Raw genomic sequence first — 56459 nt, 5'->3', positions numbered from 1 at the left:
TGTCCATTGGGCCGGTCGCTCGCCGTGCTTGAGCGATGCCACCCGTTCAGCATCATACCAAGAAAACTGCAGGCTATCGGCATACACGAAGAGGAAGCCGCCGGGCAAGTCTGCTCTATAAAGCACTTCAGCTGCCCATTGCCCGGCATTGCGCACAAAAGCCGGGCGCTGCGACCGCTGCGCCCGGACGCCCGATATGACAAGAATATACAACAGCAAAAGGCAGATGCGTAAAATAACATTCATAGGCATGGGGTTTCCAAAAACAAATGCATTAAAAATTTACTCAAAAAAGTTTGAATATTTTATTTTTTGGGCAAAAGCTTTTTATTTTCTAAAAAAGAAAACAGCAGAATGTCTGAATCGAAACCAAAAAACGGTAGCATACTGATAGCCAAGCCCTTTCTGGGGGACCCTAACTTTGAGCGCACGGTAGTGCTGATTTGTGAATACCAAGAACACGGCACTTTTGGTTTGGTACTCAACCAAACGACCAACCTGCATTTAAGTGATGTGCTGGACGACATCTATGCCGGCGACATTCCACTTTTTATTGGCGGCCCGGTAGAACAAAACACCCTGCATTTTGTGCATCGCGCAGGCGCTATCATCCCCGAATCGGTGCAATTGCAAGAGGATTTGTACTGGGGCGGCGATTTTGAAGTGGTCAAAAGCTTACTAAATACCGGACAACTGCCGGCACAGGACATTCGTTTCTTTTTGGGGTACTCGGGCTGGTCACCGGGTCAACTCGATGCCGAAATAGAGCAAGACACATGGATTGTAACCGAGTGTGCCACCCCATTGCTTTTTGATACGCCCCCGGGCGAACTATGGCGTACCATCCTGCGCAACATGGGGGGCGAATACCGCATTATTGCGAATTATCCGATTGATCCTCGTCTAAACTAAACTCACCGCTGATGACCTTTGCCAAATATTCGCAATGACGAGCAAAGGCATTGTAGCCTTTCTTGGTGAGCCGGTAAGTGGTCAGCGGGCGGCGCCCAACAAAGCGCTTGTCTGTTTCGATATACCCCCGCTCTTCCAACAAAATGGTATTGCTTGACAAGTTGCCATCTGTCAGTCCCAGGGCTTCTTTCATTTCATTGAAAGTGAGCCCCGGTTTTTTCATGAGCGCCGCCATGATGGCCAGACGGTATTTGTTTTCCAGCAGCTTATCAATATAAGGCAGTATTTCCTTCATTTTTCACTTTACCTTTGAGATACAAAGTAAAGTTAATCAAAAAGAAGATACAACAGCAAACTTTTTTCAAAAAAATAAAGCTCCCGCCACAGGAGCTGCACAGCAACATAAAGCCGGGTGTTTATCAGTACTTATCACCTCCGAAATACTTTTCTTCAAGCACGTCAGCCATTTCAGCCACTTCCCAAACAATATCAGCCATTTCATCGACCGAAGTCACATGCTCTGCCAGGGGAGCAGCCTGCACAATGAGCGTTTCACAAGGCGAGCCATCCGTTTGTTTGTCGTCTATAATGGTAATGGTGGCACTATTGGCAAAGCCGGCCTCCCTCACTATTTTTTTCAAATTCACCTGCGAATGATAGGTGCCCACCTTGCTGTTGAAATAAAAGCAGTCACGTCCTTTGGAACGCCCCTTCACCATCCATGCATAAACAAACTGATAGCGGTTCACTCCGCCTTTGGTAACAAAAGGGATATCGAGCGCATACACACCGGGCGAGATTTCTTTTATTTGGGCATTGAAGCGCTTGGCTACCTCTCTTATGGCATTATTGAAATCCAACATAGTTGAGTGCGTTTAATTGTTTTTGAAATATAAAAATAAAATGCATATAAACGGGCTGAAGCTGCTTTTCCATGCAGTATTTTTAATTTTTCAGCCAGTATTCAGGGTGCACCTCCCCTTCCAACACCCGCTCAAGCGCCGGGTCCTTGCTCAATTCAGGGAAGAAATCCAAGCCGGTTTGCGCTTCCACCTCGTCGATGCTTACCACATAGTCCATAAAATCATCCTTCAAGTTTTTGCTGTTGGGCATAATGAAAGCAATGGCTTTTATTTCCGGCTCACGCATATCCAGAATAACCTTATAATAGGCTTTGGGCACCGATATTTTAGTATGCTTCCCTATCTTACGCGGCCGCTTGCTAAGAATAGGTCCTGTGACGATATAGAGCGTTTTGTCGCGACGCACCCAACGCCGGCACTGCTCTTCCAACTCCCGCCATATGCCCCGGTTGAGCTCCGGCGTTTGCGGTGCTATGTTACTCATGAGAAAAGTTTCCTCATAGGCTTGTCTGTCAAATTCAAAATCGGCTGCCGCTGCCAAATGCCCCCTGTCATAGCCGCTGCGTGTATAATCGGAAGAGTGCGCGGTACCGGTAGATACCGCAGGGTCGGGCGAAAAGTTATTCAAGCGTTCCAGGTTACCCTCCAACTCTTTATAATCCAAGCGGTAAGCCACCCAACGGGGCAACTCATGCGCTTCGTCATAGCAAAGCGTAAAGGCTTTATGGCGCACGACGGTACAGTTAGACACGGGCGCCGGAAATGCGAAGTCTTCATCCAAAACCCATATTTCCGCTTGCTCTTTGCCGGTAGCGGACGGCACCCCTGTTTCTTGTTCAGACGGTACCGGCTCCTGCCCGTCGTCGGAAGACTGCCTCACCGCCTTGGTGTGCTTCAGCAAATCTGCCAAGGGGGGCGTATCCGAATTGGGGAAATATTCGTATTTAACAGTGTAGAGTGTTTTTGCCCATGAGCTGCCGGCAAAAGGTCGCAAAAATAAACCTACTTTTTCATGCGGCAAAAACACATAAAGAATGACTGCCAGTATAATAACGAACCCCCAAAAACGGGGCGCACGCAACAAACGCCCCAACAGTTGATGAAGCACATTGGTGTTTCTTCTTTTCCTTCTCATAAAGTATTGATTTTAAACTATATTTTTCACTAAAAAAATGCGACAGGCGCAGACATACGTAAAACTACAACTTAGACACAAGAAATGAAAAAATAGCTCGTTTTGTTTATGCATGAAATTTGTGCATAATTTTGCAAGAACATTAAAACCAATTTGTCCTATGAAGAAAAACATCTTAATGCTTGTTCTCATGCTGTGGAGTGCAGGTGCTTGGGCACAAGAAATTGCTACCCGCACTTTGACCACCTTTTCACAAGTGGAAGTAGATGGTGATTTCACTGTCATACTGCGCGCCGGTAACAAAGAAGAAGCGCGCATAGAGTCCCGGGGCATTCCTTTGGACGACATCAAAATTTACGTTAAAGGCAACCGCCTGTACATCAAAAGAAAAACCAGCCTCAAACGTCTGAGCGACGACTCCAAGACAAGCATTACCGTTACCTTTACCAAGCTTACGGACGTAGTCAATAGCGGCAGCTCCGACGTATTGATTGAAAGCAAATTAGAAGGCAAAAGCTATTTTATCGAAAATAAAGGAAGTGGTAAAGTAGAAGCCAGCTTCCTTTGCGAAAAGCTTAGTATCAAGCAAGTAGGAAGCGGTGAAATTGTATTGCACGGCGGCACCGACAAGCTGGAAATAGAATTGCGCGGCTCCGGCAACGTAGAAGCCTACGATTTACAAGCAGCTTCTGCCGACATAAGCATACTGGGCAGCGGCGATGCCAAAGTAACAGTCACCGACAATATAGACGCCAAAATTACCGGCTCAGGCGACATTTATTACAAAGGGCGCCCCGAGCGTGTACAAGTACAAAGCTTGGGTTCAGGCACTGCCAAGGCAGTAAAAGAATAAAACGCCATACTTAGTTAGAAGGCAACAAGCCGCAAGCCCCGCCCCGGCAAAGATGGGCGGGGCTTGTGTTTTGCAGCGGACCTGCAGCCTCAGCGCTTGTCCAATTCACCAAACACTTTTTGTAAAAGCGGAGTAATACGGGCAGTAGCTTGTTCGCGTATTTTAAGCTCTTCTTCTGCCACTTTCACAAACAAACCATAGAGTGCCCGCTCCGTTACATAACGGGATACGTCCTCGGGGACAGTTTTCGAAGCTCCCACGGTACTACCCAAGGGCGATGCTGCCAATTGATTGTAAGGCTGTGCCAGTGCCTGCCATGCTTGTTGTGCCCCCACTTTTTCCATGGCTTCCCTGATTTGCGGGTAATAAGCTTCGAATAAACGGTCATAGGTTTTTGCCCGCAAATATTGTGTAGCTGCATCTGCTTTGCCAAATAAAATATTGCGTGCATCTACGATGGTCATTTGCTTGATGGCATCTACAAAAATGGGCTTGGCTTGCTTGGCTGCTTCTTCAGCCGCACGATTCATCTTCAACACCACCTTATCGATAAGTGCCTGCCCTTGTGGTACGTGGCGCACAATCACCGACTCCACCTCTTGGGCTTCGGGGGGCAACAATATCTTGATGGAAGGGTTGCCATAATAACCATTTTCTTTCATCAGCTGCTCCACGCCTTTTGAGATACCCACTTCGAGGGCTTCTTTCAAGCCGGCGGCTATCTCTTGTTCGGTAAGCGGCTGTTGTCCTATTCCCTCCCAGCCGTCTATTTGGGTACTGATACCCTGCAAAGTAGCACAAGCACTCACTCCCAAAAATACAGCGGCTAAGAGAACATGGATTACTGTTCGTTGCATATTGAAGCGTTTTTAGAGCGGACGAATTGTAGCCACATACAAGCGCTCGCGCTCCATATCAATGGCTTGATAGGCCATTTGCACCTCTACTTCAATGCCATCGCGGCGTGTCGCTTTGAATATTTTATACTTAGAAAGCATCAGGCGCTCACCATCGCGCCCGGTGATATACTCCACCTCTTTCAGTTCATCCAAGGGGGCATTGATGAGCGTGCGTATGCTGCTGCTGATAAGGTCGCCCTGCAAATAACCGAAGGTGTCTTCAACTGCCCGGTTGGCCATACGAATACCGCCCCGTTCATCATAGACCACCACCACATCGGCAATGCTGTCTATAATGAGTTGCATCTGACGCAGCTCACGACGGGTGCGGTTCAAGCGGCTTTCCAGCTCTTCTTGGGCAGCGCGCAACTCTTCGGCATTTTGGCGCAAAAGAGCCTCCTGCTCGAGGATTTCTTCGGTTTTCCGGCGTGACTCTTCAAGCAGCAGGCGGGTGCGTTCGCCGGCACGCACCGAAGAGACGGTAGAAGCCAACACAGTGGCTACCTCCTCTATGAATTTCACTTTATAGCCGGGTATGTGATGCAAAGAGGTCACTTCTATTACGCCAAAGCATTCTTCGTTATAGACCAGAGGCACCAAAAGCAGCTCCCGGGGCGGCGCTGCCCCCATGCCTGTCACCACCTTCAGGTAGTCTTCCGGCAGTTCGGTTACGTGAAGCGGCTTAGCCTCAAGAAACACCTGCCCCACCAAGCCTTCACCTATGGCAATTTCTTTTCGCAGTGCTTTGTGCTTGCTGTAAGCAAAAGCCGCTTTTAGCTGCAACACACGTTCTTGGTCTTTTTCTTCAAGCAAGAAAATTCCTACTTGCTCTACCTCGGCATAGCGCGACAAATTGGAAACAAAACGGCGCGAAAGAGTCTCAAGATTATCTTGGTTTTCGCGCAAAATACGCGAGAACTGCGCCAACCCTTCGCTTGCCCATGCACGTCTCTGCTCTTCCTCATATACCTGCTTCAGCTGCTGTTTCATTTCCTCAAGCGAGCGTCCCAGGTCGCCTTCCCGCTCAAATACCGATATGTCTGTATCGAAGCGGCCGCCTCCTACCTCGTGGGCAAAAGTTTGGATTTTAGAAAGACCATCCACCACTTGGTTCAGTGCACGGATAAGGGTATTCAGCTCGTCTTTACTCTCGGGCAAAGGGGGGGGTAAATTGCCTTCTGCCAAAGTCAATATTTGGCTTTTCAAAAGCCTGATTCGTTTCAATATACTGATAATCAAAAGAGAGCCGATGGTAGCGGCAACGGCAACGGCAACGGCAAACTCGAAAACAATAATCCACGGACGCCAGCGGTCAAGTGCACGGTAGGCCGATTCGTATTCAGCCACCAATGCTTGCTTTTCTCGCAACAAACGCTCCACCGACTCTTGAAGGCGAAGACTTAAAGGCACTACTTTGTTTTGTACTTCCTCTTGCAAATAACTGCGTATGCTCGTAATTCCCTGTAGGTCCTCCTTACGCTCATAAATCTCACGCACCCGGTCATACTCTTGCTTCATATGCTTAAGCAGCACATCGGCAATGCTATTGGCCACCGTTTTGATTTCACCATCTTGTATGCCTTCCGCAGTGCTTTTCAAGGCTTCGGCATTGGGCAACACCCGCTCTTGCCAGCGCTTTTCAAACTCTTCCAGATAGTCCTTATTATCAAAAAGCAAAGCTTTTTCAAATAGGTTTTCTGCTTCCCGTACTTCATCGAGCAAACGCAAAGCTTGTGTTTCCAGGGGGTAGAGTTTGTACAAGAGTGTATTGCGGTTTTCTATCTGCCGGCGCCATTGGTAGTTGGCTCCCTGAATCAAAATAAAAGAGATGAGCGCCATGGACAGGAAGCCGCCGGTAAGGCGCCCCTGAATGGTCTCAAAATCAACACGAAAGTAATACGAAACCGGCTTTTTTTTGGGCTTTTTCTGTTGAGCATCACTGCCCGCCGTGTGTATGGTATTTTTTTCTTGCATAGACGCAAAACGGTTCATGAATCTAATATAATGAACAAAATTCGAAATAAAAAAGCGAAATTTACACCCTTGCCTGTCAAAATTGTAAAAATGCTATGCCCTACCCTTTGATTCAATCTGCTCAAAACCCGAAAATCAAGCTGCTTTACCAGCTACACAAAAGTCGCGCCCGCAAGCAGCACCATTTGATTTTGATAGAAGGAAAAAAAGAAATCAGCTTGGCACTGCAGGCGGGGATTGAACCGGACAGCTTGTTTTTTTATCCCCGCTATGCTCCCGAAAGTTGGATAGAGTCGCTGCCGCTAAACAAACAGAGGGTGCGTATTTTTGAAGTCAGCGAAGAAGCCCTGCAAAAGATTGCCTATCGCCCGGAATCGGGGGTAGTAGCCACGGCTCCCCCTCCCCAACGCTCTTTGTCCGACCTGCAATTGCCGGAAAATCCTTTGGTGTTGGTGGTTGAAGCAGTAGAAAAGCCGGGCAACTTAGGCGCTATTTTACGCACTGCCGACGCCGCCGCTGTGGATGCGGTGATTGTGTGTGACCCGCAAACAGACCTGTTTAATCCGAATGTGATCCGTTCCAGCTTAGGGTGTATATTCACGGTGCCTACCGTATGCGCTCATAGCGAAGAGGTGATTGCATGGCTCAAAAAGCAAGGTATCCGTATTTATACCGCCGCCTTGAATGCTTCTATTCCCTACCATACTGCCGACTTCACCCAACCTTCGGCACTGGTGTTTGGAACCGAAGCCACCGGACTCAGCGAAACGTGGCTGCAAGCCGCCGACCAAAACATCATTATTCCTATGAGTGGTTACATTGATTCGCTGAATGTGTCCAATGCATGTGCCATCATGACTTTCGAGGCCAAGCGTCAACGGGGATTCAGCCGGTGATTGGTCCAAACACATAAAAGACTGCCGGAAAAGCGGTGTACCCCCAGCTCAAACACGAAGAGGGGGGCACCTTCTTTCAGTACAGAACCAATTAAAAAATTATTTTTTGGCGTGGGCTCAACAAGCAAGTCGGTGCGGTATATCAAGCCGCCGCGGGCATAAGCTTTGAAAAGCGCTTCTTTGGCTGCCCATAAAATACTTAGCTTTTCGAGGTCATTGCCTGCCCACAACAGCTCCTGCTCGGCAAAGATGCGGGGGGCTACGCGCAGCAACTGTGGGCGCACGCGTTCAACATCGATACCCACCTCCTGAAAATGCGACGATACCACCACCGCCACATAAGGGTAAGCATGGCTGAATGAGAGTCCGATATTGGGATAACCGTTCAAGACGGGCTGGCGCCCTTGGCGCAGAGTGCCCGGATAAGGCATGTGCCAATGCTCCTCGAGCAAGTAGCGCAGCAAGGCGCGCACGCCAATTGCCTCGCTGCGCCGCACGGGGTGCTCTATGCTTTCGATATACTGCAGGTCTGAAGCAGGCAAGCCCGCCGTGCTGAGGTCATCAGTCAGGCGGGCAAGCCCAATTAATGTACTTTGAATATGTTCGGCGGGCTTATGTACCCAAAGAATTTCCAAAACCTCACGTATTGGTTAAATATGCAGAGGGCGGTTCTCGGTGGCTGCCAAGCAAGCCTCTTTCACTGCTTCCATGTAAGTGGGGTGTGCATGAGAGATGCGGGCAATGTCTTCAGCCGAAGCGCGGAATTCCATAGCCACGACTGCCTCGGCAATCATATCGGCTGCCCGTGCACCGATGATGTGCACGCCCAAAATTTCATCTGTTTCTTTGTGTGCCAATACTTTCACAAGACCGTCGAGGTCCATGCTTGCGCGCGCGCGCCCCAAAGCACGGAAGGGGAACTGTCCTTTCTTGTACGGTATGTTTTGCTCTTTGAGCTCCTCTTCGGTGTAGCCTACCGAAGCCACTTCGGGCCAGGTGTAAACCACGCCCGGAATGAGGCGATAATTCAAATGAGGCTTTTGTCCGGCTATGACTTCGGCAACAAAAACGCCCTCTTCCGAAGCTTTGTGTGCCAACATAGGACCGCGTACCACATCGCCGATGGCATAGATATTCTCGACATTGGTTTGCAGCTTTTCGTTTACCACCACACGCCCGCGCTCATCGGTCTTTACACCCACTTTCTCCAAGCCCAAGCCGTCGGTATAAGGGCGACGCCCAATAGCTACCAAACAATAATCAGCTTTTAGCTCAATGGTATCACCCTTGGGTGTTTCGGCTTTCACGGTCACCTGCTTGGCCGTGGCTTTAGCTTCCAACACCTTATGTTTGAAGTAAAACTGAATACCCAGCTTTTTTAAAACTTTCTCTATCTCTTTCGACATGGTAGAGTCCATCGTGGGAATAGCTCTGTCCATGTACTCTACAATATGCACTTCGGTACCCAAGCGGGCAAACACAGAGCCCAATTCCAAGCCAATCACACCGGCACCGATGACTACCATCTTTTTGGGCAGCTCGGTAATATTCAATGCTTCGGTAGAAGTGATGATGCGTTTTTTATCAATAGGAACGCTGGGGATGGAAGCCGGTTTCGAGCCGGTGGCAATAATCACTTTTTGAGTTTTCAACTGCTGCTTGCTGCCATCTTCTTTGGCCACCTCCACGGTGTTTTTATCTACAAAGCTGCCAAAACCGTGATATACATCGATTTTGTTTTTCTTCATCAAATAAACGACCCCGTCGCAAGTCTGCTTCACCACCTCGTTTTTGCGCTCTATCATGCGGGGCAGGTCCAGTTTGATGCCTTCTATTTTGATGCCGTGTGCATCGAAATGATGCGTGGCATTGTAATAGTGCTCGGTAGAGTCTAAAAGGGCTTTTGAGGGTATGCATCCCACATTCAGGCAAGTACCGCCCAAAGTGTTGTATTTTTCAATCAGTGCTACTTTCATGCCCAGCTGAGCACAACGAATGGCAGCCACATAGCCGCCCGGTCCGGAGCCGATAATGGTTACGTCGTATTGCATAATGAACGTTGTTTAATTGGTCAGATGTTTGAATGCAAAGGTAGCAATTCAAAAGTAAAAACAAGACCTTCCGGCATTAAAACAACATATCGATAATAATCATTGCCAGAGGTACCAGCCAGCTAATCATGCCTTTCCGCTGCGATTTTTCGTATTCACTGCGGGCAAAAGCGGTCCATGCGCCCCGTATGTTGGTAAGCCCGAAGGCGCCCCACAACCCTATGCCCAAGACTACGCCCAACCAGCCGGGGGCACCTGCCCCAAACAAACTTTGCACACTGCCCCAAATCAGATCAACCCCCAGGGCAAGAGATGAAACAGCAAACAAAGCGGTATTCATCGAAAGCATGCGACGTGCACGATTGTGTTTTTCTAACATTCCCATAGTTTCCGTATTTTATTGTTTCTTGTTTTTAGTTGCACTTACAGTTATATCGTTTGCAGTTTCTATGAAAAAGATAGCAATTTTATCCGATACACACGGTCATATCGACGCCTCCATTTTGGAATATTGTCGCGGATGCGATGAAATATGGCATGCCGGCGACATCGGCAGCCTGCAGGTGATCGAGGCGCTACAAGAGATAGCCCCTCTCCGGGCAGTTTATGGCAATATTGATGACCAAAGTCTGCGGCGCGTACTACCCGAACACCTGGATTTCGAAACAGAGGGGCTGCGTGTATTCATGACCCACATAGGTGCCCTTCCTCCGCGCTACTCCAAAAAGGTAAAAAACTTATTGGACACACACCGCCCCCATTTGTTTGTCTGCGGGCACAGCCATATTTTGCGCGTCATTCCCGACCCCGCCCGGGGGCTGCTTTACCTGAACCCGGGGGCTGCCGGTCATCATGGATTCCACAGCATGCGCACCATGCTACATCTTTATATTGCAGAAGGGAAAGCCCAAAAAATGGAAGTCATTGAGTTGGGGAAGCGGGGCCGTCCAACGGCAGTTTGAACCATCCGGCTTTTTTTTGGTGTTTTGTCATGGATGGCACCCAAGCCTCCGGGCGTAAAACCTTTTTTTTATTTGTATGTTATTATTTTTGTTTTTGAAAAACAGACTCACCAAAAAACAATCGTCGTTATTGAATACAAGAGCATGAAGGTAAAAGTATGTAGAAAAGAGCGCTTCAACGCTGCCCACCGCTTGCACAACCCCGCATGGGACGAGGCCACCAACCAAAAGGTTTTTGGCAAATGCAACAACCCCAATTATCATGGGCACAACTACGAGCTTATTGTAGAGGTGACCGGCGAAATAGACCCGGCTACCGGCTACGTGTACGACATGAAGCAGCTAAGCGAACTAATCCAAGAGCATGTTATCAAGAAGTTCGACCACAAAAACCTGAATTTAGATACCGAAGAGTTTAGAAACCTCAATCCTACTGCCGAAAATATAGCGGTAGTCATATGGGAAAAAGTTGCGCGCCTTGCTGCCGCAAGAGTATGAATTAAAAGTTAAATTGTATGAAACAGAGAGAAACTTCGTTGAATTCCCCGCTTAACGGACACCAGCATATGGAAGATATGGGCGACGAACACATTCCGGGCTCTTTTGAAACGCCACTGCGCGAAGATGCTTTTGAAATGGACGATGAACTCAAGATGGAGCTGATAGAAAAGCATTTTCGCGAGATTATGCACGTTTTAGGGCTTGATTTGAGCGACGACAGCCTTAAAGGCACCCCCTGCCGCGTGGCAAAAATGTTTGTCAAAGAGATATTCAGCGGGCTCAACCCCAAAAACAAGCCGGAAATCACTCTTTTTGAAAACAAGTACCGCTACAATGAGATGCTGGTAGAAAAAGACATTACCTTTTACTCTTTCTGCGAGCATCATTTTGTACCCATATGGGGCAAAGCCCATGTTGCCTACATTTCTTCGGGCAAAGTCATAGGCTTGTCGAAATTGAACCGCATTGTACAATATTATGCCCGCCGCCCGCAAGTGCAAGAGCGCATGACCGTGCAAATAGCCAATGAGTTGAAGGCTGTGTTGGATACCGAAGATGTAGCGGTGCTTATCGATGCCAAACATATGTGTGTGGCAGCCCGGGGTGTGCAAGATACAGCCAGCAGCACCGTTACGGCGTATTACGGCGGCCGTTTCAAAAATGAGGCAACCAAACAAGAGTTCTTAAGATACTTAAGCCCTACCGGCGAATAAACCGCAGATAGGGCTCCCCTTGCGAAGCAGCGAAAGGCATCCGGTTCACCCGGCCGATGCCTTTTGTTTTTCTGCTTTGACCACCGGCAGGCCTTTTTGAATCCAGGCAGCCAAGCCCCCTGACAAGTTGTACACGTGCTCAAAACCACGCGAAAGCATGATGCCACAAGCTACCTTGCTGCGCCCCCCTACCGCACAATACACATAGTAGTGCTTGCTGCGGTCGAGTGTCTCGATTTCGCTCAAAAAAATCCCGCTGTTGATGTTCATCAGTAAAGCCCCTTCCAAATGCACTTCCTCGAACTCATGCTCGGTACGTACATCCAGCAGAACAGCCTCGGGGTCTTGCTGCAAGGCTTCGTAAAAAGCCCCGGGTCCCAAATCTTTGAAGTAGTTGGCAAACATAGTCTATAGTTTTTCAATTTAGTGGATAAGAAATAATACCTTTTAAATATCGCTCTTTTCAAAAAGAAATTCAACTACTTTTTGGGACAAAAAGTCACATTTTGCCCGGTTGATAAAAAGTTGCACCCGGTGCATGTGCATTGTCTTGGCAAAGCAAAAAAAGCAGCCCCGCTTCCGCAGAGCTGCTTTTTTTCATAAAATGTGTTTCGACTTATTTTTCTACGGGCATACCCTCTGCCATCCAACGGGTGATGCCCCCGGTCATATTGACCAGATGAGAGAAGCCCTTGCTTGCCATCAGACCGCAGGCAGCGCTGCTGCGTCCGCCGCTACGACAATACACATAATAAGTTTTGTTTTTGTCGAGCTTTTCGATTTCGGCGGCAAAATTACCTCCGTTGATATCGATGAGCTTGGCTCCTTTTAAATGTGCTTCACGGTATTCCATGGGGGTACGCACATCGAGTAGCACAGCATTGGGGTCTTGCTCATAGGCTGCCCAGAATTCTTTGGGCGCCATATTTTTAAAGGCTTGTCCTGTCATGACTTTCCAAATAGTTTTTAAAGTGTTTAACATATGATTCAATCTTTTCTGTCTGTTACTTAGGTTGTCCGGTTGTGGGGCAAATTTCCTGAGTCAAAGGCAGCGAAGTGTTCTTGATGGCATTGAAGCCCCCCGCAATGTCGGTAATATGCTCAAAGCCCTCACGCTTCAAAATAGAGCAGGCAATCATAGAACGGTAGCCACCGGCACAATGCACATAATAGTGCTTGTTTTTATCTAATTCGCCCAAATGTTGATAAATGTAGTCTAAAGGCACATTTTGAGCATCAGGAATATGCTGAGCTGTGTATTCGCCCGGTTTGCGCACATCAAGGATATCAAGCTTACCGACCTCATAACGGCGGGCGAAATCTTCTGCCGGAATAGACTCGACTTGAGCCAATTCTTTACCGGCTTCTTTCCAACGCTCTATGCCCCCGCTCAAATAGCCAATCACATTGTCGTAACCTACACGTGCCAAGCGAATGACGGTTTCTTCTTCACGTCCTTCGGGCGTAATGAGAATAATAGGGGTGTTCAGATCTTCTACGATAGTGCCCACCCAAATGGCAAACATGCCATCCAGCCCTATATTTAAAGAGTTGGGGATGTGCCCTTTGGCAAATTCCTGCGGGCTGCGCACATCGAGCACCAAAGCGCCTTCTTGCAAATGCTTTTCAAAAGCAGCGAGGTCCAAAGCATTTTCTGCCTTCTTTACCACCTCCAGCACGCTGTTGTAGCCTTTTTTATTCAGCATGGCATTCTTGGCAAAATACTGTGGCGGCGGCAGAATGTTGGTAGCTTCTTTAATGAATTGCTCTTTGGTCAATTCAGGCTGCAGTGCCCAGTTGGTTTTTTTCTGATTGCCCAAGGTGTCGTAGGTTTCTTTCGACATGCTCTTGCCACAAGCCGAGCCGGCACCATGCGCCGGATACACTATCAGGTGGTCGGGCAAGGGCATAATTTTATTGCGCAGAGAATCATACAGCATGCCTGCCAGGTCTTCTTTGGTCAAACCATTCCGGATGGCCAAGTCGGGGCGGCCCACATCGCCAATGAAGAGGGTATCACCGGTAAAGATAGCATGCGGCTCGCCGTTTTCGTTATAGAGCAGGTAAGTGGTCGATTCGGGGGTGTGTCCGGGCGTATGAATCACCTTGATTTTCAGCTTGCCTACTTGAAACTCTTCGCCGTCTTTGGCCACATACACAGGATAGTTGGTTTCAGCACCCGGTCCATAAACAATAGTGGCACCTGTTAGCTTTGCCAGGTCGAGATGCCCCGAAACGAAATCGGCATGGAAGTGGGTTTCAAAGATGTATTTAATCTTGGCCCCACTCTTTTCTGCCAATTCAATATAGGGCATGGGCTCTCGCAGCGGGTCAATCACTGCGGCTTCGCCATCGGATTCAATGAAGTAGGCACCTTGTGCCAAACACTTCGTATAAAGCTGTTCTACTATCATGAGGATACTCGTTTTTAGTTTTATAGTTCAACAAATTTACTGAAAATACATAAGGAACAGGGCGGGCAGCTTCCCGCCCCCTTGGCTCTTTATATAGTTGCTACTGCTTCCTCTTTGGGAATGTTGGTTTGCTTAATGGCATTATAGCCGCCCATCACATCTACTACCTGTTCAAAGCCGTGGCGTTTCAGGATAGAGCAGGCAATCATGGAACGATAGCCCCCGGCACAGTGGACGTAGTACTTTTTGGACTTGTCCAGCTCAGCGAGGTGTTGTTGCAGGTAGTCCACGGGGTAGTTCAGGGCGCCTTTTACATGCCCGGCAGCATACTCGCCCGGACGGCGCACATCCAGCACAGCCGTCTTGCCCTCTTCATAAAGGCGGGCAAAGTCTTCGGCACTTACCGACTCGACAATAGCTATTTCTTTGCCGGCCTGTGCCCACTCCTGCATGCCGTCGTTCAGGAAGCCCAACACATGGTCGTAGCCCACACGCGCCAAGCGGGTGATGGTTTCACGCTCGCGGTTTTCGGGTGTAATCAGTACAATGGGCGTATTGAGGTCTTCTACGATGGTACCTACCCACACGGCAAACATGCCGCCGTCCAAGCCAATGTTCAAAGCACCGGGGATATGCCCTTTGCGGAACTCATCGGGGGTGCGCACATCCAACACCACGGCACCTTGGGCGATGGCTTTTTCCACGTCTTCCACCGTCATGGGGGTGAAGGCTTTTTCTACTACGGCATCGTAGCTTTCATAGCCCATTTTGTTCAGAACTGCATTTTTGGGGAAGTATTGAGGCGGAGGCAACAGCCCTTCGGTTACCACTTTGATAAACTCTTCTTTAGACATGGGCTGCAGGGCATAGTTGGTTTGCTTCTGATTGCCCAAAGTGTCGTAGGTTTCTTTTGCCAGGTGCTTGCCACAAGCCGAGCCGGCACCATGCCCCGGAAATACAATCACCTCATCAGGCAAAGGCATGATTTTGTTACGCAAAGAGTCATACAGATGTCCGGCAAGGTCTTCTTTTGTCAGGTCTGTTTTTACTGCCAGGTCGGGACGGCCCACATCGCCAATAAAGAGGGTGTCGCCGGTGAAGATGGCTACTTCTTTGCCTTCGTCGTCGATGAGCAAATAAGTCGTGGATTCCATGGTATGTCCGGGCGTGTGCAGGGCTTTGATGGTAACTTTTCCTACCTTAAATTCCTCTCCGTCTTTGGCAATATATGCCTCAAAGTTGGGTTGAGCGGTAGGTCCGTACACGATGGTAGCGCCGGTTTTTTTGGCAAGGTCAAGATGCCCGGACACAAAGTCGGCATGGAAGTGGGTTTCAAACACATATTTAATTTTAGCCCCGTGTTTCTGCGCCATTTGTATGTAGGGCTCGGGCTCACGCAGTGGATCTATGACCACTGCTTCATCGCCTGATTGAATATAGTAGGCTGCTTCTGCCAAACAGTTGGTGTACATTTGTTCTACAAAATACACACCTTCTTTTTTGATAGTTGCCATAGTTTTCCTCCGTTTTTAAGGTTTCATTGATATAACATAAATATATGTAGATTCGTTCATATAAAAAATGACTTTCGTCATTTCCGGGCGGCTTTAAGCATTCATCATTTCTTTCAGAAGAATCATTATGCCCATCACTAAGACGAACCAGCCGAAAGCAGGCTTCAATTTGGCACTGCTGATGTACTTGCTGACCCAGGTTCCAAGCAAGATGCCGGCAATAGCCATCAAAGAGAAGAGCCCCAAGAAGGTCCAATCGATGGCATCACCGTAATTTTGTACATCTCCGATAAAACCAATCAATGATTTTACGGCTATAATAAGAAGCGAGGTACCCACCGCCAATTTCATGGGCAAGCGGGCGAAAACCACCAAAGCGGGGATAATCAAGAAGCCCCCTCCTGCCCCCACAAAGCCGGTCAATACACCTACTACTATGCCTTCTGTCAAAATTAAGGGGTAGTTAAATTTCGGATTGGTTTCTTCATCTGCGATTGCCTCGCCGCCTTTTTTCTTACGAATCATGGAAACGGCAGCCAAAATCATCATGGCGGCAAACACCACCATCACCAAAATGTCTTTGGTCAGGGTGAAAGTACCGATTTGTGCGATGGTATCGGGAATGGCAGGCATCAAAAATTTACGAGTGGCATACACCGAAGCAAAGGCCGGTATGGCAAACACAACAGCCGTTTTCAAACTAAGCTGCCCCTTGCGCCAATAACCGTATGCCCCAATGAGGGCGGTCAGCCCTACCACAAACAGAGAATAAGCCGTGGACATGACCGGGTCAATGCCCATTACATATACCAAAATAGGAACCGTCAGGATGGAACCTCCACCTCCTAATAAGCCCAAGGTGAAGCCCATAACTACAGATAACAGATAGCCTAAAATCTCATTCATAGAACTTTTTCGTTTTTAAAAGATGAGGTAAATGATTGTTTACGAACACAAACATATAAACATTTTTTCATATATAAAAATCCTACCGGGCATTTTATTCATTATTTTTGCAGTTGTTCATTGCATATGGCTGTTTCACAAAGAGGTAAGGCACTTCAAGCCTTTCACTTTTTTGCATCGGGTTTTCATAAAAACAATTTCCAGACAATGCTTATACTTGTATGCAAAGTTTCACTCAACATTCAGAACCATGACAAAGATACAAGGCAAGTACTTAGGACAGCTGCGCACGGCTTCCGTTCATTTACCTTCGGGCAGTGAACTGCTCACCGACGCCCCCACCGACAATCACGGCAAGGGCGAAACCTTCTCACCTACTGACCTGGTGCCAACGGCTTTGGGCAGCTGCATGGTTACCATTATGGGTATTTATGCCGAAGGGCACGGCATTGATTTGTCGGGCACTTACTGGGAAACCGAAAAAGTGATGGCGAGCAATCCGCGCCGTATAGCGGAAATACGCATACGCCTGCATCTACCCAAAAGTATAGCTGCCGGCGAACGTTCCAAACTGGAACAAGCCGCCCGTAATTGTCCGGTAGCTTTGAGCTTGTCTGCCGAATTGCAGCAAGATATTCAGTTCTTTTACGATGTAGAATAAGCGCATTCAATAAGCCCACAGGGCAGGAATGCCACCTGTATGCCAAAAGAGCACACGGCTGCCTTCCGGCAGCTGTTTCTTTTTCATGTGGTCATACATGGCATAAAAAGCACGGGCTGTATATACCGGGTCAAGCAAAATTCCTTCGGTACGGGCAACCTCCTCCATAAGCCTCTGCTCCTGTGGTGTCAAGACGGCATAACCGGCAGCATCGTAGTCGGTAAGCAAAGGGCACGGGGGGATATTATCTGCCTGTATGCCCCACAAAGGGGCAAGAGCCGCCACCAAATCGTTCACCTTTTTTTGTAAGGCGGCACCTTCTACGGGCTCTTTGTCGATACGAACGGGCATCAAGCGCGCCGGCAAACGGTACAAAGCACTGCCTACCATCATGCCGGCTTGTGTGCCACCGGAACTGCTCGCAAAAAAGATGTAATCGAAGGACAAGGCAAGTTGCGCCGTTTGCTCTTTCAACTCGGCCATGGCTTCCACAAAGCCACAGGCACCGAGGGCATTGGAGCCACCGTAAGGAATGACATAACAACGCTTGCCGGCATCTTGCAACCGGCGGTACAAAGCGGGCAAAGCTTCGCCCTTGCGGTTCTGCCCGGTAAAGTGGATGTGAGCCCCCAACAAGCGGGACAGCTTCAAATTGCCTGTTTCTACGGCGGGGGGCACGCCCCCCAGCATCAGATGGCATTCCAAGCCTAAGGCAGCACAAGCGGCCGCCGTCTGCCGGCAGTGGTTCGACTGTTGTGCCCCGGCAGTAAGCACGGTGTCTGCCCCTTGGGCTAATGCTTCTGCCAGCAAGTACTCCAGCTTGCGGCATTTGTTGCCGCCTGTAGCCAAACCGGTTTGGTCGTCTCTTTTTATCCAGAGCTCATAAGGCAAATTTTTGCCGATTCGCTTCAAAGGATGCAAAGGCGTAGGAAAAAATCCTAAATTGACTTTTTGCAAAGGTGGCATAAGATATGCGTTCAAAAGGTTGATTTGCTGAAGATGCCATGTTTCCGGCAATAAAACAAGCCTCACCGCTATAGTTTCTGCAATGAGGCTTGCCGGCTTGGTTTGCCATTCGATATTATCTCAAAATTTTTACAGCCTTTTGCATGTCGGGTGTTTCTATGCGCAGTATATAAATACCCGGCTGCATGCGCTGCATGTCTATTTCAAAGTACATGGCTTGTTCGCCTTCGAAAGCAGCCTGCCACACCAGCCGGCCTACGCTGTTATACATTCGCACCTGTGTATGTTCAGAAAGTGGAAGTTCAGAAGCTTCGTAAAGATTGACTACCCAGCGGTTTCCTTGTCTTTGCAATACATTTTCTTCAAAAGCAGCTGCACTGCGGTAGTAAGTGGGCGGAGGCGGCGGGGGCTCGTCCCCACGCTCAGCTGCACAACGAATACCATCCACGTCAAAGCCGTCGGCACTACGTGGGAAGCGGCTGATGTTGGGGTCAGTCCTGTCCACTATTTTCACATATTTCACACAGCTGAGTCCGCTTTCTGCCAAATCGAAGCGCGCTCCATTGGCATCCGGGCTTCCGTCGCTGTTTTCAGGTCTTTCTTTACCGGGTTGGGTTTCGCCTAAGCTCACCCAGTAAACACCATCAGCCGATACAAACAACTCTGCTTTTTCGGGATAACGTTCATGTTTCGGATTACCAAAAGACGTTTCAAACAGTTCTAAATCATAACCTTCCTTGTCGCACACACGGCAGCTAAGCTCCAGTGTCAGGCTGCCGCCAAAGCCCAGTGATACGAAGTTGTGCTCATTGGCATTGGTCATGGCGTCGGAACGCTCGGGTTCACCCAAGGCGCGTTCCGGGTGGCTTCTGTTTGCCAATACGGCACTACCGTTTTTGCGCTTGCCTTGCTCAAAGGCAACTACACGCATAGCTGTTACACACTCATCTTGGCATAGGTCCGGCGGGGTAGCACAAGGAATGATTTCATGCACCAAAAAGTCACTATCGTCTGCGGGCACCCCTTTCGATGCTGCCACGTAGGGTTCTGCCGAGAACTCCAACACCGAAAAAGGCTCTGTGGTTTGTATGTAAAAGGTGTACAAGCCTGCACAATTATAGCACCAAGGCTCCACGCCACGCACCATGCCTCGCCCCACTTCTATCAAGGCGTTTCCCTCGCGACGATAAGCCACCCAGGTAGCGCGTTCCGCTTTGTTTTGCGACTCATGGCCATAGAAGCGCGAAAGTGTCACCTGTGCCGAAGGAAAATCCTTCCGGAAATCCACACGCAGGTACTCTGAGCGCCCTTCGGCAGCGATATAGTTGATTTCATGGAAGCGGCTGCGCTCGGCTTGCTGCCCTTGCACGGGGCCGGGCACACCCACGCCTCCACTCAAAGGCAGATTTTGCCAGTCCGGGCGGATGGCTTCCGGCGGCATGCTTTGGTAAGTGCTGTCATACAAGCCACGCACTTCTATAGAAGCTGCCCGCCAGTCCTGTGTAGTACCCCCAAGCGTATCGAGGCACTCCGGCTCCGGTTGACACAAAGGCGTTATTTCCCGCACGTAATAGTCGCTTGCGTCTTCATATTGGCGCATGTTCTCCTCACCGTAAGGACCGGCATGGAAGTCAAGGTAATAGAAAGGCTCGTCAGTATGCACTTCTATCTGCAAAAAGCCGGGATTGCCGTTGCCCAGATACTGTTCTGCAGCAAAATATCCACGTCCTACTTCTTGCCCTTGTGCATCACGTGCAATCCAATAACCTTGCTCTACTTTGCCGTACTCCCGGTAAATATGGGAAAGCGTCACCTTCATATGGCGAAAGCCCTCATCACGGCAGAAACGGAAGCGCAGTACTTCGGTGCCATAGCCGGGGATGTAATTGATTTGTTGCAGACGTTGAGCGGTGCCCTCCGGCCCGGCTACCCCTACACCCGGTCCACGCACGGTGTTGCCGGTAAAGAAAACAGCGTCTTCCATGAAGGTGCTTGCTTCCAAGGCTTTGGCTGTAATTTCGGCTTTTGACCAGCTTTCAGGAAATCCGTCGCCACCCAGCGTTTCACCACATTCCAGACATTCTTGTGGCGAAGACTCGCACAATTGTGTTGTATCGGCACATTTTCGCCCTTTGTCTTGCTCTTTTCCCTTTACGTACAAAATCAACAAATCACACCCCACCCCCGTTCGAGTAGTATAGAAGAAGTTATCGCCCGGAACCGCCACCCCACTCCCGCTTAAATCGCTGCCTTCGATAACCCAAGTATAAGGCACGTCTTGAGTATTTTCGTTGCGCACCCGCCAAAGGAAGCGGTCAGCCCCGGCGTCGTAGCACATGAACGTCAGCTGCAGATCCGTATTCACCTCTCTGTTTTGCGCCCAAACACAGAAGGTTGTTTGTACAAAAATCAGAATAATCAAAAGATTACTTCTACTAAAATTACACGATAGATATTTTATTAAGGGTCCCATGAGCAAACGAGTTTATACACTCAAAATAAAGCAAATAACATTCCTATTCCAAAAAAAGCGGCAACAAAATACTTTATTATTTTCATTTTTTTAATATTTTTTGTACACCTCCTACTGCCATGTAATACTTCGCACAAAATAGGGCTCCATATTTCTATACAGCAGAGCAACCAAGCGCCGGGCAAGTCATGGCACGCGCCGGTTTCTTATTCCAAAAAAGAAAAAGCCCCCGGCACGTATGTTACCGGAGGCTTTCATATCTGCCAAAAGGAGGGTATCATTTACTGCCTTTTAGAATCTCTTCGGCATGCTCTTGTGTTTTGGGGCGCTTGATGATACGCTCAATGATACCGTCAGGATTTATCACGAATGTGGTGCGTGCCGTCCCCCAATATTTACGCCCATACATGTTTTTCTCTTTCCACACACCGTAGGCTTCTACCAGTTGATGGTCGGTATCGGCAAGCAAGGGGAAAGGCAGTTGATACTTTTCTATAAACTTTTGATGCGAGGCTTCGTCATCTACACTTACGCCCACCACCAAATAGCCCGCATCGAGCAATTCTTGATAATGATCGCGCAAGTTGCAAGCCTGCTTGGTACAGCCGGGGGTATCGTCTTTGGGATAAAAATACAATACTATTTTTTTGCCTTCCTTCAAAAGGTCTTCCAGGCGTATCGTATTGCCATTTTGGTCTTTAGCTTCGAACAAGGGGGCTTTATCTCCTACTTTCAACATCGCTTTTTGTGGTTTAGATTTTACACTTTAGACACAAAGATATAAGAGAAAGTTTGTAAGTTTGCCTATACGTAGCAAATTCTATTTAACTTTTCATTAACCCAACGAACAACATGAGTGACATGTTTCGCAACTTCAAAAATGTAGGCAAATGTGCCTATGGACGAGGAAGCTTCGCCCGCTTGGGAGAAATCATAGCTCCCAAACGTAAAGAAAATAACGGTTATTTCGTTTTCATTGTAGATGACTATTTTAAAGACAAGCCGCTGGCACAGCAACTACCTGCGGAAAGCAACGACCGGGTAGAGTTCATCTACTGTGGGGGCGAAGAGCCCAAAACTTCACAAATCGACAACTTGCGCGATAGCATTTTGGCAGAAGGCGGCTTGCCCGCCGGCGTGATTGGCATAGGTGGCGGCAGTGCCATGGATATAGCCAAGGCACTCTCTCTGATGCTGACCAACGAAGGGTCTTCGGTACAATATCAGGGCTTGAATCTCATCAAAAATCCGGGTGTTTATCATGTGGGAGTGCCCACCATCTCGGGAACCGGCGCAGAAGTATCGATGACCGCCGTATTGACAGGACCCACCAAAAAATTGGGTATCAAATGCGATTACACTGTCTTTGACCAAATCGTTTTGGACCCCGATTTGATTGCCACCGTGCCTAAAAATCAGTGGTTCTATACAGGCATGGACTGCTATATCCACTGCGTGGAAGCCATGACCGGCTACATGAAAAACACTTTCAGCGAGGCGTATGGCTACAAAGCCATGGAACTGTGTGAAGAGGTATATTTGGGTGAAAGTGCAGGTCAAACGCCACTCAACGACGAAAAACTCATGGTAGCTTCCCTCATGGGCGGCTTGAGTCTCACTTATTCCGAGGTGGGCATCTGTCACGCGCTCTCCTATGGTTTGTCGTTCGTATTTGGCACGCGCCACGGGCTTGCCAATTGCATCTGCTTCAATCAATTGGAAGAATACTACCCCGAAGGGGTGAAAGCATTCAAGCAGATGGTCGAACAGCACGGTATCGATATTCCCGAAGGGTTGGCTAAGGACTGGACCGAGGAGCAAATAGACAAGATGACCGAAATTGCGCTGGGGCTTTCCCACATGTGGCATCATGCCTTGGGACCGGACTGGCAGAATAAAGTAGAGCCTGAAAAGATAAAAGACATTTATCGCAGAATGTAAATGCAAAGCCCCTCTTTTGCGAGGGGCTTCATTGTTTGTTTTTTTACCCTTCTGTTTTTGCCTCTTCTTTTTGAGAAGCATAATAGCGACGACGAATGTAGTGAGCCAAGCGCACCAACAAAATAAGCGCCGGCACTTCCACCAAAGGACCTATCACACCGGCAAAGGCTTGGCCCGAGTTCAGCCCGAACACGGCAATGGCTACGGCAATGGCCAGTTCAAAGTTATTACCCGCTGCCGTAAATGCCACTGAAGCTGCCTTGTCGTAAGGTGCTTTTAACTGATAGGTTATCCAAAAACCAATCACAAACATCAACACAAAGTAAATAAGCAGAGGAACGGCAATAAGCAGCACATCCTTGGGTATTTCCACAATAAGCTCGCCTTTCAAGGAAAACATCAACACTATGGTAAACAGCAGTGCAATGAGCGTAAGAGGCGAAATCTTAGGAATAAAGCGTTTCATATACCACTCCTCACCCATGCGACGCACCAAAATAAAACGGCTTGCCCATCCCATCACAAAAGGAATACCCAGATAAATGGCTACACTCTCGGCAATAGTGGCTATCGATATATCGACAATGGCTCCTTCAAAACCCAAAAGCGGTGGCAAGAGGGTGATGAATATCCAGGCATAAAAGCTATAGGCAAACACTTGGAAGAGACTATTGAGCGCCACCAAACCGGCACCATATTCACGGCTGCCCTCTGCCAGGTCGTTCCATACCAGCACCATGGCAATACAGCGCGCCAGACCTATCAGTATCAACCCGACCATGTATTCAGGATAATCCTGCAGGAAGATTATGGCTAAAAAGAACATCAACAAAGGACCTATCACCCAGTTGAGCAACAACGAAATAAGCAGCAGGCGGGTGTTACGAAACACCTGTGGCAAGAGAGCGTAATTTACCTTCGCCAAAGGGGGATACATCATCAATATCAAGCCGATGGCTATGGGAATATTGGTAGTGCCACTACTCATTGCCTCTATGCGCCCTGCAACGCCCGGAAAAAAGTATCCGATGGCTACCCCTACGCCCATTGCCAAAAAGATCCAAAGGGTCAGGTATCTGTCAAGGAAGTTTAATTTTTTGACTTTCCGGTTCATATTTCCCCATTTTTATTTACCAATTGCCCGCATAATTAATAAATTATCGCAACATAGAAACCCACAGCGGTCATTTGTATATGCAAAGCCAATCCAAGGGGTGATATTGCCACCAACGATTACGCTTCTTTTTAAAACGAAAAGGGCGCAAGTCTTCCAAGCACAATTTGAAATTAACCTAAAAAATGCTCGTAACGCAAAAAAGCCTGCCTCTCAAAGAAGCAGGCTTTTGCGGTGAGCGGCAGTTATATTAGTCTTCTTGTTCTGCTTTTTCTATCAAAAACACCAAATAGCTGCGGTGTGCTTTGGTTGCCACATCGGTGCCTGCATTGCGTTTCATCAAGTCTTTGATGCGTTGTAGCTCATAGAAAGCCATTTCGCGCACCACATGCGGGTATGGCTGTCCTTTGTGCAAGCCGGCTACCTGCAGCAAACGGTTCACGTATTCTACCTGAAGGTTGCGGCGGAAGGTGTTTACTTTTCCGTTCAGGTCTGCCATGAAGATGGCATTGGTCAGGTCGGTCATCATTTCGCCCAAAGAATAGTCGTTACCGTAAAGCTCACTGTCCACAATACGGGTCAAGGTATTGCTATGCAGCAAGTGAGCCAATACGGTTTGTTGAATATTCAATACACGGGTGTGGATTTCGGGGTCTTCATTGTTGCCGAAGAAGTTGAAGCCACGGCGCTGCATTTGCAAGTGGGCATACAAGGTAGAAGGGGCATTGAAGGCATTAGGCGCAAACACATAACGCTCCAGATTACGCATAGCCTGCTTTTGCTTTTCCCGCTCTACCGGCTTGAAGGGCTGAGTAGCCCCCTTCTGCCCCACGAAAGCACGTTCTACATACACGCCCCCTACATAGCGCGACAAGTTGTTGGCTGCATGCGCCATTTCAGTGGTGATAATCAAGTATTGATTGCGCAACAGCTGATAAGATTCGTTTTCATGTGCTTGACGATAGCGGTCCAGCAGGTTGTTCAACAAACGGCGGCAAAGCTCCAAGCGCTGCATGGAATAAGTCACCACATCGCCCGACAAGTCATAAATCATCACGCGGGGGTCTATGCCTCTGCCCGGCGCACGCATGTCGTCGGCATCATTGCCAAACATAAGCTCATGCTCGGTAGAGCGGGCCAGCAGCTTCTGACGGCGTTGCGCCTCTGCTTCGGGCTCTTCCAGGTTGCCATAGGCAAACTCAATAGCCCACAAATCATAAGGACCGGGCTTGGTGGTAAAGAACTGCCCCTGTCTTTCTTTGTCCAGTGCCAGGTTGGCAGTGGGGTAATCCATCACCGATGCCGTCAAGCCTATTTGCTCGGTGAGTTGCTTATCATGTATTTTGTCGGGCATATGCAATTGGCTTGCTTTCATGTTGTGGTTCAAGCCCAAGGTGTGCCCCATTTCATGCAATACCAGATAATACAGCGCATTTTCGACGTATTCTTTGATTTCGGTCTCCGAGGCGCCGGTAAGACTTAGCGTGGTTACGCCAAACAGGGCTGCCTGATGCATATAATAAGAAGCTTCGCAGGCGTGCGGGTGTTTCTCCAGCCATGCTTCCTTGCTTTGCAACCACTGGCTAATGCCGGCCACGTCGAAGGCTTCTTGCTGGCGCAAGCGGTTGGTAAAGAATACAAATTCCAGCATGATGTCGGCACCTAATATTTGCCCCGTTCGCGGGTTTACGAAGCTGGGACCATAGCCGCCGAAAGGCGGGGTGGGCGAAGAGGTCCAGCGCAAGACGTTGTAGCGGATGTCGCCGGCATCCCAATCGGCGGTGTCGGGCTGCACGCGTATTTCAACGGCATTTTTAAAGCCTGCTTTTTCGAAGGCTTCGTTCCAGCGCAAGCCGGCTTGGCGTATGATGTCGCGAAACTCATGCGGTGTGGTATTTTCAATCCAAAAGACAATAGGCTCTACCGGCTCGGAGAGTTCGGCATTGGGGTCTTTCTTTTTCAAATGCCATTTGTGCACCAAGTCACGGTAGTTCACTGCCTCAGTGGTGGTCATGTCGTTTACTTGGGTGGTGAAATAGCCCACACGCGGGTCGTCCAATACGGGTACGAAATCGTTTTGTGGCATCTCTATGAGGGTGTGCTGAAAGAAAATGCTCACAAAGCGGCTGTCTGCCAGTTCTTCTGCGCCCCCTTCGGGGTTGGCATTATCGAACACATACTCCACCACCACATCGGTATTGGCAGGATAATTCTTCAGAGCTACGAATTTGGTTTTGTCTTTGCTCAGGTTGCCCAACTTAAAGCCCTTGTAGTTGGGCGGATAATTGGGCTTGACAGGATTGAAGTGCTCTGCCAAAAACACTTCATCTGCCTTTATCAAATAGCGCCCTTGCTTTTCATCGGCGGCTTCTATCTTTACACTCACCAGCACGGCATCGCTGATGTTGGCATGTGCGGCGCGGCTCAAAGGATTGGCGGGATCAAAGTAGAAAGAAGTGTTTTTATTGATAAACTCGATGCGGTCGAAGTGGCGACGCACTGAAAAGATAGCATTGCCACGAAAAGCGCCGCGGAAGCTGCCGGCGGGCACGGCACCGTCCACCACATGGCTGAAATAAATATACTCTTTGTCCAGCTGAGGTGCTTCGATGAGCATATACACCGTGCCGTCTTCTTTGTTTTGATAGAGCTTAAACAGACCGTCGTAGGCTGTACATTTGGCCGTGATGTCTTCAATGCTCTTTTTCTTTTTTTCTTGGGGGTTGCTTTGCTGTTGTGTTTTGGCTTTCTTTTTCTTGCCAAAGAGCTGTGCATGGCTTGTGTGGGGCTGCCCCATCAAAAGCCCTAACGCAAGGAGGGGTATCCAAAGGTGTTTCATCTTATGAAGCGTTTTTTTAAATGAATTATTTTTTGAAATAACGATACCAAGCCGATAAAATTTTACAAAAGGTAAAAATACAGCAAATGGCAGACAAACGTACGGCAACACCACAGACAATGGCTGCTGCCGGTGATAAACCAAGCTTTGCTCTTGCGCGCATCCTGCCCCTTGTCATTTCGAGCGCAAGCGGGAAATTTCTTCTGTGTTTTGTTCTTAGCTTGAAGAGATGTCTCGCTGCACTTGTTCGGCAAAAAAAGAAAACACACGCACGTTTATGAAATCAGCTAAAAACAGCAAGGCGCCCTGTGTCATAATTAAGGCGCCTTGTGGTTATGGATAAGCCGCTGTGCTGCTTTGTCAAGCGGGCAATGCCAACCATCAGGTATCCAATATGCGGATGATGTTCACCGGGCAGTATTCGGCAGCCAAACGGTTGGCTTCCAGTTCTTCTTCATGGATAAGCACCGAAAAAATGCCTTTCTTTTCTTGCGCCCCCAGCAACACCGACTTGCCGTCTTTTTTGGACATACGCCAGCGCTCCGGTGCTACTTCCACACAGGCATTGCAGCCGATGCATTTTTGGCGGTATTGTATGACTCTATATTTCTTCTTCATCAAATCTTAGGCTTCTGCTTGTGCATTTTGCGGCACCTCTACCACCTTATACAGCTTGTCGGAAGGTCGCACTTTTTCGGGCACCTTCACAGAAAAAATATCCCCTTTCTTCACTTCTTCAACGGGGCGGTCATCTACACGAAGCTCCTCCACCTTGGTTTGTATAAAACCGGTAGTAGGTCCCGTAATCATGATTTCATCGCCTACGCGCAGGCTGTGCGTTTCCATTTCAAACTCAGCCACACCGATGCGGTCGAAGTATTTGCGTCCGCGCCCCAAATAGATTTTGCGCTTGGTAGCTGCCGAGCCATATTCTTTACTCCATTCGCCCAGCTTGCGCCCCAAGTAATAGCCGTCCCAGAACCCACGGTTATACACTGTTGCCAAACGCTCTTTCCAAGCCGCAATTTTTTCGGGCGTATAGGTTCCCTCGGCAATGCTGTCGATGGCCTCGCGGTAGCAACGGGTGGTTACATACACATAATCGGCAGAGCGTCCACGTCCTTCTATTTTAAGCACGCTCACCCCCGCTTCAATGATTTTATCCAAGAAATCGATGGTGCACAAGTCCTTGGCAGACATAATATACTCATTGTCTATCTCCAGCTCATGCCCTTCTTCTTTGTCGATAACGATGTAGCTGCGGCGGCAGTTCTGAATGCAAGCCCCGCGGTTGGCCGAAGCATTGTGAGAGTGCAAACTGAGATAACATTTGCCTGAAACGGCCATACACAAAGCACCATGCCCGAAGATTTCCACACGCACCAGCTCACCCGAAGGACCCGTTATCTGACGGCGCTCTATTTCCCGCACGATGTCGGCTACCTGCTTCAAGCTCAGCTCACGCGCCATTACCATCACGTCTGCGTAGGCAGAGTAAAACTCTACGGTCTCGATGTTGGTGATGTTGGCTTGTGTAGAGATATGCACGGGCATACCTATGCGGCGGCAGTAGTTCATCACCGCATGGTCGGATGCGATGATGGCACTTACACCTGCGGCTTTCGAGGCATCTACGATTTCGCGCATGAGGCGCAGGTCGTGGTCATAAATAATGGTATTCAGCGTAATATATGATTTCACGCCTTTCGAGGCGGTCATATCTACGATTTTGGGCAAATCTTCCAAAGTGAAATTAATGCTGGAGCGCGCCCGCATGTTGAGCTGCTCAATACCAAAGTAAATAGAGTTTGCTCCTGCCTTCACTGCCGAGGCAATAGCCTCGAAGCTTCCCGCCGGCGCCATCAGTTCCATTTGAGCCATGATTGCTTATCCGTTTTTGTTTTAGCATGCAAATTTACGCATTCATAAAGGAAAGCACAACAAGGGCACTATGGTTTGCAAGCGCGAATCATGCGGTTTTTGCCTTGCATATCGTGGCGCAATACGACCTCCGCAAAGCCATGCAGCTCAAGCATATGTTTGCAGGCTTCGCCGTAGTCTTCGTGTATTTCGAAAAACAAAAGCCCCCCGGGCGCCAGCGTCTGCAGGGCATATTGCGCAATAGCCTCATAAAACAACAAAGGACGGTTATCGTCAACAAAAAGCGCCGTAGCAGGCTCGTAGTCCGTCACATTGCGCTGCATATCTGCTTTTTCTTTTTGAGGGATATACGGTGGGTTGCTCACAATTATCCCCCATTGGTCCTCATGAGCAGAAGCTGCAGCTTCTACAAGAATATCCTTGTGCGAAAACCGGATTTCCACATGGTGAAGGACAGCATTGCGTGCGGCTTGTGCAAGAGCTTCCGGTGACACATCCCAAGCGTGCACCTCGGCAGCGGGCAGGTGCTTTTTCAAAGCAATGGCAATGCACCCGCTGCCGGTGCCGATATCAAGCAGCCGTAAAGACTGCTGTGAAGCAACCGACTGCAGCACCCATTCCACCAACTCTTCGGTTTCGCGGCGGGGAATCAAAACAGCGGGACTTACTTCGAAACGCATGCCGTAAAAGTAAGCTTCGCCCAATACATACTGCACCGGCTCATGTTGCAAAAGGCGCTCCACATCTTGCCGCAGCTGCCGAAGCACCTCTTCGCTCAGTGCCAAGGGGGCATTCAACAAGCGTTGATGATTAGCGGCACCCGCGCGTTTCTCAAGCAACCAGCGCGCAACCACCTGCGCTTCGGGAAGGGCATATACTGCCCGCAGGCGGTCAAGCAAAAGCGCTTCCCATTCTTTATAAGGTTTAACAGGCATTTTTCCGGCAAAGGTATCAATTTTGTAGCTTTGCAAGTACCCTTTAAACATCATTCTTTTCATGAAAGCACTCATACGCTGGAGTTTACGCTTCATTCCTCGCCCATGGCTTCAAAAAGCCGTTCCTCTTGTTTTTCCTTTGGTGAGCCTTTGGTACCGGGGCAAGCGCTATGAATGCCCTATTTGCGAAAGCAGATGGCGCAAGATGCTCCCTTATGGCAGAATACAAATGCGTGAAAATGCCCTCTGTCCAAAGTGTCAATCGTTGGAACGGCACCGCCTCATGTGGCTGTACCTGCAAAGAGAAACAGACTTTTTCACCGCCCCCCACAAAGTATTGCACATAGCCCCCGAAGCTTGCTTTGTAGAGCGTTTCAAGCAGCTGCCACAGCTGGAGTATTACACCGCCGACCTTGAATCGCCATGGGCAGACATCAAGATGGACATCCGGCAGATGCCCCTTGAAGACAACAGCTTCGATATCGTGTTCTGTAATCACGTGCTGGAGCACATCGACGACGAGCAGCAGGCATTGCGCGAGTTGTACCGTATCTTGCGCCCGGGGGGCTGGGCACTGCTTCAGGTGCCTATCAACTACGAACTGGAACACACCTTCGAGGACCCCTCCATACAAAGCCCCGAAGAGCGCGAAAAGTACTACGGGCAAAACGACCATGTGCGGCAGTATGGGCGCGACTACCCTCAACGTTTGGAAAATGCAGGATTCCGGGTAAAGGCAGATGAGTTTGTAAAAACACTGCCGCCCGGTGAAGTGCGCCGCTTTGCACTTCCCGCCAACGAAATTCTGTATATTGCCATAAAACCATAGCTCTTTACACGAAAAAGTCAAAACCAGTGCGATTATGAAGATGCATCCTTTTCGAATGCTTATTGCCATAACTTGTTTTTTTGCGACGCTGCCCGGCTTTGCGCAGAAAGAAAGCTACAGCCGTGCCGACTCCCTTTTGGGCACCCTCACGCCCCTGCGCAGTTGCTACGACGTGCACCATTATGACTTGTCTTTGCGTATTATGCCCGAAAGCAAAAGCATCAGCGGCAGCAATACCATTTATTTCACCGCTACCCGCACTTTCAAAGAAATGCAAATAGACCTGGCTGCCAACCTCGCCATCCGGCGCATCGAGTGGCAAGGCAAGGCGCTTTCTTTTGAGAGAGAAGCGCAAGCGGTGTACGTCCGCTTTCCCAAGCGTATCAAAGCGGGCACCCAAAGCAGTATTACGGTGTACTACGAAGGCAAACCACAAGAAGCCCGCAACGCCCCGTGGGATGGGGGCTTTGTGTGGAAAAGCCATCAGGATAAGCCATGGATAGGGGTTGCCTGCGAAGGTGTGGGGGCGCATATATGGTACCCCAACAAAGACCACCTGTCGGACGAGCCGGACAGCGTGCGCCTGCACTACGAAGTGCCTCAAGGTGTATGGGCAGTGGGCAACGGGCAGTTCGCGGGCAGCGACACCCTTCAGGACGGCTTCGTGCGTTTTCATTGGCGCGTAACCTACCCCATCAACAATTACAACGTCACGCTGTATGTGGCGCCTTATGTGCATTGGCAGGACGAATACACCAGCGACGACGGGCAAAGCCTCCGGCTGGATTATTTTGTATTGCCCGGCAATGAAGAGAAAGCTAAAAAACAATTCGCACAAGTAAAGCCCATGCTTCGCTGCTATGAAGAGTACTTCGGCAAATACCCCTTCTGGCGCGACGGCTACAAGCTGGTAGAGTCGCCCTATTTGGGCATGGAACACCAGAGTGCCATTGCCTATGGCAACGGTTACCGGAACGGCTACCGTGGGCACAGCCTCAGCACCGCCACCCATATAGGCGAGCGCTTCGATTTTATCATCATCCACGAATCGGGGCATGAGTACTGGGGCAACCTGTTGAGCTGCGACGACCATGCCGACATGTGGCTGCACGAAAGCTGGTGCACCTACAGCGAAGCCCTGTATGTGGAATGCATGTGGGGCAAAGATGCCGGCGATGCTTATTTGGCAGGCTACCGCCCGCTCATACAAAACCAAGCGCCCATGCTGGCGCCACGGGGCGTGCATGCCGACCCGCCCGGTGACATTTATTTCAAGGGCGCTTTGATGCTGCAAACGCTGCGCCATGTGGTGGCCAACGACAAACTGTGGTTCCGCGCCATACGGGCTGTGCTGCAAGAGTTCGGTTATAAGACCGTTGACACCCCCACCTTTGTCCGCTTCTTCTCTCAACAGCTGAACGGGGATTATACGCTCTTTTTTAAACAATACCTTGAATACCCCGATATTCCGGTGTTTGAATACCGCGTGCTGCGCGGGCAGCTGCACTATCGCTGGAAAGCCGACGCACCCGGCTTCGAGATGCCTTTTGTGGTATCGTGGCCCGGTGAGACCCGCCGGCTGCACGTAACCACCCAATGGCAAAGCCTGCCCCTGCCCCACCAAGTCAAGAAAGAAGACTTGATTTTCGACACTCATCATTTCCTGGTGGACATAAAAGAAAGCTACGATAATTGACCTATGTCGTGCCCTTTGTTGTTGTTAAGTTAAAAGAAGCATCTTTCATCTTTAAGCTATGACCTTATGACCATACAATTCGATTCTTTTAAAGAGTGGGCTCAATTCTGCCAAAAGCAAACATGCAAATTATACGAGCCTGTGTTGCGCTACGAAATAGAACTACGCAACCGTACCGAAGAAGAGATATGGGCGCACATGCGCAAAGCCTACCAAGTCATGTGCGAAGCCATAGAAACAGGCTTGACCGAAGACATGCGCTCCCGCTCGGGCATGATTGACAACGGGGGCAAAAAAGTGTACAACAGCCCTATTACGGTACTTTCGCCCGAGTTTCAAAAGCTGGTGGCACGTGCCGTGGCCGCCAAAGAGGTAAACTCTTGCATGGGGCGTATTGTGGCAGCCCCTACGGCCGGTGCTTCGGGCATCATGCCTGCGGTGCTCTATACCCTGCAAGAGATACACCGTCTGCCCGAACAAGTGATTCTCGAAAGCATGCTGGTGGCAGCAGGCATTGCCCTTATCATCGAAAAGAAAGCGGGCATTGCAGGTGCCGTGGGCGGCTGCCAGGCCGAAACAGGCACGGCGGCCGCCATGGGCGCGGGCGCCATCGTGTATGCCCTGGGGGGTAGCACCGAACAGGTATTCAATGCCGTGGGCATCACCATACAGTGCATGCTGGGCTTAGTATGCGACCCCATTGCCGGGCTGGTAGAGATGCCCTGCGTGGTGCGTAATGCAAGTGCGGCTGCCATTGCGTACTCTTCGGCACAGCTGTCTATTGCAGGCATGAGTGGTGTGGTGCCCGTGGACGAGTGCGTGATGGCAATGGGCGAAGTAGGGCAAAGCATGGAAAGCCGCTATAAAGAAACTGCCCAAGGGGGCTTGGCAACCACCCCCACCGGGCTTGCCATCGCTCAAAAGGTGCTTGTGCAGGATATAGAAATACTGGATGATGAAGAGCAGCAAGAAAACCAATAGTACATTGCAAAAAGCAGAGGTGTGGTAGCGGCAAAAAACGGCTGCCCCTCCTCTGCTTTTATAACTTAATGGCTTGGCATCATGGCGTGTGTCAAGCTTGCTTATGCGGAAGCACTTATTTCCCGTTCTTTTTTAAGGATTGCTTAACGAGGCTCAAAATATATTCTAAATCCTCGTCGGTAGTTATTTTAATCTCGTAGTCCCCATTGCCCCAATGACCGGTGGCAGACACATCGCGGCCAATTCCTTTGGGGTCGTCCAACTCTCCTTTCGACAGATTCAACCACATTTTTATGGCTTTCTGTTGCACAGCCACATCCACAATATTGTTTGCCCCCACAAAGGCAATGTAATGCTTACGGGGCTTTACTTCAATATCACCAAGATTTAGAATCGCATTCTTCATCTTTTCGTAGAGCTCCCGGATTTCATCACTTGGATTGGCTTTGAGCAAGAGTTCTTCTTCTGTAAACACTTTTACCTGCTTGCTTACCACCTCCATCTCTTTATTCTGCTTACTTATGGTTTGGATACTTTCGTGTGCCCCATAAGCCTGCACCCGGTTATATAGAACCATGTTATTGGTAAACCGCCTGATTTCCCATAGTTCTATGGGCAAGTCTTTAAAGTTAATGGCTTCCTTTTGATAAGCAGTAAATGATGGTGCCACAAAAATCACACGGGACTGGGACCAATCTACATCCTCGCGTTTCAGTGCATCACTCATCTGTTCATTGTATTCAAGAATAAAATCGGCTTTGTTGTTTAGCATCAATGCCAAATAAGCATACCCTTGGTCTATGACGCTGAAATTTTTGTCGCGTTTGTATTCTATAATCACAAAAGCCCTCGTCTCTCTGTCGAAAGCCAAAGTATCGATACGGAAATTTTGAATACTGAACTCAGACTTAACGAGTTCGAGCTTAAAAACCTGCTTTAGGTTGGCTTCTGTCAGCGTCTGAATTTCCTTTTCCAGCTGAAAGGGCACTTCTTTGATGGCAACCAATTGCCCGCTTTGTTCTTGATAAATGCGCATGCTCTTAAATTTTTCGTGATTTAATTGCCGGTTAAAAACAGCCCTGCTTGCTTTTTAAAAGCATGTGGTCTTTTTTACACCTTATTTTGTTATCTTTTCAGCAAAGGTTCTTTTTAAAACTACGAATTTACAAAGATTGCAAAAAACAAACCCTATGAAAACAGACATCCACAACCCTTTACTTGTTGAAAGTGAGCATCCTTTTGCAGCCCCCGATTTTCCTGCCATACAAACAGAACATTACTTGCCCGCCTTGCAAGAGGCAATAGAGCGAGCCAAAGCAGAAATTGACGCCATTGCGCAGAACCCGGCAACGCCCGATTTTGCCAACACCATAGAAGCCCTGGAGCGTGCCGGCAAGCAGGTGAACCGCATTGCCTCCATTTTGTTTAATCTGAACAGTGCGGAAACCAACGATGCTCTGCAGGCCGTAGCCCGTGAAGCAAGCCCTTTGCTGGCCGCTTATTCCAACGACATCATGCTGCACGAGCAACTCTTTGCGCGCATACGCCATGTGTGGGAACACTGCGACAAAAGCCAACTTACTGCCGAGCAGCAAATGTTGCTTACGCAAACCTATCGCCAGTTTGTACGCAACGGGGCGCTGCTCTCCGAAGCGGACAAAGCCACACTGCGCCAAATAGACGAAGAAAAAGCCCGCCTATCGGTGCAGTTCGGTGAGAACGTGCTGAAAGAAACCAACGATTTTATTTTGGTGCTGGAATTAGAAGAAGAACTGGCAGGCTTGCCCGAATGGGCAGTAGAGGCTGCACGCCAAGAAGCAGAGAAACGCAACATGCCCGGCAAATGGGTCATCACCTTGCAGGCACCCAGCTTTATGCCTTTCATGCAATATGCCGAACGGCGCGACCTGCGTGAAAAGCTATACCGTGCCTATGCGTCGCGTGCCTATCGTAACAACGAACACAACAATGTGGAAATAGCACGCCGCATCGCCGAATTGCGTGCGCAGCGCGCCCAATTGCTGGGCTACCCTACCCATGCCCACTTTGTGCTGGAAGAGCGTATGGCACAAAATCCCGCCCGTGTGCAGGCTTTCCTCGACGAGCTGGCACAAAAAGCCAAGCCCGTAGCCATACGGCAAATGAGCGAACTGGAAAAATATGCCGAATCGCTGGGCTTTGAAGGGCAGCTGCAACGTTGGGATATTTCATTTTATGCCGAAAAACTGAAAAAACACCGCTTCGAAATAGATGACGACTTACTGAAGCCCTACTTCCCCCTGCCGCAAGTGCTTAGTGGCGCTTTTGAAGTAGCCGGGCGTCTCTATGGTATCCGCTTTCAAAAACGAAACGATATCCCCGTGTATCATGAAGAAGTGGAAGTATATGAAGTAGTGGATGCCGATGGCACCCACCTGGGGCTGCTATATACTGACTTCCATCCGCGCGAAGGCAAGCGCAGCGGTGCCTGGATGACTACTTTCCGTGAACAGTACAAAGAAGACGGCAAGCGTATTTCGCCTTTGGTGTCTATTGTGTGCAATTTTACACGCCCGACCCAAGGCAAGCCCTCGCTGCTTACCTTTAATGAAGTAACTACCTTGTTCCATGAGTTCGGGCACGCCCTGCATGCCCTGCTTTCCGACGTGACCTACGAAAGCTTGTCCGGCACCAATGTGTACTGGGATTTCGTGGAATTGCCTTCGCAAATCATGGAAAACTGGTGCTACGAAGCCGAATGCCTGGCACTTTTCGCCAAACATTATGAAAGCGGCGAACTGCTTCCCATGGAATATGTCGAAAAAATCAAAGCGCTGGGCAAGTTTATGGAAGGTTATCAGACACTGCGCCAACTGGGCTTCGGCTACCTCGACATGGCATGGCATGCCGTAGAGCAGCCGCCCGTGTTCGATAAGCTGGAAGACTTTGAAAGAGAAGTGCTCACCCCGGTCGATTTGTTGCCACCGGTAGAAGGCACCGCCATCAGCACTGCCTTCTCTCACATATTTTCAGGCGGTTATTCTGCCGGTTATTACAGTTACAAATGGGCAGAGGTGCTCGATGCCGATGCTTTTGCCCTTTTCCGGGAAAAAGGCATCTTCGACAGGCAAACCGGGCTTGCTTTCCGCCGCCTGTTGGCAGCCGGCGGCTCGCGTCATCCCATGGAATTGTACAAAGAGTTCCGGGGGCATGAACCATCGGTAGAGCCGCTGCTGCGCCGCGCCGGCTTACTGGAGTAACCCCCGCAAATGGGGCATCACCCGCAAAGCAGCTTCATAGCCGGCTTCGTAAAAGAAGCCGGCTTTTTGAAAGGCAAAGATATTGTATTCCGACAGCCCCGGCGGTTCTATTACCACATCGCATTTTCTCAGGTTCTCCTGTACGTTCTGCCACACAATCAAATCGAAGCAGCGCTCCCCTACCGAAAGCATCGTCCAAGACTCATCGGGTAATACCTGCAAAGGATTCACATTCACCCCTATGACCGGGAAGCAATCGTCGAGCAGGGGCTCCACAGGCAGGTTGTTCAGCATACCGCCATCCACATAGAAGTAATCCCCTATTTTCACAGGCTTAAACAAAATAGGGATAGAAGCAGAAGCCTCTACGGCTTCGTGCAAGCTCCCCTCCGATATGAATTCGGCACGTCCTGTGTTCAAATTCGAGACCGACACGGCGAAAGGACGCTCCAGCTCCTCAAAACGCCCGGGCAAAAAGCGCTTCATCAGTTTACGCAGATAGCTCAGCTCTGACAAGCCACTGCCCGGCAACGAAAAAGAAAAAAGATTCAACAGGCTGGTGTCATCTACCAGCCGTTTGATGTCGTCCGGGTCGTAGCCTGCGGCATAGAAAGCGCCCACTATAGCCCCCATGCTTGCACCGGACACGCTTTCCGGTGCCATGCCTCGCTCAAACAAAGCCTGCAACACTCCCACATGGGCAATGCCACGTGCTCCGCCACCACTCAAGCAAATGCCTATGCGTGTTTTTTTCTTTTTTGCCATGTTTCTTTTCGGGAATAAGTAGAAAAACAACTAAGAATAATACAAAAAGGCTGCCTTGCAGGCAGCCCAATGTATGCTTTAACGCGGTACATCGTCGTTGTCGGCAAAAGAGTCCGGCTCCGGCTTCGGCGGGGTGGTCAATACCCGCCAGAAGAGGTATGCCGTCACCAGGGTGACGCTTCCCTGAACGGTAATCATCGTAATCAGTGCACTTGTTGTCATGGCTCGTGTCTTTTAAGAGTTTTTAACATCATAATCATCGCCCGGGTAAGTCTCGTCCACTATCTCGTCCCCGGTTTTTCCTTCACGCTCGCGCTTTTTGGTCGCTGCATATACCAGCACGCAGATGCCGATAAACAGCCCCATCAGCAGCAAGCGCGCCATATCTATGTAAAATATATCGTTCACAAAGCCGCCTTTGGCTATGGGCGTGCCTACTTCCACCTTGTCACCTACCTTTACAAGCAGCTCTTTATCCGGGGCAATGCGATAAGCCTTTACCACCACCAAAGAATCGAATAGCAAGGATTTATCTACTGCTTCTTCCCCTTCATAAAGACGTACACCGGCAGGTGAGCGATAGAAAGTTTTTTGCTGAGCGATTTCCACCAAATGGCGGTTGCGGCGTGCCGTACGTCCAATATTGAAAACTACACCCTCTACTTCCGACTCCAGCACATCGGAAAAATAAGCGCGATTGGCAACAATGCCCTTGTGCTGAATCTTACCGATGATGCTGCTTGCGTCCAACTCCCACTTGCCCGAAAAGGCAGCTTCCCAGTCATTTCCCTTCGGCGTTACCAAAGCACTCAGGAATACCACCAGCAAAAGCGAAGGGGTTACATACTTCAACACCGGCTTGTAGAAAGTAGGCACCTGTATATCGGCACCTAAATTGATTTCACGCCAGCCACGACGCATGCCAAACAACCAAGCAAAAATGAGCGATTCAGCCAAGGCAAATATCACCAAGGACACGGTGCCTGCCCAATAATCATACTCATCGAATACTCCTTGCTGATAGAAGAACACCGTAGGCAAGCCCATGACAAGGGTCACCACGCCAAAAGACCAAGCTGCTTTTTCGCGGCTCCAATTAAATTCGTCGCGCATGAAGCCCATCCAAGGAGTGCCCATGGCCAAAGAAGAAGTGATGCCCGCAAAGAAAAGCAAGCCAAACCACATGACGCCGGCCATGGTTGCCAGGAACGGCCCCCATTGGGCAAACAAATAGGGCATCGTTTGGAATGCCATTGAAAAGCCGGCATTATCCAACACCCAGTCCAAGCCCAAGTAGCCCACGGCAATGGGGATAACGATAGAAGCCCCCAAGACAATCTCCACGAAGCCGTTCATAAAACCGGCCGACATGGCATTCAAGGCAATATCATCGCGCGACTTCACATAAGAAGCATAGCACTGAATGGTACCCATTCCTACCGAGAGGGTGAAAAATATTTGCCCGGCGGCTGCCAGCCACACCTTCGGGTCAAGAATCGATTCAAACTTAGGTTCCCATAAGAAATTCAGCCCCAAATAGGCATTGCAGTCTGCACAGCCGGCAGGGGCACCCGAATCACCCAAGGTCAGGCCACGCACTGCCAGAAAAACACCAAACAGAATCAGCAAGGGCATGCCTATCTTGGCCACCTTTTCTACCCCGCCGCTCAAACCACGCGAAAGAATGTAAGTATTCAGCGCCAAACATACGATGTAAAAAATAACCGCTTCAAAAGGAATGCCGGTGGTCGAATAAGCCACATCGACATAACTATTGAAGAAGGCGGCTACTTCGGCTTGTGTTTTGGCCGAAAAAGTCTGCATGATGGAATGGTACACATAAGCCATGGTCCACGACTCAATGTAGCAGTAATAAGCCGCCACCCCTATGTTGGTAAAGATGCCGAACACCCCGAAGTATTTCCAGAAGTTGCTTTTGGTCATTTTGTCCAGGATGAAGGGCGTAGAGTGGTTGCCATAGCGGCCGCCAAAACGGCCGGTTGCCCATTCAATCCACAACATGGGAATGCCCATCAAAAGGAAACAAACGATATAGGGGATAATAAAGGCGCCGCCACCATTTTGCACTGCCTGCACCGGAAAGCGCAGAAAGTTACCCAAACCAACGGCATTGCCGGCCATCGCCAAAATTAAGCCGACACGCGAGCCCCAAGATTCTTGCTTATTCAAAGTAGTTGTATCACTCATATACACTGATGATTTAAACCCATTTTCACTTTTAGCGTCGAAAGATAAGTATGATAGGCAACGAAAACAAGATTTTTATTACTTATTCTTAGTTTGTGAAAAATAAAATGTTTTATTTGTAGTTGTTTTTAATGGTTTATTTTACTGAAAACAAGAGACTTAATTTCTTTCAAATGAAAAAGACGAATGCTTTTCGCCTTTTGGCTCAACTTTATCTCCATCAAGAGCAGTTGGAACGCTGCGATACGCTCATGCTTCGCCAGCTCCTTTTTTCAAGAGAACAGCAAAAAAGCTATGCACAGAAAGCGCAGCGTATGCACAACGAATATTTGCGCAAACAGATGGAAAGCTTGCTGCGTTTGGTAGAAGAAGTAGAATATTGTTGTTTGAAATCAGCCACTTAGCCTGTGTTTATTTTGCCGGGCTTCCTCCACCTCAAAGACCATCAAATGATCGCAGTAGGTGCGCTCACCCAGACGGAAAGGATAACTGCCGGCTATGCGAAAGCCTGCTTTCTCATAAAAACGGATGGCACGCCCATTCTCACGCCATGTAATCAACCACAAGCGCTTGTAGCCCTCCTGCCTTACATAGTCCAGCACCTGCTGCCATAAAGCGGCGGCCACGCCACGCCCCTGGTACGCCACCGACACATAGAATTTATCCAGGCATATCTGCTGCCGGTCGTCTTGCCCGCCGGGCGCTACACCCAAGTGCAGCAACACATAGCCCACCACCTCGCCTTCATGGCAAGCCAGCCAGCCTTTATGTTTGTCTGAACGTGCCCATTGCAAAAGCGCCTCTTCCTGAAAATGGCGGGCAATGTATGCTTCAATATCTGTTTCGGGAAATGCCGGCAGGTAGGTAGCGCGATAGGTGTCTTCACAAAGACGCTGCCAGCTTGTTAGCCGGTGGTGTTCGTGCAAACAAGCCTCTAAAGGAAGGATATCCCATTCATTCATTTTTCCGGGCTTTCTATACTTTATACTTTTCATTGCTTTATTCTGACCGTATATGGCAGGCTTCAAGGTAGAAAAATACAAGTTTTTTATCCATTCCAAACGCATATTTTCTAATTTTGTCCGGAATAAAGTGTATCACAAGACTCAAAGCAAACTAAGAGAATGAACGTACAAGCACAATTAGAGAACGCAATCAGCACGGCTATTCGCGAGCTGTTCGACACCGAAACGGCGGCTGTGAGTCTGCAACCTACGCGTAAAGAGTTCAAAGGTACTTATACCTTTGTTACCTTTCCCCTTACCAAAACCCTTCGACGCAAACCCGAAGAAATAGCCCAAGCCATTGGCGAATGGCTGCAAAGCAATAGCCCGCTCGTGCGTGCATTCAATGTAGTCAAGGGCTTTTTGAACATAGAGCTGAGCAACGAGGTGTTTGTCCATGCCTTGGCCGATTACAGCCGCTGGCTGGAAGCCTTCCCCAACAATACCCGCCACAGCAAACAAGAGAAGGTGGTAGTAGAATACTCTTCGCCCAACACCAACAAGCCTTTGCACCTGGGGCACTTGCGCAACAACTTCTTGGGCTACTCCATGGCTACCATACTCGAAGCCAACGGCTACGACGTGCACAAAACACAAATCATCAACGACCGCGGCATCCACATATGCAAATCCATGCTTGCCTACCAACGCTTTGGCAAGGGCGAAACGCCCGAAAGCAGCGGCATCAAAGGCGACCACCTGGTAGGGCATTATTATGTGGTGTTTGAAAAACACTACCGCGAGCAGGTCAAAGCGCTCATGGAACAAGGCATGAGCAAGGAAGAAGCCGAAAAAGAAGCGCCTTTGATGAAGGAAGCACAAGAGATGCTGCGCCAATGGGAAGCCGGCAACCCCGAAGTGCGCGCCCTCTGGGAAAAGATGAACCGGTGGGTGCTCGATGGCTTCGACGAAACCTACCGCAAAATAGGTGTCAGCTTCGATTCGGTTTATTATGAGTCAGACACCTACCTGCTGGGCAAAGACATTGTAGAAGAAGGGCTGCAAAAAGGTATCTTCTTCAAAAAAGAAGACGGCTCGGTATGGGTTGACCTCTCCGATGAAGGATTGGACCAAAAATTATTGCTTCGTGGCGACGGCACCTCCGTCTATATTACTCAAGACCTGGGCACTGCCGAAAAACGCTACCAAGAGCACCACATGCAACGCATGATTTATGTGGTGGGCAACGAGCAGGATTATCATTTCAAAGTGCTCTTTGCCATTTTGAAGCGCTTGGGGCGTCCCTATGCCGACGGCCTCTTCCATTTGTCTTATGGCATGGTTGATTTGCCCTCCGGCAAGATGAAATCGCGCGAAGGCACGGTTGTAGATGCCGATGACCTGGTGGCAGAAGTGATTGACATTGCCCGCCAAATCACCGAAGAGAAGCTCAAAAACAGCGATATGCTCGACAGCTTCACGCCCGATGAGCTGAACAAACTCTACGAAATCATTGGTCTGGGTGCCTTGAAGTATTTCCTTGTGCGTGTGGACCCCAAAAAACGCATGCTCTTCAACCCGCAAGAATCCATTGACTTTGAAGGCGATGCAGCGCCTTTCATACAGTACACCCACGCCCGCATCTGTTCGGTGCTTCGCAAAGCCGGGGAAAGCCAAATCAAAGCTGCCTTCCCTGAAAATCATGCTTTAAGCGAACAGGAAGAGCAGCTGGTGTTTACCTTGACACAGTTTCCCGAAAAGCTGGATGAAGCGGCACGCACTTATGCGCCTTCGGTATTGGCACAATATATTTACGAGCTCACCCGCCTTTATAATTCTTTCTATGCACACCATTCTATTCTTAAAGCAGAAACAAGCGAGGCGGCAAGCTTCCGTTTGGCAATTTCTCAAGCCACAGCCCAAACCATTCGCAAGGGAATGCAGTTATTAGGTATAGAAGTGCCCGAACGCATGTAAAACAACACAACTATGGGAAAAATACTCAGTCTTTTATTGGTGTTCTTGGCAGCCTGCTGGGGCGCCACCACCATCAAATCCAAACCACAAGAAGCTATGACACAAGCCAAAAGCTCTTTTTATGATTTAGAAGCCACCACCATCGACGGCAAGCCTTTTAAGTTTTCGCAGCTGAAAGGCAAAAAGGTGCTTATCGTAAATACCGCCTCGAAATGTGGCTATACGCCGCAGTATGAAGACCTGCAGGCTTTCCACGAAAAATATGGCGACAAGGTGGTGGTGTTGGGCTTTCCCTGCAACCAATTCGGCGGGCAAGAGCCGGGCAATGAAGAAGAAATCGCTGCCTTCTGCCAAAAAAACTATGGCGTTACTTTTCAGATGTTTTCGAAAGTAAATGTAAAGAAAGGCGAAGGGCAACACCCCGTCTATTACTGGCTGACGCACAAAGAGGAAAACGGCTGGAATGACCAAGAGCCTACCTGGAACTTCTGCAAATACCTCATCAACGAAAATGGCGAGCTGGTAAAGTTCTTCGGTTCGGCGGTCAACCCTATGGATGAAGAAGTGCTGGCAGCTATAGGTGAATAAAAAAACTCTGTTTTTTCTCACCTTGCATACAACAGAGGCACAGGCTTATCTTTGTGCCTCTGTTGTTTTTTTTTATTGTCGTAAACAAAAAACACTTCCCTTCATGAAACAGTGGCGTTCTTGGTTATATGCTGCCCGTCTGCGCACCCTTCCTCTTGCTTCTGCCGGCATTCTTACGGGCAGTGCACTGGCTGCCCGGATGGGCGCTTTTCGCTCCGATATCTTCATTTGGGCATTACTTACCGCCCTGCTCCTGCAGGTGCTTTCCAACTTTGCCAATGACTTGGGCGACAGCCAACACGGTGCCGACTCTTCGCACCGCCGGGGGCCCCAAAGAGCCGTGCAAAGTGGTGCCATCAGCCGGCGGGCTATGTGGCGGGCAGTCATACTTACCGGCTTGGCAGCCTTCGGCAGTGGCATCTATTTACTCTATCTGGCTTTTTTTAGCGGCACAAATCCCAATTACCGCGCTTTCTTTACCCTTCTGGGCATAGGACTGCTTGCCATAATAGCGGCCATCAACTACACCATGGGCAAACGCCCTTATGGTTACTTAGGGCTGGGCGATTTGAGCGTATGGCTTTTTTTCGGACTCATTGCCGTAGGCGGCACTTATTTTTTGTTTACCGGCCGCCTGCATGGCGTCATATGGGGGGCAGCGGCGGCCATCGGCTTTTGGTCGGTGGGCGTACTGAATCTTAACAACATGCGCGATATGGAAAGCGACCGCCTGGCCGGCAAATATTCGCTGCCCGTGCGCATGGGCTACGCGGCAGCGCGCCGTTACCACGCTTTTCTCATCGTGGGCGGCATGCTGGGTATGTTGCTTTCGGCAGTCATGCTGCCGGAATCTCCACAACAGTTTATATTTTTGCTGACTTATCCTTTATTCATCATTCATTTAAAAAAAGTATGGAACACACCGGAACCTTCCCACTTGGATCCCTTTCTCAAGCAACTCGCCCTCAGCACCTTTCTTTGCGCCTTGTTGTTTACCGTTGGTGCTTTCTGGGGCTAATACTTTGGCTGCCCGGCTGTATGCTGCCCATACGACAACAAGCCCCCTATCCTATCCCCGTGCATTACAAGGGCGAAACACTCACCAAGCCTTACCGTATTATTGAGCTTGTTGAGCTAAGCGACACCCGCCCCAATACCGGCAACAGGGGGCTAAGGGAAGACCTGCTGGAAAAATACGGGCAAATGCCCAAAGGCTATAATATGACCGAAAAGGAAATACTGATTTATCAGCTGGCAGAAAAAGCCCGCAAACTGGGCGCCGATGCAGTCATAGACGTAGATTATACGCTCTTTGTCAATACGCAGTACTATGGATACAAAGTCAGTGGCTATGCCGTAAAAATGGTAAACTAATTTTTTGTATCCTTTGTTGCATTTTTACGTATTATTGCTTACATTCGTAATTACACTTAACATTAAGTTAACACAAAATTAACAGAGGGATAACAAAAAAGAGGAGGTGGCTATGAAGACACTATATGAAAAACGTTACAAATACAGCTTGGATCCGGTTGTTTGGGGCAAAGCCAAGAAAAAAGACCGTCCTTTGCTGATGGCCATCCTGCTGTTGATGCTTTTGCTGGCAGCATGGTTAAGTTAATGGATGTCGTATTACAGCTCTCTGCTTTTGCAAGAGAGCTTTTTTATTAAATAAAGCGTCCCTCTTTCCTTCTCGCTTCCGGCTTTTTCAATAGAAAAACAAGCAAAAGCCGCCTTTCAGACAACGCTTTTCTCCAGGTTTCAAAGCCACTCCCTTCATTGTTTCGACAAGCAAAAAACCGGCGCAAGCGTCTTTTTATGAAATACCTGCACCGGTCACATTGTATTAATTGATTATTTGATACGATAGGCGAGCACCATGCGTATTGTGTGGTTGCTGGCAGCCGTAAAGTCGTTGCGCCAAGGCATGGATATATACTGATTGAGATAGCCCGCCTCTATGGTTAAGTGCTCACTCATTTTGCGCCCAATACCTGCCCAAGCCCAGTTTTGGTTGAACAAGTCCCCGCCCTTAAAGGTGTGGATAAAAATTTCATCCATAACGCTGAAAAACCACTTGCTTTTCGGCAAAGGATATTGCAACGTCAAAGCATAGCGAAAGCGGTTGGAAAAAGAAGCGTTTGTATCGGATATTCTGTGCGTCCAACGTTGCTCTATACGGTAGCGGTGCATGGCTTTCAGCGCTCCCAGAGGGTGGGCAAAGAAAATATCTTCAAACATGTTATGCTCGAAGCTCTTCTCCGGTGCCCCCACTTCATCGTAAGGAAACTCTTCGATATAAGTATATCCCGCGCCTATGGTCAAATTGTCGTTCACCTTACGCAACAACTCACCACGAAACAAGTGCTGAAAAGGATAGCCGGCTATTTCATAATAGCGCAGCTGTGTTTCGGCGTGCAGGTCCCAATGTTCATTCAGCGCATAGCGCCCGAAAGCCATAAGCCAGCCGTTTTGCCGCTCTTTTACCTGTGCTTGTGTCACAGTCAGACAGGCAAAAAAGAGTAAAAAAGTGTTTTTCAATACATTTTGTTTCATAATTATTGATATTTTTTGCTTGGAAGTGAGGTTTGCTTTATCACAAATCACAATTTGCCACCACAGTATTTGCAAAAAACGGCATCGCTGTCATGCCTTTCGGCGCCGCAGTTATCGCATGCCCGGGTCGAAATGTCTTTTACTTTAACATGCGTCAGTTCCGAAGTAACAATGCCTGTGGGCACCGCCAAAATTCCATAGCCAAGAATCATAACCAAAGAAGAGATGAATTGCCCCAAAGGTGTTGCGGGCGCTATGTCGCCATAACCCACGGTGGTGAGTGTCACTATAGCCCAGTAAATGCTGCGCGGTATGCTGGTAAAGCCATTTTCAGGTCCTTCCACCCAATACATGATGGTACCCAGAATAATAACCAAGCTAAGCACGGCCATCAAGAAAACAATTATTTTTTCACGGCTTGCCTGCAAGGCAGTGCCCAACACCCGCGCTTCGTGCACATAATGAGCCAACTTAAGAATGCGAAAAACACGCAACAGACGCAGTACACGTATCACCATAAAATACTGTGTGCCCGCAAAGAACAAACTCATGTAAGTAGGCAGTATAGACAGAAGGTCAATGATGCCCAGGGGGCTGACGGCATAGCGCCACGGACTACGCACGGTCAGCAGCCGGGCGATGTATTCAAGCGTAAACAACAAGGTAAAAAACCACTCGCCATAGCGCAGCCACTCGCCGTACTGCTCGTTGATTTCGCGCACGCTCTCCAGCATCACAAGCACAATACTCAACAAGATGGCTACCAGCAACCACACATCAAACAGGCGCCCCTCCGGTGTTTCGGCTTCGAAAACGATTTCATGCCAACGCTTGCGCCAGCCCTGTAAGCCTTCTTTTTGAGAGTAGTACTTTGCAACCATATGAGACGCTCCTTTTCAGTCGAACATATGGACAACAAAACATGGAAAGGTCACCGCAAGAAGCAAAAAAAATAGACTCACTACAAAGCGCAAATAATAAAAAAAGCGACGGGCGTCATGTCCTCGCCGCCTTTTATCCTTATGTGCTCAAAAACAACGGCTACCCCTAATTGGAATTGGCATATTCTGCCTTTTGTGTATTTTCCTGATCATGGCGCCAGCCCGGGTGCCCAAATACATAACGCCACTTGCTTTTCCAGTCGGGCGCATGAGCCACGTCTTGTGCAATAGCTTGGAACTCATGCAATAAGATGGTAGGCACATTTTGTTTAGTCAGATTTTTGGTCAAGCCGTAGCGCACTTCCTCTTTTTCTTCGGCGAAGGTGCCAAACAAACGGTCCCAGATAATAAGCACCGCGCCATAGTTTTTGTCTATGTACGCCGGGTTGCTGCCATGGTGCACCCGGTGATGCGAAGGCGTGTTGAAAATGAACTCAATCACGGGATGCAGCTTGCCAATGGTTTTGGTATGTATGAACATTTGGTAATAAAAGCCAATTTCATCAATCAGCACAATCATCAGCGGGTCGAAGCCCAGAATAGCCAAAGGCGCCCAGAAGAAAAAGCGGTAGAAGAAATGAATGAAGTTGCCACGGATGGCAGTAGAAAAATTGAACAGCTGTGAAGAATGGTGCGCCACATGCGTAGCCCAGAAGAAACGGCTTTCGTGCCCTAAACGGTGGTACCAGTAAAAAATCAGATCATTGAGCAAAAACAGCAGCAAAACACTCCACCATGCATTGGCGGGGATGTCGAACAGCGCATATTGTTGATGCAAGTAACCAAAGAAAGCGAGCGTAACCCCTTTAATAAAAATTTTTACGACAGAGGTAATAGCCCCCAGCATCAGGTTGTTGAAAGTGTCCCGGGTGCTATATAGTTTCAGGTTCTTGCGAACTGCAATAACAATCTCTATGGTTATCAGTATGATGTAGGAAATAGCCGCTATGGTCTTTGCCATGCCGCCGTCCAAAATATGCCAAAAAAGACTTTCCATGAGCTCCCCTGTTTTTTGATTCGTAGCAAATCTAAGAGAAAAAAATCATCTGCTATTGATGCAGGTCATTGTTTTTGTCTATAAGTCTTTGCTTTCAAAAATCGTGCAAGCCGTTCCACAACTGACAAGCTGTCAAAAAAGAAAGGATAGCACCACACATACGTATGCAGCCACCAGCCAACTCCCAAAAACAAATAATTGGCAAGATGAAATAAAAAACCTGTGATGGCAAAAAAGTAGCGTCCCTTGCGGTGCAATATGCCCACAAACGCCAGCTGCCACAGCAACACAAGCAAGGAAGCAGCCTCGAGAAGCGAATCGGGCGAGGCTGCCAAAGCACGCCCTGCGGCTCGCCCGTGCACCAGCAAAAAAGTACGCAAATGGCCGGCATTCCACCAGGCACTCCCCCCCAGCAGTAGCTTCTCCATACCCGCCTGCACATAGCAAAGCGCAATGGCTGCACGTACCCACTGCAGCACTTCCGCACTGCCAAACGAGCGCCCTTCCTTGCGCCATATACGCCCCTGCCTTTCCCACCAAGGCATCAGCAAACACACATAGGTAAAGGGGGCAAAAGTATGATCCATTTTGCCAAAACTGTACAAATAGGCTTGCAACACCACAAACAGCAACGCAGGCAGCAATGCCCCCCTGCCCAGCCACAAGCAACGCAAGGCAGCCAGCACCATCACTGTCCACAGCGTCCACAGCCAAGGCAAAGAAAAGCCGGGCAGCGGGCGAATAAGCCACAAAGGCTCGAAAAAGTCCGTAAAAAATGACAGCTTGTAGAAAGAATAGCACCAATCATAGGTATATATCAGCAAGACCAAAGCGAAATAGCGCAAAAAATACTCATGAGTAGCCACAGGAAGGACCGCCACGGCACGCTCCCGCCTGCTGCTTTGCCACAGCAACCACGCGCCCAGGCTCAGCAGCATCACAGTTGCACGCAACACCATTTGGTCTGCCAGGAAAAGAAAATACGAGGCATCGAAACGGTGGCGCTCTATGGCAAAGCGAGGATAGAAAACAGCCACCAAGCGGGACACCATGTTTTCTTCGCCTGTCCATAAAAATGCCTTCACCTGCGGGCGCAGCCACCATCCGTACATAGCCCACAAAGCAAGCAAAGCCGCCAAACCCCATAAGGTACTCTTCAGGTATCTGCTTTTCATGGTCTTGTCCATTGAGCCACCACCAGCGAATCGAGATATTGCCCCTGTTTAAAGCGCTTTTCTACCAGCAAGCTTGCTGCAGGCAGCGCTTCTCTCTTTTGACGATACACTTCCATAAGTATTGCCAAGAAGGCACTACCCTGTTTTGTGATGTTGGCCCTCCTTGCACGGTAATAAAAAAGAGCTTCATCCAAGCCGATGACTTCGGGGGCAAGCAGCTGCCACTTTTCCGCCCGGCTTTGCCGAACATACCATTCGTAGCGCTCGGTATAAGCCGCCCGCGACACGGGCGTGGCAAACATCGAAAAACGAAAAAAGGGATATACATCCCGCATCAATACAAAAGGCAGGAAGTAAAGCATCCAGAAAAACCATCGTTTCTTGGGTAGCAAAGCACGCATATCGCAAAAACATTGGGATAAAGGCAAATTAGTGAAAATCGTGTAAAGGGAAAGAAAGGCGTATGAATAGCGGCAAGCGCGTCATAAAAAAGCCGGAAGGAAGCACGGTGGCTTCTTCCGGCAAATGCTACCCCGCTAAAAGACTTGCTTCTTATTCCATCTTGCAGCTTTTGCAATTGCTCGCGTCACAGTAAACCACTCCAAGCATACTGTTCTTCGGGCATACACTTCCTCCTTTCAAGCACGAGCACTTCACCCCTCCTTCTATTTCCACTACGCCTGCGGCTCTCTTCAGTAGTGCCCAGCGGTTAAGGTCATTGCCTTGTGGGGTTACCAAAGCAACCGGTATGCCATAAATGGCAGCTTTTACCAAAACAAATCCTTTGGGCAGCTCTCCCGTAGCGTCAAAGCGTTTTTGCATCTCTTCATTCCATCCGGCAGTTTTCAGATTCTCTGCCCATTCGTTCACAGCAGCCCGCACGCCCGGCAAATCGAGATATTCTTTGCGGAAAGGCGCAGGAATAAGCTTGTCTTGCTCCAAAAGACCGGCAGAAACCAAAGCAAAGCCTTCCATGAACGAAAGCTGCCGGGCAGCTTGCTCATCCGCGCCCACAGAAACAATTCGCAGCACAGGCGGCTCTTTGTCTCCAAATAATGAAAGTGCTTCTTCCGCCTTCCCTTTGTAAACGACTCCCAAGAGTTCAAATTTTTGCTTCCCTTCACCCGAAAGTCTATATGCCTCTTTCTTACAGTTCCCACAAGTGGTCATTAAACAGCCAAAGTCACTCCCTCTCTTAACGGGGCTACAACCACCTTTACCATCCAAACAGGTGCATATTACACCCACAGGCTCTTCTATCAAAACAGGCACCCCTCTTTCATCTTTTCCTACAAAAGCGTAGCCTTCCGGCAACTCAAAACGCACGAAGTCTTCGGCAGCGCGTTGCTCCAGGCGGCTTCCCTCCGGCACGAAAAGAACATCGCCACTAAAAGACACATCAGCGGTTTCATCCAGCTGTTGAAATTGCTCCTCCGGGGCATTCACCTCCGGATTGTGACATGCTACCGGCAACAAGCACAGCAGCAAGCACCACAACTTAATTTGAACATGTAGCTGTTTCATGATTTTATCTTTTTTTGAAGTGAAATGTGGTTTAGACGACGTCAATGGCGCAAGCTTCGAACTCCGGAAAGCATACTTAGCCGACATCGCATGCCCTGCGTTCGCAGCTTGATGGTTTAGTAATAAAATAATAACAATAATAACAATAATAATACTATCACGCAAGTGATTTTTTTTTTAAAAATCACCTATTTCATCTTGCCTTCTTGCTTGTTTCTGCCTCTTGTTCTCTTTAAAACGCCCCCTTGTCTCCTCTGAGCGCAAGCGGGCAACCTCTTCTTTTGCTTCTTGTGACATGGTTGGATTTGAACTCACTCGCTTCGCTCGTTCGAATGACATGCTTTATTTAATAAATACAGCAAGAAGCAGCGTATATTTTCGGGCGCAATCGCTTCCTTCAATTTCCTATCTTGCATCGTAAATAAATGCCTATGCAGAAGCTATCCATCAAAAGCCTGTACGGCGCGGGACTCCTTTTTATCTTCACTTGGGTGCTGCTTCAAAGCTGTTCTTATGAACAGCTGATAGCATGGCTTTCTGAACATTATGCCCTGTCGCATACACAGAGCCAAAAGCTGCAAGAGCTATTTCCGCCTTGGCGCTGGCATACTGCACGAGTCATCATAGCTGCGGGTACTTCCCTCCTGTTTGGCATGCTGCCCTATGCCTGCCGGAAAAGCAAGGAATTGGCATACTGTTTACACATTGAAACTCAAAGTATATTAAACTTTTATAAAAATTCTCCCCAAGCCCGCATCATAGTACTGCTTTTGCCTCTCTTTACAGGCATATGGTATGCTTTCGAAATCGCGCGCTTTCCTCTGCCTCATATAGACGAAGCTTTTGGGTATGTACACCTTATCCGGCGAGGGGTGCTTGTGTGTCTTACCTATTATCCCGGTCCTAACCATCATGTGCTCTATAATTTATGCGCGGCTTTACTCGACAAATTCCTGCCTGCTTTCTGGGCTGTTAAGCTCCCCTCCCTGCTGACGGTTGTTGCCCTTGGCATGTTATTGACAGACACGGCGCTGCGCCGGTGGAAACTATCTCCCCCCATCGCTGCTTTACTGCCGGTAGCTTTTCATGGAATAGAGGGCGTGATGGTATATGCCGGCTTGGGGCGCGCTTATATTTTACATGGTTTTTGGGTGGCGTTTGCCTTGCGCCTGCTGCCTGCACTCGGGCATTCGATACTTGCCCGCCGTTTTTTTGTCTGTGTCAACTGCTTGGCTTTTTATACCTTGCCGACCCACTTGTATGCATGGCTGGCTCTGGCAGCTGCTTGCGCATGGGGCTATGGATTCCGCCGGAGGTGGCTCATTTGGATGCACCTGCAAGTGATTTTCTTCACAACCTTGCTGTATGCCCCCTTCGTGTTGACACAAGGCTGGCTTTTTTGGCAGTCGCCATTTATTGCCTCCATGACAAGGGCGGAATGGTTCCGGTGGTTTCCTGCTTATCTATGGTCTGTGATGCTTTTTCTTTTTGGCAATCCCTTCATGCTGATGCTTTGGGGGGGTGTATTGATTACATACACACTTTCATTGAAATTCAAAGTTATTTCTTTTACAAAAGAAGACAAAGCGATTTTTTGCCTCCTCATCATACCCTGGATAGTGACTGCCGTACAAGGACTACAGCCCCCCGCTCGCATATGGCTGTTTCTTGCCTTGCCTTTCTGGTGGATGCTTGGACGGACAGCAAGTGGTACGCACAGACATGGTACCGGTCTCGTGGTTGTCTGCGCGGCAGCAGCCATGTGGCTTCAATCAGATTATGCGCTTTCATTTAGTGACAGATGGCAGAGCTATTTCGCTTTGAGTAAAGCCATTGAAGCAATTCCCCGGCAAGCCGGCTGCGTTGAGACCCACGACGACTGGATATATACCACACTACTTTACAAGAAGCATACGGAGCAAAAGGATTGGCAACTCGGCTACCCCCCTCAAAAGCCTCCCTGCCCTACTCGCGCTTCTTATCTTATTCTACCTCGGTCAAATGCCCCAATGGCCGCCGGCGGTCGTTTGGTGTATGTCAATGCATTCTTTGCAGTCTATGAGAAAAATTAAGACCTTTGCCTGCAAAAAAGACGCTATGGACAATCCCGTAATTATATTTGGTGCCGGCAACTTGGGCAGCCTGGCACTCGATGTCTTCAACAGCAACGATATTGTGGTGTATTGCTTTTTGGATGAAGACAAAAGTCTGCACAACACCGAAATCAACTATGTAGCCGTAATGGGGCATCCCGATGACCATGGTTTTCTGAAGCTCATCGGACCCAAATGCGAAGCTTTTGTGGCAGAAGACGATTTGGCTAAACGCAAGGTGCGCATCGAGATGCTGCGCGAACGGCGCAAAGTGGTGCCTGTCAACGCTATTCACCGTTTGGCGGTACTGAGCAGCCCCTTGGAACTGGGCTATGGCAATTTGGTGGCTGCCGGTGCCATACTCAATACCTTTGCCAAAATGGGCAGCTACAACGTCATTCATTCGGGGGCAATTATTGACCATCATGCACAGCTGCACGACCACGTGGAAGTAGGCGCCGGTGCGGTGATAGGGCATCATGCAGAGGTTGCCTCCGAGGCTTACATAGGAGCGGGGGCCGTCATTGCCCCAAAAGTAAAAATAGGACAAGGCGCACAAATAGCACCGGGCAGTGTGGTGTTGCGCGATGTAAAAGAAGGAAGCATGGTGTTTGGCAACCCGGCACAAGAAGTGAAGTAGAGGCAGCTTGGCAGCAGGTCGCACGCCTGAACGTTTGATTTCCGGTGGTTTCAAATAAAGCGGGGCATTCGTCTCATGCCAAAGTGTGGTGTGAAAGGATGCCCCTTAAAATGTTTCTCACTCCGCTTGCGATCCATTCAAAAGGACAGTTGTAAAGTTTTTAGCCCTTTGAAGTTTTATTTACGTTTTTGAGCACTCTTTATTCTCTCCCTTCAAGCCTTCCTTGGCTCTTTCGTGCATCCTCCCCTTGTCATGTCGAGCGCAAGCGAGAAATCTCTTCTGTGTCTTGCTGTTTGGCTTGAAGAGATGTCTCGCTGCACTTCGCTTCGCTCGGCATGACAAAAAACGCACTTGATTTGAGAAAAGATTTCTCAAATCAAGTGCGCTCCGTTCGAAAGGACAAGAGAGAAGTTTGACTCGGTGAAGCCTTTCTCTTTGTGAGACATGGCATGGTCCGCGGGCAGCGGAAGCCCTTCGTTGCAAGCCTTCCCCACCCCTAACCGGCAACGGCACCGGCAATGGTAGCGGTCATAAAACAAGCCAAGCTGGCACCCAAAAGGGCACGCATGCCCAAGCGGGACAGGTCGCTCTGACGCGCAGGTGCCATTCCTCCTATGCCACCAATTTGAATGGCAATAGAACTGAAATTCGAAAAACCGCACAGGGCATAGGTGGCAATAAGCAAGGCGTGCTCGCTCAGTTTGTCTTTTACGGCTGCCAGTTCGGCATAGGCTACAAACTCATTGATAGCCGTTTTCTGACCTATAAGACTGCCCACCAGCAAGGACTCGTTCCAGTCAACCCCCATAATGAAAGCAAGGGGGCGCCCTATTTGTCCCAAAATATACTCTAATGAAAGCCCCTGAAACAACTGCCCGGTAGATTGTGCAATGGCTTCGTTTACGCCCAACCAAACCCCAATTTTACCCAAACCGGCATTGAGCAGGGCAATCACGGCAATGAAGGCAAGGAGCATGCCGCCCACATTCAGCGCCAATTTGAGCCCGTCGGCAGCACCGTTCGACATGGCATCGATAAGGTTCACCCCTATACTTTCTTTAGATACTTCCAGCTTTTGATTGACTTTTTCAGGCTCCAGCTCCGGGTACAATATCTTTGCCATGACAATGGCAGCCGGCGCACTCATGATGGAAGCACTGAGCAAATGAGCAGCAAAGCGCGCCTGCTCGGCGGGATTTTCGCCCCCCAGAAAAGAGACATAAGCGCCCAGCACGCCCCCGGCGATGGTAGCCATGCCACCGGTCATCAAACACATAAGCTCCGACATGGTCATTTTTTCCACAAAAGGCTTGACCAGCAAAGGCGCTTCGGTTTGTCCTAAAAAGATATTACCGGCAGCGGCCAAGCTTTCAGGACCGGAAAGCCCCATGGTACGCTTCATCACCCAGGCAATGGCATAGACTATTTTTTGCAAGATCCCTAAATAATAAAGTGCTGCCGAAACCGTAGAAAAGAAGATGATGGTAGGCAGCACTTGAAAAGCGAAGATAAAACCTAATGAATGCCGGGTGCCGGGCACGCTGTCGCTATTTTTTGCCAAGTCACCAAAAATAAATTCGGCACCTTTTAAAGAAAAATTCAGGAAGGTAACAAAGGCTTCACTAACGGATTTAAATACCAAAGCCACCCATTCAACCCTCAAAATCATGAAAGCAAAAAATACTTGCAGCAAAACACCTATGATTACCAGGCGCCAATTGATGGCTTTACGGTCTTTAGAAAAAGGAACGGCCAATGCCAAAAGTACGGTAATACCAATAAGTCCTCTAATATATTCCATGAGTTCGTTATTTCGCAGCGCACAAAACTACAATTTGCCTTTGAAAATTGCTAATTATTCAGACAAAGGGGCGTGTATGTCCGGCGGGTGGTATGTGCATTTCCTGCGCATCTGCGGCACCCACTCCACACCGTTCCAGAGTAATTCTTCATAACGCAGCGGGCGCCCTTCCGCATCGTAAGTGTAGCGAAACAACTGTTTTCCTGTCAATTTGCGTATGTTTGTGTATTGATTAATGATTGAGTCGATCTGTATTTTTTCGATCAGCAAGCCTTTGGTATCATACTGGAAACGGCGGCGGCTCAAGGAGTAAGTGGTGGGCAAATAAGGATCTACTTCTATTTCCTCCATCAGGCGGTTTTGTGTATCAAAAACCCAATACACAGACTTTTTTTCTTTCATCATAAGCCATATGTTCTCTGCCTGCTTTTTGGGCAGTTGTGTAAGGGGCTCTGCGGGAGGCAACAGTTCGTACCAGGCAGCCTGCTCTATCGGAAAGGGCCACACTACGGTATAGCCCACCTTACTTATTTGCTCATTGGCTATTTTGTAAATGCTTGCCTCAATTTGTGTAAAGGGCACAACAGCCGTTGCCGGCAAATAACGAAAGGTTACGCGACGGCCGATGTAGCCTTCGTCGTCATGGTAGATGTAAAAAGCAGAGAAGCGGTTTAAAGAGTCATAGTCAAAAAAAATATGACGATTGTGGGCGCGCAAACGCCCTTGTGCATCATAACCCAAGAGATAGTCCTCCTGCAAGGTGTCGTTGCGTTGCTCATACATGGCCACGGTGGTACAACGGCAGCGTATCCATTGTTTTACGAGTGCCAGCTGCTGTGCACGCGGCCTGTCAATCACACGCGGGGGCGGCGAAAAGATATGCTCCCCATAAATCATTGCCATAATAAAGAGCATAAGCCCTACCATGCCGCCGCTAAGCCACAAGATGTGGGACTTATACTCTTTAAGCATCGTAAGCAAATCATGCATCGGCTTGCTCACGTTCTATGTTTGCCAGTAGCGCCTGTAAGATGCGTTGTGCTGCCACGGCAATGATGGTGCCCGGTCCGAAGACGGCAGTAGCACCGGCTTTGTACAAAAAGTCGAAATCTTGGGGTGGTATCACACCGCCCACTACCACCAATATGTCTTCGCGTTCTATGTTCTTGAGTTCTTCAATCAACTGAGGGACGAGGGTTTTGTGTCCACCGGCAAGACTCGACACGCCCACCACATGCACATCGTTTTCGGCGGCTTGCCGCGCCACTTCTTCCGGAGTTTGGAAGAGCGGTCCCACGTCCACGTCGAAGCCTAAGTCGGCAAAGCTCGTAGCGATGACTTTGGCGCCGCGGTCGTGCCCGTCCTGTCCCATTTTGGCAATCATGATGCGGGGGCGTCGCCCTTCCAGCTCGGCAAAACGGTCGGACATTTCTTGGGCTGCCCGGAAGTGCTCATCGTCAGACACTTCGGCGGCATAGACACCCGAAATAGAGCGTATCATGGCTTTGTAGCGCCCAAATACTTTTTCCAGGGCATAGGATATTTCGCCTAAGGTAGCACGGCGGCGGGCGGCTTCTACTGCCAACTCCAGCAGGTTGCCTTCGCCTGTTTGTGCACAGCGTGTGAGCGCTTCGAGGGCTTGTTGCACGGCTTTTTCGTCACGGCTCGCTTTCACGCGGCGGATGCGCTCGATTTGTTTTTGACGCACGGCAGTATTGTCCACTTCCAGAATATCGATATCGGGCTCGTCTTCTACTCTAAACTTATTGACGCCCAAAATAATGTCTTTGCCTGCGTCGATGCGTGCCTGCTTTTTGGCAGCGGCTTCTTCGATACGCATTTTGGGCAAGCCGGTTTCCATGGCTTTGGTCATACCGCCCAGCTCTTCTATTTCGCGGATATGCTCCCATGCCCGGCGGCATAGTTCCATGGTCAGGGCTTCTATGTAGTAGCTGCCGCCCAAGGGGTCCACGGTGCGGGTGATGTCCGTTTCCAATTGAAGCAACAATTGCGTATTGCGGGCGATGCGTGCCGAAAAGTCGGTAGGCAGGGCAATGGCTTCGTCGAGCGAGTTGGTATGCAACGACTGCGTATGCCCCAAG

56 protein-coding genes and 1 pseudogene (2 of these 57 only partly in view) are annotated in these 56459 nt (G+C 49.1%); 20 read left to right on the top strand and 37 right to left on the bottom strand.

Annotated elements, in window-relative coordinates:
* A protein-coding gene (locus QVE43_RS01560) for a gliding motility-associated C-terminal domain-containing protein (protein WP_288003985.1) crosses the window boundary here: on the bottom strand, positions 1-246 show its 5' end (the start). The gene continues 3036 nt to the left of window position 1, outside the view; 246 of the gene's 3282 nt are visible here — the first part of the coding sequence; the start codon lies at positions 244-246; its stop codon lies off the left edge, out of view.
* Between the two features lie 108 nt (positions 247-354).
* Between QVE43_RS01560 and QVE43_RS01555 the strand changes: the two genes are divergently transcribed.
* The gene (locus QVE43_RS01555) at positions 355-912 is read left to right on the top strand and encodes a YqgE/AlgH family protein (protein WP_038029896.1); all 558 of its coding nucleotides are present in this window, start codon (positions 355-357) and stop codon (positions 910-912) included.
* On the opposite strand, the gene QVE43_RS01550 is transcribed toward QVE43_RS01555, so the two are convergent.
* From QVE43_RS01550 to QVE43_RS01540, 3 genes are all read right to left on the bottom strand, one after another.
* Positions 875-1207, bottom strand: coding sequence for a transcriptional regulator (locus QVE43_RS01550; RefSeq protein WP_038029718.1), 333 nt, complete (start codon positions 1205-1207; stop codon positions 875-877). The two genes, QVE43_RS01555 and QVE43_RS01550, sit on opposite strands and share 38 nt — an antisense overlap.
* Before the next feature lie 124 nt (positions 1208-1331).
* Complete coding sequence (locus QVE43_RS01545) at positions 1332-1775, bottom strand: hypothetical protein (RefSeq protein ID WP_038029717.1); 444 nt, start codon at positions 1773-1775, stop codon at positions 1332-1334.
* A gap of 82 nt (positions 1776-1857) precedes the next feature.
* Positions 1858-2910 carry a DNA/RNA non-specific endonuclease gene (locus tag QVE43_RS01540; RefSeq protein ID WP_288003984.1) on the bottom strand — a complete coding sequence of 351 codons (1053 nt, stop codon included), beginning with the start codon at positions 2908-2910 and terminating at the stop codon, positions 1858-1860.
* Positions 2911-3070: 160 nt separating this feature from the next.
* Between QVE43_RS01540 and QVE43_RS01535 the strand changes: the two genes are divergently transcribed.
* Positions 3071-3763 carry a head GIN domain-containing protein gene (locus tag QVE43_RS01535; RefSeq protein ID WP_288003983.1) on the top strand — a complete coding sequence of 231 codons (693 nt, stop codon included), beginning with the start codon at positions 3071-3073 and terminating at the stop codon, positions 3761-3763.
* 89 nt (positions 3764-3852) lie between these two features.
* On the opposite strand, the gene QVE43_RS01530 is transcribed toward QVE43_RS01535, so the two are convergent.
* A complete protein-coding gene (locus QVE43_RS01530; protein ID WP_288003982.1) occupies positions 3853-4620 on the bottom strand; it encodes a DUF4197 domain-containing protein in 768 nt (255 codons plus the stop codon).
* Positions 4621-4632: 12 nt separating this feature from the next.
* The gene (locus QVE43_RS01525) at positions 4633-6636 is read right to left on the bottom strand and encodes a GAF domain-containing protein (protein WP_288003981.1); all 2004 of its coding nucleotides are present in this window, start codon (positions 6634-6636) and stop codon (positions 4633-4635) included.
* A gap of 95 nt (positions 6637-6731) precedes the next feature.
* Between QVE43_RS01525 and QVE43_RS01520 the strand changes: the two genes are divergently transcribed.
* Complete coding sequence (locus tag QVE43_RS01520; protein ID WP_288003980.1) at positions 6732-7532, top strand: RNA methyltransferase; 801 nt, start codon at positions 6732-6734, stop codon at positions 7530-7532.
* On the opposite strand, the gene QVE43_RS01515 is transcribed toward QVE43_RS01520, so the two are convergent.
* The 3 genes from QVE43_RS01515 to QVE43_RS01505 form a co-directional block, all read right to left on the bottom strand.
* A complete protein-coding gene (locus tag QVE43_RS01515; RefSeq protein ID WP_288003979.1) occupies positions 7511-8167 on the bottom strand; it encodes a 4'-phosphopantetheinyl transferase superfamily protein in 657 nt (218 codons plus the stop codon). The two genes, QVE43_RS01520 and QVE43_RS01515, sit on opposite strands and share 22 nt — an antisense overlap.
* A 15-nt stretch (positions 8168-8182) precedes the next feature.
* Positions 8183-9583: a dihydrolipoyl dehydrogenase gene (gene lpdA, locus QVE43_RS01510; protein ID WP_038029711.1), complete on the bottom strand. Its 1401-nt coding sequence runs from the start codon at positions 9581-9583 to the stop codon at positions 8183-8185.
* 76 nt (positions 9584-9659) lie between these two features.
* Positions 9660-9968, bottom strand: a complete 309-nt coding sequence (locus tag QVE43_RS01505; protein ID WP_157630051.1) for a hypothetical protein — start codon at positions 9966-9968, stop codon at positions 9660-9662.
* Positions 9969-10032: 64 nt separating this feature from the next.
* Here QVE43_RS01505 and QVE43_RS01500 point away from each other — a divergent pair, with 64 nt between their 5' ends.
* The 3 genes and pseudogenes from QVE43_RS01500 (at position 10033) to folE (ending at position 11759) form a co-directional block, all read left to right on the top strand.
* Complete coding sequence (locus QVE43_RS01500) at positions 10033-10545, top strand: metallophosphoesterase (protein ID WP_038029887.1); 513 nt, start codon at positions 10033-10035, stop codon at positions 10543-10545.
* A 144-nt stretch (positions 10546-10689) separates the two neighbouring features.
* A pseudogene (locus QVE43_RS01495) lies at positions 10690-11098 on the top strand (6-pyruvoyl tetrahydropterin synthase family protein).
* Complete coding sequence (gene folE, locus QVE43_RS01490; RefSeq protein WP_288003978.1) at positions 11061-11759, top strand: GTP cyclohydrolase I FolE; 699 nt, start codon at positions 11061-11063, stop codon at positions 11757-11759. Before QVE43_RS01495 ends, folE begins: the two are co-directional and overlap by 38 nt.
* Positions 11760-11804: 45 nt before the next feature.
* Here the strand turns inward: folE and QVE43_RS01485 are convergent, their stop codons facing one another.
* The 5 genes from QVE43_RS01485 to QVE43_RS01465 form a co-directional block, all read right to left on the bottom strand.
* A complete protein-coding gene (locus tag QVE43_RS01485; protein WP_288003977.1) occupies positions 11805-12164 on the bottom strand; it encodes a rhodanese-like domain-containing protein in 360 nt (119 codons plus the stop codon).
* A 211-nt stretch (positions 12165-12375) separates the two neighbouring features.
* The gene (locus tag QVE43_RS01480; protein WP_288003976.1) at positions 12376-12741 is read right to left on the bottom strand and encodes a rhodanese-like domain-containing protein; all 366 of its coding nucleotides are present in this window, start codon (positions 12739-12741) and stop codon (positions 12376-12378) included.
* 22 nt (positions 12742-12763) lie between these two features.
* Positions 12764-14173 (bottom strand): rhodanese-like domain-containing protein, encoded by a 1410-nt coding sequence (locus tag QVE43_RS01475; protein ID WP_288003975.1) that lies wholly within the window; start codon positions 14171-14173, stop codon positions 12764-12766.
* A gap of 89 nt (positions 14174-14262) precedes the next feature.
* Positions 14263-15687, bottom strand: a complete 1425-nt coding sequence (locus tag QVE43_RS01470; protein WP_288003974.1) for a rhodanese-like domain-containing protein — start codon at positions 15685-15687, stop codon at positions 14263-14265.
* Between the two features lie 93 nt (positions 15688-15780).
* Positions 15781-16593 carry a sulfite exporter TauE/SafE family protein gene (locus QVE43_RS01465; RefSeq protein ID WP_288003973.1) on the bottom strand — a complete coding sequence of 271 codons (813 nt, stop codon included), beginning with the start codon at positions 16591-16593 and terminating at the stop codon, positions 15781-15783.
* A 250-nt stretch (positions 16594-16843) separates the two neighbouring features.
* On the opposite strand from QVE43_RS01465, the gene QVE43_RS01460 reads away from it, so the two are divergent.
* Positions 16844-17254 carry an OsmC family protein gene (locus QVE43_RS01460; RefSeq protein ID WP_288003972.1) on the top strand — a complete coding sequence of 137 codons (411 nt, stop codon included), beginning with the start codon at positions 16844-16846 and terminating at the stop codon, positions 17252-17254.
* 6 nt (positions 17255-17260) lie between these two features.
* Here the strand turns inward: QVE43_RS01460 and QVE43_RS01455 are convergent, their stop codons facing one another.
* From QVE43_RS01455 to bcp, 4 genes are all read right to left on the bottom strand, one after another.
* Positions 17261-18145 (bottom strand): 1-aminocyclopropane-1-carboxylate deaminase/D-cysteine desulfhydrase, encoded by an 885-nt coding sequence (locus QVE43_RS01455; protein WP_245605278.1) that lies wholly within the window; start codon positions 18143-18145, stop codon positions 17261-17263.
* Positions 18135-18329 (bottom strand): hypothetical protein, encoded by a 195-nt coding sequence (locus QVE43_RS01450; protein ID WP_288003971.1) that lies wholly within the window; start codon positions 18327-18329, stop codon positions 18135-18137. Before QVE43_RS01450 ends, QVE43_RS01455 begins: the two co-directional genes overlap by 11 nt.
* A 6-nt stretch (positions 18330-18335) precedes the next feature.
* Positions 18336-20585 carry a T9SS type A sorting domain-containing protein gene (locus QVE43_RS01445; RefSeq protein ID WP_288003970.1) on the bottom strand — a complete coding sequence of 750 codons (2250 nt, stop codon included), beginning with the start codon at positions 20583-20585 and terminating at the stop codon, positions 18336-18338.
* 385 nt (positions 20586-20970) lie between these two features.
* Entirely contained in the window at positions 20971-21432 is a 462-nt protein-coding gene (gene bcp / locus QVE43_RS01440) for a thioredoxin-dependent thiol peroxidase (RefSeq protein ID WP_288003969.1), read from the bottom strand.
* 113 nt (positions 21433-21545) lie between these two features.
* On the opposite strand from bcp, the gene QVE43_RS01435 reads away from it, so the two are divergent.
* Positions 21546-22634 carry an iron-containing alcohol dehydrogenase family protein gene (locus tag QVE43_RS01435; RefSeq protein WP_288003968.1) on the top strand — a complete coding sequence of 363 codons (1089 nt, stop codon included), beginning with the start codon at positions 21546-21548 and terminating at the stop codon, positions 22632-22634.
* 43 nt (positions 22635-22677) lie between these two features.
* Here QVE43_RS01435 and arsB read toward each other — a convergent pair whose 3' ends face one another.
* The 5 genes from arsB to prmC form a co-directional block, all read right to left on the bottom strand.
* Positions 22678-23748: an ACR3 family arsenite efflux transporter gene (arsB, locus tag QVE43_RS01430; RefSeq protein WP_288003967.1), complete on the bottom strand. Its 1071-nt coding sequence runs from the start codon at positions 23746-23748 to the stop codon at positions 22678-22680.
* Positions 23749-23998: 250 nt separating this feature from the next.
* Entirely contained in the window at positions 23999-26587 is a 2589-nt protein-coding gene (locus QVE43_RS01425) for a zinc-dependent metalloprotease (RefSeq protein ID WP_288003966.1), read from the bottom strand.
* A gap of 381 nt (positions 26588-26968) precedes the next feature.
* Positions 26969-27205 (bottom strand): ferredoxin, encoded by a 237-nt coding sequence (locus QVE43_RS01420; RefSeq protein WP_038029676.1) that lies wholly within the window; start codon positions 27203-27205, stop codon positions 26969-26971.
* A 6-nt stretch (positions 27206-27211) separates the two neighbouring features.
* On the bottom strand, positions 27212-28468 hold the full coding sequence (locus QVE43_RS01415; RefSeq protein WP_288003965.1) for a U32 family peptidase: 1257 nt from the start codon (positions 28466-28468) through the stop codon (positions 27212-27214).
* Between the two features lie 68 nt (positions 28469-28536).
* Positions 28537-29499, bottom strand: a complete 963-nt coding sequence (gene prmC / locus QVE43_RS01410) for a peptide chain release factor N(5)-glutamine methyltransferase (RefSeq protein WP_288003964.1) — start codon at positions 29497-29499, stop codon at positions 28537-28539.
* Between prmC and QVE43_RS01405 the strand changes: the two genes are divergently transcribed.
* From QVE43_RS01405 to sdaAA, 3 genes are all read left to right on the top strand, one after another.
* Complete coding sequence (locus tag QVE43_RS01405) at positions 29465-30232, top strand: class I SAM-dependent methyltransferase (protein ID WP_288003963.1); 768 nt, start codon at positions 29465-29467, stop codon at positions 30230-30232. The genes prmC and QVE43_RS01405 overlap by 35 nt on opposite strands.
* A gap of 34 nt (positions 30233-30266) precedes the next feature.
* On the top strand, positions 30267-31928 hold the full coding sequence (locus QVE43_RS01400) for a M1 family metallopeptidase (protein WP_288003962.1): 1662 nt from the start codon (positions 30267-30269) through the stop codon (positions 31926-31928).
* Positions 31929-31994: 66 nt separating this feature from the next.
* On the top strand, positions 31995-32909 hold the full coding sequence (sdaAA, locus tag QVE43_RS01395; protein ID WP_288003961.1) for an L-serine ammonia-lyase, iron-sulfur-dependent, subunit alpha: 915 nt from the start codon (positions 31995-31997) through the stop codon (positions 32907-32909).
* A 115-nt stretch (positions 32910-33024) separates the two neighbouring features.
* Here the strand turns inward: sdaAA and QVE43_RS01390 are convergent, their stop codons facing one another.
* Complete coding sequence (locus QVE43_RS01390) at positions 33025-33945, bottom strand: DUF5655 domain-containing protein (RefSeq protein WP_288003960.1); 921 nt, start codon at positions 33943-33945, stop codon at positions 33025-33027.
* 154 nt (positions 33946-34099) lie between these two features.
* On the opposite strand from QVE43_RS01390, the gene QVE43_RS01385 reads away from it, so the two are divergent.
* Positions 34100-36148 (top strand): M3 family metallopeptidase, encoded by a 2049-nt coding sequence (locus QVE43_RS01385; RefSeq protein ID WP_288003959.1) that lies wholly within the window; start codon positions 34100-34102, stop codon positions 36146-36148.
* Here the strand turns inward: QVE43_RS01385 and QVE43_RS01380 are convergent.
* The 3 genes from QVE43_RS01380 to QVE43_RS01370 all read right to left on the bottom strand — a co-directional run bounded on the left by QVE43_RS01380 (position 36137) and on the right by QVE43_RS01370 (position 39121).
* The gene (locus QVE43_RS01380; RefSeq protein ID WP_288003958.1) at positions 36137-36913 is read right to left on the bottom strand and encodes a patatin-like phospholipase family protein; all 777 of its coding nucleotides are present in this window, start codon (positions 36911-36913) and stop codon (positions 36137-36139) included. The two genes, QVE43_RS01385 and QVE43_RS01380, sit on opposite strands and share 12 nt — an antisense overlap.
* Before the next feature lie 78 nt (positions 36914-36991).
* On the bottom strand, positions 36992-37135 hold the full coding sequence (locus QVE43_RS01375) for a hypothetical protein (protein WP_288003957.1): 144 nt from the start codon (positions 37133-37135) through the stop codon (positions 36992-36994).
* A gap of 12 nt (positions 37136-37147) precedes the next feature.
* Positions 37148-39121: a sodium-dependent transporter gene (locus QVE43_RS01370; RefSeq protein WP_288003956.1), complete on the bottom strand. Its 1974-nt coding sequence runs from the start codon at positions 39119-39121 to the stop codon at positions 37148-37150.
* A 173-nt stretch (positions 39122-39294) separates the two neighbouring features.
* Here QVE43_RS01370 and QVE43_RS01365 point away from each other — a divergent pair, with 173 nt between their 5' ends.
* Positions 39295-39525: a hypothetical protein gene (locus QVE43_RS01365; RefSeq protein WP_157630048.1), complete on the top strand. Its 231-nt coding sequence runs from the start codon at positions 39295-39297 to the stop codon at positions 39523-39525.
* Here QVE43_RS01365 and QVE43_RS01360 read toward each other — a convergent pair.
* On the bottom strand, positions 39514-40083 hold the full coding sequence (locus tag QVE43_RS01360) for a GNAT family N-acetyltransferase (RefSeq protein ID WP_288003955.1): 570 nt from the start codon (positions 40081-40083) through the stop codon (positions 39514-39516). The two genes, QVE43_RS01365 and QVE43_RS01360, sit on opposite strands and share 12 nt — an antisense overlap.
* 162 nt (positions 40084-40245) lie before the next feature.
* On the opposite strand from QVE43_RS01360, the gene argS reads away from it, so the two are divergent.
* From argS to QVE43_RS01335, 5 genes are all read left to right on the top strand, one after another.
* Positions 40246-42042: an arginine--tRNA ligase gene (gene argS, locus QVE43_RS01355; RefSeq protein WP_288003954.1), complete on the top strand. Its 1797-nt coding sequence runs from the start codon at positions 40246-40248 to the stop codon at positions 42040-42042.
* A gap of 12 nt (positions 42043-42054) precedes the next feature.
* Positions 42055-42630 (top strand): glutathione peroxidase, encoded by a 576-nt coding sequence (locus QVE43_RS01350; protein ID WP_288003953.1) that lies wholly within the window; start codon positions 42055-42057, stop codon positions 42628-42630.
* A 103-nt stretch (positions 42631-42733) separates the two neighbouring features.
* Positions 42734-43648: a 1,4-dihydroxy-2-naphthoate octaprenyltransferase gene (gene menA, locus QVE43_RS01345; RefSeq protein WP_038029657.1), complete on the top strand. Its 915-nt coding sequence runs from the start codon at positions 42734-42736 to the stop codon at positions 43646-43648.
* Positions 43609-44004, top strand: coding sequence for a hypothetical protein (locus QVE43_RS01340; protein WP_288003952.1), 396 nt, complete (start codon positions 43609-43611; stop codon positions 44002-44004). The genes menA and QVE43_RS01340 overlap by 40 nt, the downstream gene beginning before the upstream one ends.
* 112 nt (positions 44005-44116) lie before the next feature.
* Complete coding sequence (locus tag QVE43_RS01335) at positions 44117-44251, top strand: hypothetical protein (RefSeq protein WP_262509236.1); 135 nt, start codon at positions 44117-44119, stop codon at positions 44249-44251.
* A 233-nt stretch (positions 44252-44484) separates the two neighbouring features.
* Here QVE43_RS01335 and QVE43_RS01330 read toward each other — a convergent pair whose 3' ends face one another.
* The 6 genes from QVE43_RS01330 to QVE43_RS01305 all read right to left on the bottom strand — a co-directional run bounded on the left by QVE43_RS01330 (position 44485) and on the right by QVE43_RS01305 (position 49823).
* Positions 44485-45186, bottom strand: a complete 702-nt coding sequence (locus tag QVE43_RS01330; protein WP_288003950.1) for a DUF2490 domain-containing protein — start codon at positions 45184-45186, stop codon at positions 44485-44487.
* 47 nt (positions 45187-45233) lie between these two features.
* Entirely contained in the window at positions 45234-46067 is an 834-nt protein-coding gene (locus QVE43_RS01325; RefSeq protein ID WP_288003948.1) for an ion transporter, read from the bottom strand.
* A gap of 166 nt (positions 46068-46233) precedes the next feature.
* Complete coding sequence (locus tag QVE43_RS01320) at positions 46234-47124, bottom strand: sterol desaturase family protein (RefSeq protein WP_288003946.1); 891 nt, start codon at positions 47122-47124, stop codon at positions 46234-46236.
* Between the two features lie 65 nt (positions 47125-47189).
* Positions 47190-48299, bottom strand: a complete 1110-nt coding sequence (locus QVE43_RS01315; RefSeq protein WP_288003944.1) for a hypothetical protein — start codon at positions 48297-48299, stop codon at positions 47190-47192.
* The gene (locus tag QVE43_RS01310; protein ID WP_157630045.1) at positions 48296-48700 is read right to left on the bottom strand and encodes a hypothetical protein; all 405 of its coding nucleotides are present in this window, start codon (positions 48698-48700) and stop codon (positions 48296-48298) included. Before QVE43_RS01310 ends, QVE43_RS01315 begins: the two co-directional genes overlap by 4 nt.
* A 151-nt stretch (positions 48701-48851) precedes the next feature.
* Positions 48852-49823, bottom strand: coding sequence for a hypothetical protein (locus QVE43_RS01305; RefSeq protein ID WP_288003942.1), 972 nt, complete (start codon positions 49821-49823; stop codon positions 48852-48854).
* A gap of 431 nt (positions 49824-50254) precedes the next feature.
* Here QVE43_RS01305 and QVE43_RS01300 point away from each other — a divergent pair, with 431 nt between their 5' ends.
* Together QVE43_RS01300 and QVE43_RS01295 are read left to right on the top strand one after the other, a co-directional pair.
* Positions 50255-51895, top strand: a complete 1641-nt coding sequence (locus QVE43_RS01300; protein ID WP_288003940.1) for a hypothetical protein — start codon at positions 50255-50257, stop codon at positions 51893-51895.
* Positions 51896-51920: 25 nt separating this feature from the next.
* Positions 51921-52556: an acetyltransferase gene (locus tag QVE43_RS01295; protein ID WP_038029642.1), complete on the top strand. Its 636-nt coding sequence runs from the start codon at positions 51921-51923 to the stop codon at positions 52554-52556.
* Between the two features lie 496 nt (positions 52557-53052).
* Here the strand turns inward: QVE43_RS01295 and QVE43_RS01290 are convergent, their stop codons facing one another.
* The 3 genes in view from QVE43_RS01290 to scpA are tightly spaced (at most 54 nt apart) and all read right to left on the bottom strand, a layout consistent with a single transcriptional unit that may run on beyond the window.
* Positions 53053-54357 carry a NupC/NupG family nucleoside CNT transporter gene (locus QVE43_RS01290; RefSeq protein ID WP_288003939.1) on the bottom strand — a complete coding sequence of 435 codons (1305 nt, stop codon included), beginning with the start codon at positions 54355-54357 and terminating at the stop codon, positions 53053-53055.
* 54 nt (positions 54358-54411) lie between these two features.
* Positions 54412-55359, bottom strand: a complete 948-nt coding sequence (locus tag QVE43_RS01285) for a hypothetical protein (RefSeq protein ID WP_288003937.1) — start codon at positions 55357-55359, stop codon at positions 54412-54414.
* Positions 55340-56459, bottom strand: partial view of a methylmalonyl-CoA mutase gene (gene scpA, locus QVE43_RS01280; RefSeq protein WP_288003935.1) — the 3' portion only. 1037 nt of this gene lie beyond the right edge of the window; the window shows 1120 of its 2157 coding nt (coding positions 1038-2157); its start codon lies off the right edge, out of view — the gene reads right to left on this strand; its stop codon occupies positions 55340-55342. The genes QVE43_RS01285 and scpA overlap by 20 nt, the downstream gene beginning before the upstream one ends.

Origin of the sequence: Thermonema sp. (assembly GCF_026003375.1) — a bacterium.
Taxonomy (GTDB): Bacteria; Bacteroidota; Bacteroidia; order Cytophagales; family Thermonemataceae; genus Thermonema; species Thermonema rossianum.
Note: the sequence above shows the minus strand (reverse complement) of the source record. Positions and strands in the feature narration are given on the sequence as shown.

Excerpts from the sequence above, each read along its gene's own strand:
- QVE43_RS01555 (WP_038029896.1), top strand. The coding sequence starts at position 355 with ATGTCTGAATCGAAACCAAAAAACGGTAGCATACTGATAGCCAAGCCC.
- QVE43_RS01550 (WP_038029718.1), bottom strand. The coding sequence starts at position 1,207 with ATGAAGGAAATACTGCCTTATATTGATAAGCTGCTGGAAAACAAATAC.
- QVE43_RS01545 (WP_038029717.1), bottom strand. The coding sequence starts at position 1,775 with ATGTTGGATTTCAATAATGCCATAAGAGAGGTAGCCAAGCGCTTCAAT.
- QVE43_RS01540 (WP_288003984.1), bottom strand. The coding sequence starts at position 2,910 with ATGAGAAGGAAAAGAAGAAACACCAATGTGCTTCATCAACTGTTGGGG.
- QVE43_RS01535 (WP_288003983.1), top strand. The coding sequence starts at position 3,071 with ATGAAGAAAAACATCTTAATGCTTGTTCTCATGCTGTGGAGTGCAGGT.
- QVE43_RS01530 (WP_288003982.1), bottom strand. The coding sequence starts at position 4,620 with ATGCAACGAACAGTAATCCATGTTCTCTTAGCCGCTGTATTTTTGGGA.
- QVE43_RS01525 (WP_288003981.1), bottom strand. The coding sequence starts at position 6,636 with ATGCAAGAAAAAAATACCATACACACGGCGGGCAGTGATGCTCAACAG.
- QVE43_RS01520 (WP_288003980.1), top strand. The coding sequence starts at position 6,732 with ATGCCCTACCCTTTGATTCAATCTGCTCAAAACCCGAAAATCAAGCTG.
- lpdA (WP_038029711.1), bottom strand. The coding sequence starts at position 9,583 with ATGCAATACGACGTAACCATTATCGGCTCCGGACCGGGCGGCTATGTG.
- QVE43_RS01505 (WP_157630051.1), bottom strand. The coding sequence starts at position 9,968 with ATGGGAATGTTAGAAAAACACAATCGTGCACGTCGCATGCTTTCGATG.
- QVE43_RS01500 (WP_038029887.1), top strand. The coding sequence starts at position 10,033 with ATGAAAAAGATAGCAATTTTATCCGATACACACGGTCATATCGACGCC.
- folE (WP_288003978.1), top strand. The coding sequence starts at position 11,061 with ATGAAACAGAGAGAAACTTCGTTGAATTCCCCGCTTAACGGACACCAG.
- QVE43_RS01485 (WP_288003977.1), bottom strand. The coding sequence starts at position 12,164 with ATGTTTGCCAACTACTTCAAAGATTTGGGACCCGGGGCTTTTTACGAA.
- QVE43_RS01480 (WP_288003976.1), bottom strand. The coding sequence starts at position 12,741 with ATGTTAAACACTTTAAAAACTATTTGGAAAGTCATGACAGGACAAGCC.
- QVE43_RS01475 (WP_288003975.1), bottom strand. The coding sequence starts at position 14,173 with ATGATAGTAGAACAGCTTTATACGAAGTGTTTGGCACAAGGTGCCTAC.
- QVE43_RS01470 (WP_288003974.1), bottom strand. The coding sequence starts at position 15,687 with ATGGCAACTATCAAAAAAGAAGGTGTGTATTTTGTAGAACAAATGTAC.
- QVE43_RS01465 (WP_288003973.1), bottom strand. The coding sequence starts at position 16,593 with ATGAATGAGATTTTAGGCTATCTGTTATCTGTAGTTATGGGCTTCACC.
- QVE43_RS01460 (WP_288003972.1), top strand. The coding sequence starts at position 16,844 with ATGACAAAGATACAAGGCAAGTACTTAGGACAGCTGCGCACGGCTTCC.
- QVE43_RS01450 (WP_288003971.1), bottom strand. The coding sequence starts at position 18,329 with ATGGCAAACCAAGCCGGCAAGCCTCATTGCAGAAACTATAGCGGTGAG.
- bcp (WP_288003969.1), bottom strand. The coding sequence starts at position 21,432 with ATGTTGAAAGTAGGAGATAAAGCCCCCTTGTTCGAAGCTAAAGACCAA.
- QVE43_RS01435 (WP_288003968.1), top strand. The coding sequence starts at position 21,546 with ATGAGTGACATGTTTCGCAACTTCAAAAATGTAGGCAAATGTGCCTAT.
- arsB (WP_288003967.1), bottom strand. The coding sequence starts at position 23,748 with ATGAACCGGAAAGTCAAAAAATTAAACTTCCTTGACAGATACCTGACC.
- QVE43_RS01425 (WP_288003966.1), bottom strand. The coding sequence starts at position 26,587 with ATGAAACACCTTTGGATACCCCTCCTTGCGTTAGGGCTTTTGATGGGG.
- QVE43_RS01420 (WP_038029676.1), bottom strand. The coding sequence starts at position 27,205 with ATGAAGAAGAAATATAGAGTCATACAATACCGCCAAAAATGCATCGGC.
- QVE43_RS01415 (WP_288003965.1), bottom strand. The coding sequence starts at position 28,468 with ATGGCTCAAATGGAACTGATGGCGCCGGCGGGAAGCTTCGAGGCTATT.
- QVE43_RS01405 (WP_288003963.1), top strand. The coding sequence starts at position 29,465 with ATGAAAGCACTCATACGCTGGAGTTTACGCTTCATTCCTCGCCCATGG.
- prmC (WP_288003964.1), bottom strand. The coding sequence starts at position 29,499 with ATGAAGCGTAAACTCCAGCGTATGAGTGCTTTCATGAAAAGAATGATG.
- QVE43_RS01400 (WP_288003962.1), top strand. The coding sequence starts at position 30,267 with ATGAAGATGCATCCTTTTCGAATGCTTATTGCCATAACTTGTTTTTTT.
- sdaAA (WP_288003961.1), top strand. The coding sequence starts at position 31,995 with ATGACCATACAATTCGATTCTTTTAAAGAGTGGGCTCAATTCTGCCAA.
- QVE43_RS01390 (WP_288003960.1), bottom strand. The coding sequence starts at position 33,945 with ATGCGCATTTATCAAGAACAAAGCGGGCAATTGGTTGCCATCAAAGAA.
- QVE43_RS01385 (WP_288003959.1), top strand. The coding sequence starts at position 34,100 with ATGAAAACAGACATCCACAACCCTTTACTTGTTGAAAGTGAGCATCCT.
- QVE43_RS01380 (WP_288003958.1), bottom strand. The coding sequence starts at position 36,913 with ATGGCAAAAAAGAAAAAAACACGCATAGGCATTTGCTTGAGTGGTGGC.
- QVE43_RS01375 (WP_288003957.1), bottom strand. The coding sequence starts at position 37,135 with ATGACAACAAGTGCACTGATTACGATGATTACCGTTCAGGGAAGCGTC.
- QVE43_RS01370 (WP_288003956.1), bottom strand. The coding sequence starts at position 39,121 with ATGAGTGATACAACTACTTTGAATAAGCAAGAATCTTGGGGCTCGCGT.
- QVE43_RS01365 (WP_157630048.1), top strand. The coding sequence starts at position 39,295 with ATGAAAAAGACGAATGCTTTTCGCCTTTTGGCTCAACTTTATCTCCAT.
- QVE43_RS01360 (WP_288003955.1), bottom strand. The coding sequence starts at position 40,083 with ATGAATGAATGGGATATCCTTCCTTTAGAGGCTTGTTTGCACGAACAC.
- argS (WP_288003954.1), top strand. The coding sequence starts at position 40,246 with ATGAACGTACAAGCACAATTAGAGAACGCAATCAGCACGGCTATTCGC.
- QVE43_RS01350 (WP_288003953.1), top strand. The coding sequence starts at position 42,055 with ATGGGAAAAATACTCAGTCTTTTATTGGTGTTCTTGGCAGCCTGCTGG.
- menA (WP_038029657.1), top strand. The coding sequence starts at position 42,734 with ATGAAACAGTGGCGTTCTTGGTTATATGCTGCCCGTCTGCGCACCCTT.
- QVE43_RS01335 (WP_262509236.1), top strand. The coding sequence starts at position 44,117 with ATGAAGACACTATATGAAAAACGTTACAAATACAGCTTGGATCCGGTT.
- QVE43_RS01330 (WP_288003950.1), bottom strand. The coding sequence starts at position 45,186 with ATGAAACAAAATGTATTGAAAAACACTTTTTTACTCTTTTTTGCCTGT.
- QVE43_RS01325 (WP_288003948.1), bottom strand. The coding sequence starts at position 46,067 with ATGGTTGCAAAGTACTACTCTCAAAAAGAAGGCTTACAGGGCTGGCGC.
- QVE43_RS01320 (WP_288003946.1), bottom strand. The coding sequence starts at position 47,124 with ATGGAAAGTCTTTTTTGGCATATTTTGGACGGCGGCATGGCAAAGACC.
- QVE43_RS01315 (WP_288003944.1), bottom strand. The coding sequence starts at position 48,299 with ATGAAAAGCAGATACCTGAAGAGTACCTTATGGGGTTTGGCGGCTTTG.
- QVE43_RS01310 (WP_157630045.1), bottom strand. The coding sequence starts at position 48,700 with ATGCGTGCTTTGCTACCCAAGAAACGATGGTTTTTCTGGATGCTTTAC.
- QVE43_RS01305 (WP_288003942.1), bottom strand. The coding sequence starts at position 49,823 with ATGAAACAGCTACATGTTCAAATTAAGTTGTGGTGCTTGCTGCTGTGC.
- QVE43_RS01300 (WP_288003940.1), top strand. The coding sequence starts at position 50,255 with ATGCAGAAGCTATCCATCAAAAGCCTGTACGGCGCGGGACTCCTTTTT.
- QVE43_RS01295 (WP_038029642.1), top strand. The coding sequence starts at position 51,921 with ATGGACAATCCCGTAATTATATTTGGTGCCGGCAACTTGGGCAGCCTG.
- QVE43_RS01290 (WP_288003939.1), bottom strand. The coding sequence starts at position 54,357 with ATGGAATATATTAGAGGACTTATTGGTATTACCGTACTTTTGGCATTG.